We start from the raw sequence: 57,671 nt of genomic DNA on the forward strand, positions 1-57,671 counted from the left end.
GAATAAAGAATCGATAGGATATGTAAAAGAAGGTGACCTCGAGGAAGCCGAAAGAGCATATAAAGAAGCACAGGAGATTTTATCCCGCTATAAAGGGACGGAGAAATATGAAGAGTTCCAGTCCGCATATAACACATATATGCAGGGTGAAACTTCAAATAACTGATAATAAAAAAGAAACTAACGTAAGGTCGCAGACCTGTTTATTAAAGAAACAAGAACAAATTATAATTCGATAGCATATCATTAGATTCTATCCATTACTTATTTTAACCGTATGTCTGAGAATATATTAAATGCAGAAGAGCCGAAAAAGAGCCTCAACTTTATAGAGGCAGCAGTGGTAAACGACCTGGCAACAGGTAAAAACGATGGCCGTGTCCAGACCCGTTTCCCGCCCGAACCGAACGGTTATCTGCATATTGGTCATGCAAAAGCTATCTGTATAGATTTCGGCATTGCAAAAGAATACGGGGGTATTTGCAACCTCCGTTTCGACGATACCAATCCGGTGAAGGAAGACGTGGAGTATGTGGATTCCATTATGGAAGATATTAAATGGCTGGGTTACGACTGGCCGAATGTTTATTATGCATCCGACTATTTTGGTAAATTATGGGATTTTGCCGTTCAGCTGATAAAAGAAGGCAAAGCTTACATTGACGAGCAGCCGGCGGAAGAAATTGCCAGGCAGAAAGGTACTCCGACACAACCGGGGGTAAACAGCCCCTATCGCGGCCGTCCTATCGAAGAAAGCCTCGACCTTTTTCATAAAATGAATGAAGGAGTGTTCGAAGAAGGTAGCATGGTGCTTCGCGCGAAAATAGATATGGCATCGCCGAACATGCACTTCCGCGACCCTATCATATACCGTATCATCAAACATCCGCACCACCGTACGGGAACTACCTGGCAGGCCTATCCGATGTACGATTTCGCTCATGGACAGTGTGACTACTTCGAAGGGGTGACTCACTCTATCTGTACGCTTGAGTTTGAAGTACACCGCCCGCTATACGATTGGTTTATCGATCAGCTTGCTACGGATAATTACCGCCCGCATCAATACGAGTTCAACAAGCTGCAGTTTACCTATACTATCCTGAGCAAGCGTAATCTGAGGCGTATGGTAGAAGAAAAAATACTTTCGGGCTGGGATGACCCGCGTATGCCCACTCTTGTCGGATTTCGCCGCAGGGGATATACGCCCGAGTCTATTCACAATCTGATAGACCGTATAGGCTATACCAAATACGATGGGGTAAATGATATAAGCCTGCTGGAATATGCTGTACGTGAAGACCTGAATAAAAAATCGACCCGCGTATCGGCTGTGCTCGACCCTGTGAAACTGGTTATAACTAACTATCCTGAAGGACAGACCGAGGTAATGGAAGCTCAAAACAATCCGGAAGATGAAACCGCAGGAAGCCATAATATACTCTTCTCCCGTGAATTATTTATCGAAAGGGACGATTTTATGGAAGATGCTCCTAAGAAATATTTCCGCCTGACTCCGGGTAATGAGGTCCGCCTGAAAAATGCATATATAATAAAATGCACAGGCTGTAAAAAGGATGAGGATGGAAATGTAACGGAGGTATATGCCGAATACGATCCCCAGACCAGGAGCGGTATGCCTGAAAGCGGCCGCAAGGTGAAAGGTACTATCCACTGGGTCTCTACGGAAGATTGTTTCGATGCTGAAGTCCGCCTTTACGACCGTTTGTTCATAGTAGAGAATCCGGCCGACGACGGAAGGGATCTGACAGAACTGCTGAACCCCGATTCGCTTCGTGTTCTTACAGGCTGTAAAATGGAATCGTATCTGAAAGACGCCAAGGCAGGAGACAAATTCCAGTTCCAGCGTACAGGTTATTTCTGCGTAGATAAGGATACTACCGATAATAATATGGTGTTTAACCGTACGGTATCGCTTAAGGATTCGTGGGCAAAAACAAAAGATAAATAACAATCTTTATCTGTATTATTAGCCGATGGCCTTTAGCCTACAGTTCTTTGACAGATTTGAAGGGACTTAAAAATTTAATGTTTAAGAATATAAAGATTGGGAAAAAGTAATGAAAAATATAACCTTTGTTACCTTTTTTAAGAGTTACAAGTTTGCCTCGCCTTCGCTTCGGCGAATGTTATTTCTGCGCCCTGCGGGCAGTTACGAGTTACAAGTAAACATGATACGAGTAAACAAGATACGAGATACAAGATACAAGTTGTTAACTGATGACTGCTGACTGTTAACTGTAAAGTCGCTTTGCGTCATTGGCATATTTGCACATTGAATTCTGTTACTTTTGTAACCTTTTTAAGATTAAAACAACACCGAATGCCGGACAAAGATATATCATCACTTGTAAAACGATATCAACAGGCCCACGAATCGGGAAAGAATCCCTATTTTGACGCAGACGAATTCAGCGATCTGGCCGAATACTTCGATTCGATAGACGAACTGGACACAGCCCGCGAAATAATAGATGCCGGGCTGGCTATTCATCCGGGCAATACACCTTTACTTATAAAAAAGGCGAAACTGGCTGTTTATGACAGTGAATATGAGCTGGCGCTGGAGCTTCTGGATTCTTCATCGGAATATGACTTCGACCTTTATCTGTTAAAGATTGAATGCTATCTGCAACTTGAACAGTATCAGGATGCCTTTAAGCTGTCGGAGGAGCTGCTCGAAAAAGAAGAAGACGAACCCTTGGATAATGTGCTTGCCGAACTCGGGTTTCTCCATGTGGAAGCCGATTGCTTCAAAGAAGCGGTATTGTATCTTCAGGAAAGTCTGAAGTACAACCCCGAAAATATAGAAGTATTGTCGGATCTGGCTTATGCCCATGAGATGCTGGGAGACTTCGACGCTGCCATAGATACTACAAACAAGATACTCGATATAGAACCATATACTTATGAAGCATGGGTAAATCTGGGTAAACTGTATTCATTGAAGGAGCAGTTCGAAAAGGCTATCGATGCTTTCGATTTTGCCCTTACAATCAATGATGCGGACAGTAATGTGCTGAAACTGAAAGCCCATTGTTTATCATTGGCAGATAGGACAGGGGAGGCGATCGAAATATTCAACGACCTGTTGCTGGCCGATCCGGAGGATACTTCCATCCATTTCCTGCTTGCAGAATGTTATGAGTCTCTTGAAATGTATGATGAAGCGTTGTCCTGCTTGCAGAAATATGAAGATATAGAGGGTGAGACCTCCGAACTGTTGTCCAAACAGGCCTATCTTTATCTGGGAAAAGGAGACTATAAGAAAGCTTTAGCTATAGTTGAAAAGGGATTGCTGGATAATCCTTATTCGCTCGACCTGAATATGATTGCCGGAGAGATTGAGTTTCAGCGTGAGGAGTATAAGGAAGCCGAACTTTATTATCTGAGCATTTATTCCCAGAATAAGGAAAATTTCCAGTTACTGGACAGGCTGGCGATGGTGTACATAAAGGAAGAAGATTATCAGCAGGCGGCTTTCTATACAGAAAAACTACTCGAACTCGATCCTAACAATCTGGCGGTGAAGCAACGCTTGGCCTTACTCTACTTCGAACTGGGGGATGAAGTGGAATTCAATGTGTTATTAGACCAGTTTACGGACAAGGAATTACTATCGTTATTCGAACTTATATATACCCCTCAGTCGTCGGCTTATTTCGACCGTGATATGTTGCTCGCTTATCTGAATAAGGCGAGGGAAGCCCGCACTTTGTTTAAGAACCTCAGGTATTAGAAGCTGTTTCCGTTTTCTTTGTATTTGGTAAAAAGGCAGCTACCAATCCTATCAGCGGCAGGTATGCGCAAATATCGTACACATGCTGTATGCTCGTTTCGTCAGCTACTTTACCCAGTATGGCAGATGCTACACCCGCGATGCCGAATGCCAGGCCGAAGAACAGTCCGCCTATCAGGCCTACTTTGCCCGGAACCAGTTCCTGGGCATATACCAAAATGGCAGAGAAAGCCGAGGATAATATCAATCCGATGAAGATACTCAATATACATGTCCACATAAGCCCTGCATGCGGCATAATAAGGGCGAACGGCGCAGTGCCCAGGATCGATGCCCATATTACATATTTCCGTCCGATGCGGTCGCCTACAGGTCCTCCTATGATTGTGCCCAACGCCACGGCAAACAGGAATGCAAACAGGTATAGCTGTGCATCGTGTACCGAGACACTGAATTTGTCTATCAGGTAGAACATATAATAGCTGCTGAGGCTTGCCATATATACATATTTGGAAAAGATAAGTATAAGCAGTATAGAGATGGCAAAGGCTACCTTCCGGGCCGAATAGCCGGAAGTTTTTTCTGGTATGCTTCCATCCGCTTTTGGTGCGGATTTCAGCCTGTACAGGTTGGCTTTGTACCATTTGCTGATAACAAGCATTATCCAGATAGAAACAAGCGCAATGATTGATAACCAGCCAATATTCCGTTGTCCGTATGGGGTTATTATCCATAGTGCCAGTAAAGGACCTACCGAAGATCCGAAATTTCCTCCTACCTGAAACAGCGATTGTGCCAGCCCGTGCTTTCCTCCCGAAGCCATATAGGCAAGCCGTGAAGCCTCCGGATGGAATATGGAAGAACCCAGCCCTGTAAGGAATACGGCTATAAGTACATGTATAAAATCGTTGGCAAGCGACAAGGACAATATTCCTATCATAGTAAATGTCATACCGATGGGCAGGGAATAGGGCTGTGGCTTCTTATCTGTAATGAGGCCAACAACAGGCTGAAACAAAGATGATGATAACTGAAATACTAATGTTATCAGTCCTATCTGCGTGAAGTTGAGCAGCAGCGAATCTTTCAGCAATGGATAAACTGCTGAAATGATGGACTGGAGCATATCATTGAGCATATGGCATACCGCCAAAAGCGAAAGGATGGTAAAAGCCGTTCCGGTCTGGGTAGTTGTTTTCATTGCAAGCCGAATTGAAGAGCATAAATTAAGCCGCCAAAGGTAAGATTAATATTTAGAGCCTGTTTAAATTTTCCATGAATATTTTTCTATGAGTATCTTTTCAGTTTTTCTTCGTTTGTTTTTAGCCTCTTTTTGTCTGATTTATCCTTTTGAGAAATAGTATAGATACTTGCTAAGATTTAAACATTGATAATATACTGAAAATTTTATCTATATAGTCAGAGCCGAAAGTATTTGGCTTATAGTTCTTTGACAGATTTGGAAGGATTTAAAAATTTAATGTTTAAGAATTTAAAGATTGATTAGAAAAAGTAATGAAAAGTGTAACCTTTGTTACCTTTTAACGAGTAGTAAGTATTGAGTAGTAAGCATAAAGGAGTTCTAATTGTTCACTGATGACTCTTTACTGTTAACTGATATATCTGTTACCTTTGTTACTTTTTAACATTATACAGATAATCAACGAAAGAATATGAGAAGCAGAAATAAAGAAATGATGACACTGAAGCTCGCTGGAAAGACACGCAGATACACCGGGAGAAATTAGGTTTACAAGAAAGGATTGTTAACTGCTAACTGTTTACTTATTTTCTGTTACCTTTGTTACTTTTTATATATTTACCTTTGTATCTTATTCAAAATCTGAAGGAATGAAACGGACAGAAATAGCAAGTCTGGGTGAATTCGGCCTTATCGATCACCTGACAAAAAATATAACACTTAGGAATACCAGCTCTGAGAAAGGGGTAGGGGATGACGCCGCGGTTTTATCTTATGGTAATAAAAAAACATTGGTAACTACTGATCTCTTACTCGAAGGTATCCATTTCGACCTGATGTATGTGCCGTTAAAGCATCTGGGATACAAGTCGGCCGTTGTCAATTTTTCTGATATTTATGCTATGAATGGCCAGCCTAAACAGATTACGGTTTCGTTGGGACTATCGAAACGTTTTTCGGTAGAAGATCTGGAAATATTCTACGAAGGGCTTAGTTTAGCATGTGAAGAATATGGCGTAGACTTGGTAGGGGGTGATACGTCAGCCTCACTTACAGGTCTGGCTATCAGTATTACCTGTATCGGTGAGGGAGAAGAAGGTAAAATCTCTTATCGGAATGGAGCGAAGGAGACGGATTTGGTTTGTGTTTCGGGTGACCTGGGAGCGGCTTTCATGGGGCTTCAGTTACTGGAGCGTGAAAAAGCTGTATATGGAGGAGAGAAAGATTTCCAACCCGATTTTACAGGTAAAGAATACTTGCTGGAGCGCCAGTTGAAACCGGAAGCGCGGAAAGATATTGTAAAATTTCTGGCAGAAGAAGGCATTGTACCCACATCGATGATTGATATATCGGATGGCTTGTCTTCCGAGTTGAGGCATATATGCAAGCAAAGTAAGGTTGGATGCCATATTTATGAAGAACGTGTTCCGATAGATTATCAGACGGCCATGATGGCAGAGCAATTTAATATGAATGTGACAACGGTTGCCCTGAATGGAGGGGAGGATTACGAACTGTTGTTTACTGTGCCTCTTTATCTGCACGATAAGGTCTCGAAAATAAAAGGGATTCATATCATCGGGCATATAACTAAAGAAGGTCTAGGCCTTGTAATGGAAACCCGTGATGGAACTGAGATAGAGCTTAAAGCTCAGGGCTGGGACTCGATAGGGGAAGAAGAGAAGTAATACTTCCGTAAAATATGGTAGGAACTGTTACTTTTCATACGCTAGGCTCCTGTGATGTAAAGTCTTCATAATAAATATACTAAATTAATATTGTCTTTGCTTTGATTCTTAATATTAAAATATTTTATACGATATTTTTGGTAAATGTAAAATATATTCTATCTTTGCACACGCAAACGCAAAGCTACAAAGATTGGTGCCATAGCTCAGTTGGTAGAGCAAAGGACTGAAAATCCTTGTGTCCCCGGTTCGATTCCTGGTGGCACCACTTTTAAAAGACTTAAAATTTGGTAAATCCCTGAAATTTAGACGTTTCAGGGATTTTTATTTTATACCAATCCCCACTTTTCGGCAATATTAGGCAATTCCGCAGGGCTAAATCGTGGTCATTTTTTGATTACGAAAAATTGACCACGAATGGTATTGTAAGTCACTGATTGTCTTATCGTTTAATGCTCTCTGTTTTGCATGGTTCAAGTATCTTTAAACCATTAATTTTCAGAGTATGAAACAGACATTTAATGTGCTTTTCTTTGTGAGAAGAACAAAGTTGAAAAAATCTGGTGATACGCCAATCATGCTGCGCATCACTATTGAAGGGCAATTAGTTGAATTACAACTCAAACGGGATGTAAAACCAAATCTTTGGAATCAGAACAAAGAACGATGCATAGGCAAAGATGCCATATCGTTAGAAATTAATCGTTATCTGCAATCGGTAAAACTCCGCTTGTTTGAAATCCATCGGAAGATGGAGGAAGACGACAAACTAATCAACCCAATGGAGATAAGGCGGAAGTTTCTCGGACTGGATGAAGAACACAAAATGTTCTTTCAGGTATTTCAAGAACATAATGACAAATGCAGAGAGTTGATCGGCAAAGATTATGCAAAAGTGACGGTTTCCCGCTTCGATACTTGCTTGAAGTATTTTCGGGAAATGAGCCAAGCTCAATATCAGCGGAAAGATATTCCATTAAAGGAAGTCTCCAACGGCATGATTCATGATTACATTCATTTCCTGAAAGCCGAAAAGGGATTACAAGAGAATACGGTCATCCGTTACATGAAGGTAGTAAAGAAAGTACTAAACATTGCGGTAAACTATGACTGGATACAAAAGAATCCGTTCGGCAATATCCGTTTCCACGAAAAAGAGGTAAACAAAGAATTTCTAACTAAAGAAGAACTGGAAACACTTCGTACGAAAGAATTTGAAATACCACGATTAGAACTGGTACGGGATGTGTTTTTAGTACAGTGTTGGACTGGACTTGCCTTCATAGATGTGTCCCAACTAAAAGAAGAACATATCATTGCCGATAATGAAGGAAACTTATGGATACGAAAGGAAAGGCATAAAACCGGAATTATGTGCAACGTGCCATTGCTCGATGTACCATTAGAAATTATTGAAAAGTACAAAGGCCACCCACTTAGCCAGAAGAGAGGTATTTTACTACCCGTATTAAGCAATCAAAAATGTAACGCTTACTTGAAGGAAATTGCTGATTGCTGTGGAATTAAAAAGAATCTCTCGACTCACACCGGCCGACATACGTTCTGTTCCGTGGTTACGCTGGCTAATAATGTTTCGTTGGAAAACATAGCGAAAATGGTCGGGCACACGAATACCCGAATGACGCAACGTTATGCGAAAGTATTAGACCAGAGTATTTGGCGGGATATGGAGAAAGTTAGAAGCAGCTTTGCTATTGAGGAATAAAAAGGAAAAACGGCTGAATTATTCATTTTGAATGTTCAGCCGTTTTAGACAACCAATAAGCAATATTTACAAAGAACTGTTATAAGCCGGACGAAGGCGTTCTTCTAAGACGTTCTTAATGTCGGACTCACGAAACAGAACCTTTCCCGGTAACTGAATAAATGGCAAAATTCCGTTACTTCGGTAATCCTGTAGCGTGCGCCGACTAATTTTGAGGATAGAACAAAGTTCTTCACTTGTCAGGTAACGCTCTCCGTCGAATAGAGGCTTATGTGTTTTCAAAACATGCTCAATGTAAGGTAAAGCATCGCTTAGTGCCTGCAATAGTTCTTGGCTATCTTGATTGGTATATAGTTGCATAGAAATATTATTTAGAATTGATGTTACTTTGTTCCAGCAGAAGTTTTACTTCGGATATTCGATAATAGATTTTCTTCCCAATGTTAGAGAATGGAAAATCCAGTGAGCGTTGCCCCCTCGTGCCAAATCTAAATTGACCCCTGAAAAAACTTTATGATTACCCCTAAATTATCCTGGTCGACGGGGTCATTTTTATTTTAGATTTACTTGTTTTTGTCTACCTTCATTTTTCTCACACTCTCACCGGTAAGTTCTATCTGATGCGCCGAGTGGACGATGCGGTCAAGAATGGCATCAGCGACTGTTGGTTCTCCTATTGCATCATACCAGTTGGCAACCGGTAATTGTGAGGTCACAATGATAGATTTGCGCTCATGACGATCTTCGATGATGTCAAGCAATATTGAACGTTCTTTAGCGTCAAGAGGAACAAGAAAGAGATCATCAAGTATAAGTAACTGACATCGTTCTATTTTCTTGAGTTCGGCCTCGAAGATCCCCTTTGTCTTTGCAACTTTTAGCGCTCCCATAAGTTTGGATGCATTGGCATAGTTAGTTCGTATTCCGTTCTTACACGCCTGATACCCAATGGCTGTTGCAATATAACTTTTGCCGGTTCCGGATGAACCGGTAATGAACAGATTCTTTCCTTGACGGATAAAGTCAAGCGACGAGAGCCGTTCTATATGGTTGCGGTCGAGACTTCGATTGATGGTATAGTCTATATTCTCAAGATAAGCCTTGTATCGAAAGCCGGCCCCTCGAATCAGGCGTTGTATGGAGGCATCCGAACGATAGTCCCATTCACGAGCCAATAGTAATGAGAGGAAGCCGTCAGCAGTCATAGACTCGGCAACGGTGGACTGCAGGCTTTCCTTAAAGGCGGCAGCCATACCATGCAGCTTCATACGGTTCATCAGATCCAGAGAAATGATATTTTGGTCTTTCTCCTGAGTAACGGGTGCGGTTTTATTATTTGTTTCCATTGTTGTTGTTAGTTTTTGTTGTTGATTTTGAGAAGTATTCACGTCCACGGATGTTCTTGTGGTGCGGAAGTGATAAGTTGGTGTCCGAGTCCTGATCAGCCTGTGGCAGAAAGTCTGCATCATCGCCCCGGTTCAGGATACCGATAACATCTTGATATCCGTAAACGCGCATCAATGAAGCACAGGCGCATGCCGCCACAAGCCTGTCCTGTCCGAAGGTCTTTTCCAAGGCTAGGATACCTCTGCATGAGCGGAAGGCCTGAGGCATATATTTCTTCTGCGATGCTACATCCTTGAGATAAAGCAAGACGATATTATCTATCTGAGTAGCTCGTTCAAAAACCTCGTCCAGATCCTTTTCGTAGCTACCATGCCTACCGGGAAGATTGTGTGCCTCCTTCCGAGTGTAGCCATAGGGAGTGTCATCACGCTGGTGGGTTGTTACCAGCCGCAGGCCATAGAAGATATCGAGAGTATCAGCATCGTAAACAATATCGACACGCTTGCCTACATATTCCTTTGGCACGCTGTAATGATGCTTCTTGAGAGTTACATAGCTATTACGCATCACGGTCACAGATTTGCGTTCCTTCATCTGATACCGCACAGAGGGTAAAGTTCGTAGATAGTCTTTTTCTACCTCTTCAAACAACTGCCTGCGAGACTGATTGCGTCCGGTAAGTTTTCTCTCGTTGAAACGACTTAGAGATTGGATAATGCAGGCATTGAGTGATTCCAAATCATGGAACATCAGACCTTCGAGATCGGTATAAACAGACTTGTACATCAGTTTTACAGCGTTCTCTACAAGGGCTTTGTCTTTTGGGTGCCTGACACGTGCCGGATATACACTACAACCATAATGCTCGGCAAAAGCGGCAAAGTCTTCGTTAATAACCGGCTCATTGCGATTGCTCCGAGTTACCGCCGACTTCAAATTGTCAGGGACGATTGCAAAGGGCACACCCTCATAGAAGTGTAGTGCATTCTCACATGCTTTTATAAGGTCTTCTTTCTTCTGCGACCAGACTGCCTCACAGTAGGTATAGTGGCTACAAGGAAGGATGGCTACAAAAACTTCAACGGATCTGACTTCGCCTGTTTGCTCATCAACAACCTCTAGACGGTCGCCCGCAAAATCAATATACAGCTGGTCTGCGGCGTAATGCTCAACGTGACCCACCGGACGTGATACAAGCCGATAACGTTGTATGTACGCGCCGAAACTTGCATGACGGAATCCACCCGGATGCTCTCGCCGGTACTCTTCATACAAAGATTTTACTGTCACTCCTTTGCGTGTAAGTCTTGCGGCATACTCAGGTAAGAGCGCCTCCAGTTCCAACTGACGCACTGAAGGGGTACGTTCCCTCTCACCGCTGCTTCCAAACATCTCCTCAAGGCGCTTCGCCGGCATGGACTGAAGCTGCTCCATTGGCATACCACTCTCTTGAAACAAACGCACATACTTGCGCACTGTGTTACGGGATAGCTCAAAGGTCGCGCTGATACCTTTTATACCCATCCCCATTGCATAGCAATGAAGAATGTTTGCTAATTTTGTTGTCATAGTAATTTTAGTTTTAACCCATCGACCAGGAGGGTAAATCTAAATTACATAAAAATCCCCTGTTGGTTTATATTCCGACAGGGGACATTTTTATTTTGGCGAAAAGGGTCAAACATATTTTGGTACATGGGGTCAATTTAGACTGGCACGAGGGGGCAACGCTCACTGGATTTTCCAGAGAATGACAGTACACCTCTTTCACGAAGATGTTGTAGTCGGCGAGGTGGCAGATTCAGAGAAGTAGCCAATTCTTTGGCCTCTATCCATTCTTGTTCTATAAACAGAGTGTTGTTAGATGGCTGTTTTGGAACTAACGAAGCTATCCGTTCCAGTCTCTTTTTGAAGGAATCAAAAGATTCTTTTTCTATACCTACTATATCCATAATTGTTTAGCTTTATCCGTTTTGCCAACAAATATAGGGTAAGAAACAAAGCGCTTGGGGAAAAAGGTATCAGAGGTATTGCTTGACGGAGAGTGGCTTAATGAAGGTGAAAACTGCTTGAATCTGGAAATCTTTATCAAGAATATGAAGCTTTAAAATATTCGATTGTTTGAGAATGCTAAGAATTACATAACTTTGTACTCATGATAAAAGAGTACTCTATCACAGAAGTTTTACCTGATTCACCTGTATCAAAATCCTTTTATATAAGGCATTTTGAATCGATGGAAGATGTGGAAATAGACTGGCCTCATAGTCATTCTTTTTTTTCTTTTGTTTGGTTTACTCATGGTAACGGATTTTATGTGATTGATTCGGAAGAATACGAAATAAAGCCACAAAGAGTATTTTATGTAGCCCCGAAACAAGTTCATAACTGGAGTTTATACGATGGAACACAAGGCTATATTATTTTTATTGACCAATCGGTGGGATTAGATATGAATCTGACTTATGGATTCCCTTATATTGATATTGACAATACAGACATATTGTTCCATACGTCTATTCTGGAGAATATCAGGAAGGAACTGTCGAATGAAAATGAAGCAGTAGATGATGAAAATATAAAAGCAGGACTTAAGTATTATTCTCACTTGTTATATCAAATTGCGAAAGAGAAACAGGTAAAAACCTCCCAGAGCAATATACTGGTAGAACAATTTAAGCGGTTAGTTTTATCCGATTATTCAAAATTACGCACAATTCCTTATTATGCCGACAAACTGAATATTGGAGAAGAAAAACTTAATGAGACATGTAAAAGGAACCTTGGTTTATCGGCAAAGCAATACCTTCTTAATCTTAAAATAACAGAAGCAAAACGCTTATTAATATACTCTGAACATAATATCTCCGAAATTACTTTTCAGATAGGATTTGAAGATTCCTCATACTTTGCCCGGATCTTTAAGAAAAGAACAGGCTTTTCTCCAAGCCATTTCCTGAAAAAGTACCGAAAACAGTTCTAAAAGTCCTGATATATATTCTATTGACACCTCTATCTTTGTATTAGTTTATAACGCTAATAAAATTATATAGGTATGACAGATTTTATATTAATATTCAGATTGAATAAAAAAGCGGACTTAAAACCATCCCCTGAACAAATTAAAGAAAGAATGGATTGGTTTGGCAATTTGATGAAGAAGGATAAAGTAGCGGATAAAGGAAACACATTATCTCCTACAAGAGCAAAAACTATCCACTCCGACAAAAGTGTAACAGATATCCCTCACTCGGAAGGCGAAGAAATTGTAACAGGATATATAGTTGTGCAAACAGAAACAATTGATGAAGCTGTAGAAATAGCAAAAGCAAATCCAATTTTTAAGATTGGAGGCAGTGTTGAAGTAAGAGAAATTGTTAAATTTATAAAAGGAAACAACTAATATCAGCACACAGAAACACAAGGGGCATCATTGTGATGCTCCTTAACTTTTTCTATTCGTTCATGATACTTATCCGTTTATTGCTTGTAGCAGTTTCTTTTCCCCATTGTGAAATGGCTTCCAGTAAAGGGATAAGTGTTTCTCCAAATTCAGTCAGTTCATAATCTACTTTTAACGGAGGCTTGCTTGTGTAAACGGTACGTTTAATTAAACCGTCTGCTTCCAATTCTTTCAACTGTAGGCTCAATGTCCGCTCTGTTATCACAGAACATTCCTTTCTTAATTCACTATATCGCTTTTTTTCGATTAAATGAATAAGAATAACCGCTTTCCATTTTCCTCCTATATACTTCATCGTCAGGCTTGTGCTGCAAGGGTATTGCTTGTCGTCTATACAATACATCTGTTACTATCGTTTTTATCCGTTATTGCAAAGGTAATAAGCTATACTTATTTTTGCAACTATAAAATATATAGTTTAATTTAAATCCTATTGAAATGAGTTTTTTAGACATTGCAAAAAGCAGGTACACGACAAAAGAGTACAACTCGGACAAACAAATTCCGGACGGGAAAATCCGAGAACTGAAAGAAATTCTAAGATTGAGTCCATCATCAATAAACAGTCAGCCATGGAGATTTATTTTTGTTTCTGATGAAAAAGTAAAAGAAAAATTAGCTGATGCTTCATATTGGAATAATCAAAGAATTAACGAAGCGAGTCATTTAATTGTGTTTACAGCAATTGATGACATTAAATATTTTGAAGAACAGATAAAAGAAAATCTACCGGAGGGTTATGTTTATTATTATAATCAATTTTTAAAACCTAAGGGAGAAACGGAAGTCAAATCTTGGTTGCAACATCAGGTTTATCTATCTCTTGGCTTTTTTCTTTCAGCTTGTGCAAGTATGGATATTGACAGCACACCGATGGAAGGATTTAATAACGAAGAATATGATAAAATACTGCAACTTAATCGCTACAAAACGCTATTTGCCGTAGCTATCGGTTATCGAAATCCTGATGATAACAATCAACCCTCCATCACACTAAAATCACGTTTGCCGTTAGAGCAAATCATTCAATCCATTTAAAAATATGAAAAAGTACATTTTAGCTTTTAGTTTGATGATAGGTGTTAATACTTACTCACAAACAGTCGATTACGAAATTTTTGCAACAGTTGAACAATCCGTTGGGAATATTGCTTTTACACATCAAGGCGATTTGGTGTACAGTCATCATCCGTTTTTTAATCCAACTTATAGAGTAGTTAGATATGATGCTGAAACCAAAACAACTACACCTTTCCCGAATCAAGGATGGAATACGCCACGGGAAACTGATGACCTTTATTTGAGTAATGTACTGGGAATTAGAAATGATGAAAACGGAATAGTTTGGATGCTTGATATGGGGCAACGAAATCCTGTTACGCCCAAAATTGTCGGGTGGAACACGGTTATGGATAAGTTGGAACGGATTTATTATCTACCCGAATCAGCTGTTGTTTCGACCTCTCAACCTAATGATATGGTGGTAGATACCAAAAACGGTTTTTTCATCATTGCTGATGAAGGTATTGGTAATGGTGGAGATGGAAGTACTGCAAGTTTAATTATTGTTGATATGAAAACAGGTAAAACACGAAGATTATTAGAAGGTTCTCGAACAACTGTACCCGAAAATTCACCCACAGTTATCAAAGGTGAACCATTAACGATAAATGGTAAAAATCTATTGGTGGGTTGCGATGGTATTACAGCAGATAAAAACTTTGAATGGCTATATTATGCGCCATTGAACGGTAGTAAAATGTATCGTGTAAAGATGAATGATTTGCTAAATGAAAATTTGAGCGAAATAGAGTTGGACAAAAGGATACAAAGCTATTCTGATAAACCGAACAATGGAGGATTAAGCATTGATATAGACGGAAATTTATATTTGACCGCTATGGAAAGCAATAGTGTAGCTGTTATTCTTGCAAAAGACAAAAGTATCCACAATGTTGTTACCGATGAGAAATTGCTTTGGGCAGACGGCGTTAGTTACAATGTCTCTGACGGATGTATGTATGTTTCAGCCGCTCAGGTTCATTTGGGAGCAGCATTTAATAATGGTAAAAGCATAGCGAAAGCACCTTTTTATATTTTTAGATTTAAACCTCTCTCAGAAGGAGTTCCATTTAGATAATTCTAATCCATTGCTGAGAAAGTAAGATTTAATAAAGAAGGAATAATTCATTTGCATACAATCTCCTCATTATATGATGTCTAATTTAGTAAACAGATTGCTTATGAATGAATTTTTAAACACGAGATTTTTCAGTTTCTTAGCTGAATACTCACAAGTTACAAACGAAGAAATGGAAAATGCCTATGGGTGCTTTATGGAACAAGTAAAAACAATCAGTGAATCCGGAAATAATTTTTCTGAAATCTTTCGGGTGCTGAATCTTTCTCGTATTGAATTGGTATTTATAGAATCGAATCAGTACGGGCAGGGGGAAAAACGCCCTGAAATTTGCCTACCTTAGAAAGGCTATCCTATTTCTTGAAGCTGAAATTGATTTGCTGAAATTCACATTCCCACAAGCAAATTACTTCTACAATAATATCCAATCAGATATTCCCAAAGTTTATTTTAGCCCCAAGTCAGATGGCTTGGGGATTGACAGTATGGGAGAATTCGCTACCACATTCGAACTATCTAATCAGTTTTTAGATGAAAACGGTAAACCTGTCCCTTTCAAATATATTGCCGAGTCATTAGAATACGCTTTCAACTTTACTTTCGGGAATGCTTATAAATCCAAATCAAGAGTATTCAGCCGTAAGCCTTACAACTTGACAAAAGCACTTGATTACCTAAAGAAATTACTCATTCGTGAAAGTAGAAGCAAGAAGATTGTGAAAAAATAATTTTATAATTTATTGATTTGTATCTGATTACAAAACTATTTTAGGGGAGTCCATAGGGATTCCCCTATTTATTTTGCTTCGTTCTTCCGTCCTTTGCGTTATCAATGCATTGAAAATAAATAGTATTAATTTGAAAAAATGAAGCAAAATGTATATCAATAACGACGATTTTGAAAAATGGATGGATAAGCTATCCAAGAAGTTGAACGATATAGGGACAGGCCTAAAATCGCTCATAAACACGAAAGAGGTATTTTCAGAGGACGAGAAACTATTGGATAACCAAGACTTAGCCTTTCTCCTGAAAGTATCATACCGCACGCTCCAACGATACCGCACCAGTGGCAAACTTCCTTATTTTATGATAGCCCACAAGACCTATTATCGGACTGTCGATGTTCGGAACTTTGTCCGTGACCATATGGATTTTCAAACCTATCAGGACTTTGAAAAGAAGCACCCGAAGAAAGGCGGAGATAATAAAACGAGTGATGATGAATGATTCCACTTTTATTAGGTTTTAAGCAGAATGAAGAAATCCAATGAAGGCTTTATTTAGTCAACCGCCTTGTATTAACGCTCCGCATTTCTCAAAAACAACCTCGCTTTGTGGCTCTGTTTGTTTTGCGAAATTAAGCAAGAGGGAACTGGACTTCGTCCTGTTCTACCTCTTGCCCTGCGGGGCAAAGCCTTAGGCTTTAATGGTTTAGCATAAACCGTTGTAATTAGTCTGATAATTAGCGATAGATATGAGAGGTTAATTATCAGACTTTTAACAAACCGATTTTCCATTAAATAGTAATTACTATGCAAAATCAGAGTAGAAATATAGTTTTTACAACCATTTCCATAGATACGGAAACGGCAAAGTTAGTAGAGAAAATATGTAAACGCTATTCGCTAAAAAAGAGTGAAGTCGTGAAATTAACTTTTCGGTATATTGACAAGGCTTCTATCAACCCTGCCGATGCTCCCGAATCGGTAAAATCGGAATTGTCCAAAATCAACAAACGGCAGGATGATATTATTCGTTTCATTCGGAGCTATGAAGAAGATAAGCTAAATCCGATGGTACGCACAAACCACTCCATTGCCAGCCGATTCGAGAAAGTAGTAAAAGAACTTTGCGAATTGGTCAATTCGCAAATAGGTAACTCACAGGAATTACAGAACAACGCCCTGAAAAGAATAAGTGAAGCATTCAGCCAACATGCAGGAGTGATTAATAACCAATCCAAACAAATCAACTCCCTTTCCCAAATACAACAGAGAGATAATAAGAAAATAATGCAATTGATTTCCCTTTATTCGGAACTGGCAACGTGCGGAGTAATGGACGGCAAACGGAAAGAAAACTTGAAAGCAGAAATCAACAACCTGATAGACGAACCATGAATATAGATTTTCCGCCATCGTCAAAAGGTACATACAACAATGCAAGTAGTAGCCGAAGACTATGTAACTACTTGGAAAAGGAAGATATGAAACGTATGGAGCAGGGAGTATATACCGAAGGCTTTTTCAATTTGGCAGAAGATAATATCTATAAATCCCAAATGGTTAAAGATATAGACAGTAATATTGGACAGCTAATGAAAACAGATGCGAAGTTTTACGCTATCCATGTAAGTCCATCAGAACAGGAACTCAAAGCAATAGGTAATACCGAACAAGAGCAAGCCGAAGCAATGAAACGCTATATCCGTGAAGTGGTTATTCCAGAATACGCTAAGAATTTCAACAAAGAACTATCGGCAGAGGATATAAAATTCTATGGAAAGATACATTTCAGTCGGGACAGGTCGAGCAACGAACTAAATATGCACTGCCATTTGATTGTAAGCCGTAAAGACCAATCCAATAAAATCAAAATAAGTCCGCTTACCAACCACAAGAATACCAAGAAAGGAACAGTCAAAGGCGGTTTTGATAGAAAGAACTTGTTTCAACAGGCAGAGCAAGGATTCGATAAGTTATTCAACTACGACAGGCAACTAACCGAAACCTTTGAATACTGTAATACGATGAAGAACGGCAGTATCTCCGACCAACTAAATATGCAAGAAAGGCAAATTACTGATGAAAGAAAAAATACAGATGTGCAGATAAGCAACGATGCCGACAAGATTGAAAACAAGTTTGCAAATTATCAAGATACTAAATCTGAAAATATTTTTTCAAATTTGAATGAAGCCAAGCAGGAAAATAAACAATCTTTCAATCTTCCCGATTTGGGGTTGTCTTCTGCATTAGAATTGCTTACACCTAATATAAACAATAGTGAAAACGAACAACAAGCTCCGATGAAAAGAAAAAAGAAGAAGCCAAAACGAGGATTCAGACAATCATAAACCATAAATATATGAACGAATACGAAGTTATACGCCAAGAAATTGACAACTACCTGATGGAACGGTTCAAATATCGTCTTTCCCTTGTATATCTCACTCCTGATAACATCGTAGTTTGTCGAAGAATCAGCCGAGTAGATTTGTATTTGCGCATCCGAAAGGTCGGAAGTACATTTCCACCTGATTGTTTGATTATCGCCCGAATCAGCTTCCGAAGAGGGCGTATAGGCAATGGAAGACATTTCGTCCGTTTCCTATCTGAAGTAGCTATAAAATACGGTTTTAAGCATATTGGTATTGAATCCGTAAACGAGAAAAGTAGGACATTTGCCGAAAAGTTAGGTTTTCAGTCGATAGACGGTTCTAACTATGTAGCATTAGTAAAGAGTTTAATATCTTATTTTCAAAATATGTATTAGGGGGTAGTGCAATTGTACCCGAAGTTATTTCCCGTGCCTATGTTGGTTATTTCCCGCTCATGGCTTCCCTGCCGTGTGGAGGGGCGGAAGCCCGCGAGAATAACCAACGGCACGAGAATAACTTCTACCGTTGTGGGGCTGGTAAACGATATTGCATATCAATACCCCGTTTATGTTTTATTTGTTTGGTAAATACCTATATGTTTTGCATTAATCATCAATAGCTTAGGAGAAAGATATTTAAAAATTGTAACTTTGCGACAAGAGTAAAATCGTTTATGCCGTCAATCTTCGATCATATAGCAATAGAAAATACCTACGAGTTGTTCTTCCCCAAAAAAGAACAAGGGTTGGCTATTATATGGTTGTATGAGAGAGTGAAAAACGGATATTTTGACAAAGGAGTATTTAAAGAAAAAGATATTCGGAAAGCATTTGACGAAGCAAGTACTGTAAACAAGGAAAAAAGAGAACGGCAACAGTGGGAGTATTACAATTCTCAAATCATGGCTTTACAGGAATTTTTCCTGTTGTATGATGAAGAAAACCAGACTTACACATTTAAAGAATATGCCTCTTACCTATGCGACAAAGTATTTAAGATGCTTTCAGATAGGTTTAATCCTACTGTAATTGAAATTACTTGTACAGACCTGTATGAAAACCTAAAAGATATCACTGAAGAAAAAGACTTGATTATTTGGCTGGAAGCACATTTTGACAAAGCCAGGTCGCATCTCAAAGAGCAGATTGATTATCTAAATCAACAAATTGACAAATCGGTTGCAGAACTAAGCGAAAAAGCCAAACTGAACAATAATGATTCTTTGGTTGTCGCTCTACGAGATATTGAGAATAAACTGGATGAAATACGTAAGCAAAATGGGGAGTTACGTGGTGCATTTCGTGAAATAGACCGTATAAAATCAATCTTAATGGCACATCCGGCAAGAGAAAATGCCGAAATTGATGACAAAGTATCCGATGTAATCAATTACTTTGAGAGCGTCAGGACTTTGCTTAACATGGTTGATTCCCGCATTGATAAAATACAACCTAAAATACAACAGTTCTTTGGTTCGTTGAACCGCCATTTATTTGACACAAAAGTTGAAAAATTTCTAACCTATTTACTGGATAAAAGCCAGGTTGCTCTTGGAGAATTAATACTTCCTGTTGCGAACGAAAGTTTTGTTACCCGTTTTTTACCTTTGAATTTTACAATAGTTGAAAAACGAGATGAACTCTTTGCCGGAAAGCGGAACCAATCACCTTCATATATCAATGACCCGATAAAGGAAGCTGCTGCACATCAACAAAGCAACATGATTCTGATTAGGCAAAGTCATATTAACCAATGGCTGGAAAGGATAAAGCGAGAATCCCGGCATACCAAAGAATACCATCTGTCTGATGTTTTTTTCAAAATACTGGAATTTTATAATGAAGATTTGCAACTGGCTGTCAGTATTATATATCAGGCAATCGACTATTATGATAAACACGACAGATGGACGGTAGAGATTAATCCGGAAAAAATGATTCATGAAGAAAAATATAGATATGCGATATGGGATATTTGGATGAAACAGAAATAAAAAATCCATACGATTTTTTGAATTGCAAACAAGGAAAGGAACTTTTTGCTTCGCTTGATTTTGCATTAAAAGACGGAGTGCACATTCAGGAGTATGGGAAACAAAAAGAACTGTGCTCATACTTACGACGGTTTTATCTGACATTGGCGCAATATTACCGTGAATTTTGGGGACTTGAACTTGAACAAGGAGGCAATGATTCCGAAACATATTTTTACCTCAAATTTTGCCCTGATTTGAAGAATGGGATTCCGACAAGCCACAAGCATCTCATGTCAAAAGAAAATATCATTGTCGGCTTACTTCTATACAAGGTTTACTATAATGATTGCAATATTGAGCTTAACTCGTTGGGTAAGTTTCAACGGATAATAAAACTCGATTACCCCGATTTGAAGCCTGGCATAATAAAAACTTTGGCCAAAGCAAAGAAGGAAAAGGCAACACAATTTAATGACGAGAAAATTGATGCTTGTATCAAAAATGCCTTTGATGAATTTAGCAAAATAAAATGGATTGAAATGGATGGTGATAGTTTTGAAATATTGCCCTCATTTCACAGGCTAACACGCGAGTTTGCCCCATATATCAACAATATCGACGAAATATTAAAAGAAAGTCAGGATGAAAAATTACCCGCGAATTCATAGCTTATCCACTATAGGACTGATTCATCATCAGGAGAACGATTATGAATTTCATCCGACACGAACTGATTTCATGGGAGATAGTGCTTCGGGCAAAAGCATTATTGCCGATTTACTCCAATTAATATTTGTTGGCTCGACAGTTTTCAAATCGGCAACAGCCACGTTGAAAGAAAGACGCGACCCTGATGGATTGGTTTTAACTACCCCGGGAAAAGGAACAAATATAGCCTATGCATTCCTAAACATTGAAACAGCCAGTGAACAATTTGTTGTTATTGGAGTCTATTTTGAAAGTACCAGTAAACATACAAAGCCATTTATTATACAATCGAGTACGGAAATTGAAAACGAAAAATTGTTTCCGATGTACATTCCTCTGAAAGCATCTGACTTCAAAAATGGAAATACGATTTTTGATTTAGATGAATTAACGGAGGCAATGGAAGAAAAACAACTGGTATTCAAAAAATGGGAACGAATAAGTGCATATCATCGTATTTTATACAATAACAATATCCTTCCTTTGGATTTGTCCGCTAATGATAAGTCGTTGAGTGATTACGCAAAAATTATTCAGTCCTTTTCTCGCGGGAAAACCTTAAACACAAAAGAAAGCAACAGCCTTCTGGATTTTTTATTCGGACAGGAAAAAAGAAAAGAATTGCACAATAAATATGTTCAGATAGTCAAAGACCTTGAAAGTACTATCCTTTCTTATGGGCAAAATTTGGATGCCATTAACCTATTGACAAAAAAATATCAGCGGATATGTTCTTTAAAATCAATATTAGAAACCAAAAATAACAAAGAACAAGAATATCTTACATCAGAATTGTTATTCTATCGTGAAGAGTATAAACGTTTATCAGATAAAATATCAACAAATTCAGAAAAGACACTGATAGCCTCTTACTGCTTACAACAGTTGATAAATGCTGCAACGAAGGATATTATTCAAGTTCAAAAAACAAAGAAGAGTATTGATGAAGATGTACAAAGAACGTTAGATGTTCATTTTTCTGCTAAGCAGAGATATACGACATTGAATGATGCTCGAAAGTTGATTGATAATTTAAAAATTGATGAGAAAACGCTTGAAACAGCTTATCAGAACTATCAAAGATTGAAAGAGCGAAATTCCATTCTTCAAGAATTCATATCAAAACTATCAGATAAAAATGTGCAATCATTTTTTGAACAATCTGAATGGATAAAGGGATTGAAGACTGGTAATGAGTATTTTGTAAAGCGAATCAATGAGATAAAGTCAAGTTTGGAAAATCTTGAACTTTTGTCGGAATACGCCGACATCAATAACCCTGATTCATTGGTACGATGGGCTATTTCACTCAATCGCCCATTGACGAAAATAGAGGAAAGTTTGATGCTACACTTTCAAACATTGAAACGTAATCAGCCGGAAAATCCGATTAAACGAGAGCGCTACTTACCTTTACCTCCCGCATTATTTGACAAACCTAAAGTTGAAGAAAAAAAGGACGGATTCTGGATTGACTTGAATGGAATTTGGGAATATGTTGAATATGTTTTCGAACAGCGATTTAACACGATTGACCAAGATATAATAAATAAGTACTTCGAATCACAATCGCAAAATATTGAACAACAGAAGAAGCAACTACAAGATGAACTGAAGCATCTTAATTGCCTAAACGACATTTTTTTAGAACTAACCAATGCTGCCAATGCTATTGAGGTATATCAGAAGAAAGAAGAATTGGCAAATTACAAAGAAGTGAAGTTGCTGGATATAAGCGTGGAAAATTTTCAATCTTACTTGGATTGTTTGAAACGGAAAGAGGCCATTGAAAGGGAATACAAACAAGCCCAGCAAAAATATAAAGAGGCTGTTGATGCACAAAATGAAAGTAAGTCGATTCTCGAAAAGTTACCTGCAAAAATTAAGAAAGCCGAAGAATTATTAAGCAGCATCGAAAACGATGCTACGTTACTGTCAAATATTGCTCAACAGTTTGCAATCAATCAGTCGTATAGTTACGATTTGAATTTTTATTATGACAGTGATGATAAAGTCGATTCTTTCGCAACGGAATTTGACATTCAGAAAGAAAGTATTGATTTAATAGAATCTCTTAGGAATGATAAGTCAACGTTTGATACACTTACGTTTGAGTTGCGGAATAAAGAGGAAACTTACAAATCTCTTTATCGAAAATTGCCAGCCAATGAAGAAAATATGAACTCAATAACTCTGACACAAGTTCAGCGGGAAAAGGAAACATATATTAGAGCTAAGAGTAATTATGATGCTCAATTTGAGGGGATAGTTAATGATTTTATTGCAAGTGAATCGCATCGGTTCGAAGGTGAAAGCAAAGATTTTGCAGACTTGGTTGCCCATTTGCTCCCTAATATTTTTGGACACGAAAAGGTAATCGAAGAAGAAGTTATTAGTAAAATAGAAATGCACCTGAAACAAATTAACGATAAAAATAGAGATTTAAATTCTAAAAAAATACGGAAAATAGAAGACTTGCTGGATGATGTACACTCGGCTGTCAGCACACAAGAGGATATTGTACGTAGAATAAATCGTTTCTTTAGTGGAGGAGAAAAGCGAATCAGCGGAAATTACAAACTAAACTTGGTCAAGAGTTCAGTCAAAGAATTCCCTATTGATTGGTTATCTGCCTTTAAAAGAAAAGCAGGAGAACAACTTAATTTATTTGAAATCTCAATTGCCGATAAATTATCCTCAGTTGTATCAATTGACGAAAAAATTCTGGAAGCATTCAAAGAATTGGCTGACAATCGAAATAATGATATAACCATTGACGACTTGTTAGACCCCAATTCTTACATGGAACTGAGCCTTGAAATGCAAGATTCAAGCGGAAAATCAAATAAAGGAAGTACTGGACAAACTTATGCTGCTATTGCATCGTTGTGTATTGCACGATTATCCATCGTCGGCAGTAAAGATTATAACAAGGATACTGGTATCCGTTTTATGCCCATTGATGAAGCCGAAGGATTGGGAAGTAACTTTGACTTGTTATACGAAATTGCTCAAGAATACGATTATCAAATTGTAACATTTGCAATTAATCCACTGGGACGCTACGATGAGCAGTTTATCTATATTCTTCACAGGAATCCAGATGTTGATGTAAACATTAACTATACGCCAATGGCTATTCGTAGCAGAACAGACATTAAAGACAACCTAAAGGAAGTAATTGAGGTATGAAAAGCGATTTGACATGGCGGGTTTTGAAAGCCATGAATACATTATATATACAAAAGAAAATTCCTGCCGGAAATAAATCCGACAGTCAAATTAAGCATCTTCTTAGCCGGAAACTTATTGGATACCAACATGGCAACAGCAACTACTTTGTGGCTCTTGACGGGTATAAGGATTATTATGAGAAGAACCTTCTACAAGATTTCCAGCAATACGAAGACTTCCTTCTTTCGATTGACCCGGAGGCAGACGGACGAAAAACATGTACGGTAAGAGATATCCAAACCTTAATGCTTATTGCAGACCAGCGAGAAGAGGCGAGAAAATCATTAACTACTCGCCGTACGTTTTCCGGTGAAGTATTCAAATATGGAGGGTCTAAGTATTTAGAAAATCGTCCGGGATTGGACAAGATGGTTCTCAAAATACTGAATATTGAAAACTTTCCATCGGAAGACCCTAAAGTCCTTCAATGGAGATTTGTAGTTGATTGCCTATATCCCGAATTGGTTGTGCTTTGTGAGAATCTTGATTTTCTAAAAACTCCAAATGTTGCTCGTCAACACAACATAGAACTCTGGTATGTAGGAGGAAATAACACCTCGAATATTCATCATATCAGCCCTGAGAAACTCAACAAACCATTATATTATTCTTGCGATTGGGACTATGATGGTCTGAAGATTTATTGTCGGATAAAAGACATTCTAAAATCGAAAGGAAAAGATATAATTTTACTTTATCCTTCCAATTTTCAAAACAGATTACCAGTTGACTCCCCACATCATAACAGTAAATGGAGTCATTCAATTGCGTTTTCAGGGTTAGACCCAAGTTATTTCATGGCAAAGGAAATAGACTTGATTAACCAACTGATAAAAAAGAATCAGTGGATTGAAGAGGAGTCAAACAATTTGTTGGAGATGCTTTTTCTCAAATAGCTTTTAACAAGAAAGCAGGTTAACTCTCTTTTTATCTGTCTTTTTAAGAGGGTATTGCCTGAATACTTACAAATACATTACTTTGAAAATATTAAAAATATAGCATTATGACAGAAATCGATTGGGATGCAGAGAATATTCTGAAAATAAATAACGACATGGATTCGTTTAGCTCTAGTGTTATTGATGAATCTAAAATGGATTTTCTTCGAAACAAAATAGAGCCTTGGCTAACGGCTATTTTCCAAAGTGAACATTTCTCCTTGTTAACTGGTACTGGACTAACAGCTGCATTAGCATTCTTAGCCGAAGTACCATCTCAAGGCATGGGGCGAATTGATTTTGACTGTAATAAGGATAACATTAAAGAGTGGTCTGAGAAAAGCGCGGTCGAATTAGGACGAGGGAATGCTAATATAGAAGATGATTTCAGGTGTGCATTAGAATTATTGCATGGATTGAAAATCCTAAAACATGTCGATGCAGCTATTCTTGAAAAAGAGATTAATACGAAATTGAGCCTATTCATACGAAATGTGATAAAAACAGAGAGTGAATTTTTGAATAGTACTAAGTTTAATGAAGTATTAGGAATATTGAAATCATTCTTGATTAGTTTTTCGAGCAGAACTGCAACCAGAGAAAGAACGAATATTTTTACCACTAATTATGACCGTTTTATTGAGATTGGCCTTGATTCTGCCGGAATATTAACTATAGATAGATTCATTGGAAAAATAAAACCTATATTCCGGACAACAAAGTTAGAACTTGATTACCATTATAATCCACCCGGAATTAGAGGAGAGCCCAGATATGTGGAAGGAGTTATCAAGTTCACTAAATTACATGGCTCTATAGATTGGAAGTTTGAATCAAATACAATTTCCAAAATTCCTCTTGAATTTGGAGTAAAAGAGGACACTCCCTTAATACCAGAAAATCCCAAAGATTTTTCCGTAATTTATCCGAATTCATCGAAAGGTATAGATACTGCATATTTCCCCTATTCTGAATTGTTTAGAGATTTTTCTTCTGCCGTATGCAGGCCAAATTCGGTCATCGTTACATACGGATATGGATTTGGGGATTCGCATATAAACAGGGTTATAGGAGATATGTTAACCTTACCATCAACTCATTTAGTAATCATCTCATACGATACTGCTTCAGGGCGAATTAAAAAGTTTTATGACTCGGTAAATCCAGCACAAGTTACCTTAATTATTGGTAATCATATTGGAAGTATAGAACCTTTAGTGAAGAACTATTTACCCAAAGCTGCAATTGATAGAATACAAGAAAGATTTGTGAGGAATTTGGAGAAGAGAGGCATTACTAACCAAAAGAATCCGGCAGATTCTGGAGATTCCCAAGATAAATAATACCAATAGTTATGAGTACATTTTTTGACTTTGATGAAATACGAAATTTAACGATTGGCACTATAGAATCTGTATCTCCGTCTGAGATCAAGGTTTTACTTGAAACAAATGCACCCCAGAATGTTGCTATTAACACTGGAGTGCCTACTCATTTCCCAAAGATTAATGGGTATGTATTAATTCCAAATGAAACAGGGGCTATTGTTGCCGTAATTAATTGGATTGGCATTCAATATTCGAATTATCCAATTAGAAAGGGCTTTCGAGACTTTGAATTAATAGACCTTCCTTTTCCTCTACGGAAAATGACAGTAACGCCTTTGGGAATTCTAAAGAAAACTAAAGAAAATAATTTCGAGATAGAAAGAGGAGTATATAGTTTTCCTTCTGTTGGAGATAATGTTATTCTGCCAACAGATAGGCAATTAAACGCAATTGTCGAAAATCCAGATGGAAAAATAGAGATTGGTGTTTCTCCACTGGCCAGTAATGCTTCTATAAAAGTAAATCCAGACAAATTATTTGGACGCCATTTGGCAATACTCGGTAATACTGGGAGTGGAAAGTCATGTTCTGTTGCAGGTTTGATTAGATGGTCATTGATTGAGGCTGAAAAGAATAAAGTAGATAAGGATAAACCCTTAAATTCAAGATTTATAATATTAGACCCTAATGGGGAATACTTTAATGCCTTTGATGATTTAGGAGAAAAAAAAGTCAAACGCTTTGCTATTAAATTAGATGATTCTGAAGATGGATTTGACCAACTAAAATTACCCGCATGGATGTGGAATTCGCATGAATGGATTAGTTTCTCACAAGCTGCTCCAGGAGCTCAAAGGCCATTGCTATTACAAACATTGCTTGATTTGAAAAAAGGAAAGCAATTACAGAATTCAAATTTAGTAAAGGTACATTCTTTTCTAACAACAACAAGAAATAACTTAAATTCTTATCTTGGTAATATCCCTTTAAAAGGTTCAGAGTATGGTAGATTTATGGAGTTTTCCTCTGTATTAACCAACATTCGTACAGATATTGATTATGTAAAAAATGAGTATATTCCATCAGAGCCCAATGGCCTTATGCAAGCATATACTACATTTGGGACTGATTATAACAATTTATTAAACTCCCGTACGTGGAATTCAAATGGAAAATCCGGCTTTAATAATTTTTCATTTGAGGATGTTAGCAGTATAATAAATAAATTAGATAATGTCATATCATTAATTAGTTCAGAAGCAACGGATATATGTAAAATTAATCCAGATACTCCCATCTTTTTTGAGTTAAATGATTTGATACCCTATTTGGAACAATTGGCCGAAAATCAAGGGGGAAATATATTACAATTTGTCCAGATGCTTTCTTTAAGAATGAGATTTTTGTTTGCTGATGAAAGGCTTAATGGAGTTGTTCAGCCTACAGATGATATATCTCTTATGGAATGGTTAAATTTATATATCGGAGCTAATGATGCAGAAAATGGACAAATAACATTGATAGACTTATCCCTTATCCCTTCTGACATAATCCATATTGTAGTAGCAGTGTTATCTCGTCTAACTTTTGAGGCCGTACAACGTTACCGAAAAATTAATAAACAAGAACTTCCTACGACTATAGTTCTTGAAGAAGCTCATACTTTCTTACGAGATTTTGGCATAAATGGAAATATTTGTTTAGAGACATTTGAGAGAATCGCAAGAGAAGGTCGAAAATTTGGACTAAGTATGGTGCTGTCTTCTCAAAGGCCTTCTGAACTATCACAGACCGTCCTTTCCCAGTGTAATACATTTCTGCTCCATCGGATTGTAAATGACAGAGACCAAGAGTTAGTTAAGAAACTTGTTCCTGACAGTTTAAGTGGACTATTAAAAGAACTGCCAATATTGCCTTCCAGAAAAGCAATTCTTGTGGGATGGGCATTTCCTATTCCGGTATTGGTCGAAATGAATCATTTACCTAAAGAACACAGACCAAAATCAAATGACCCCGAATTCTGGGATATTTGGACTGGGAAAAAAGACAGAGTTATCGATTGGAATAAAATAGTAAACGACTGGCAAGGGAGTCAAAGTGCAGAGACGGAGGAGGAGGATTTACTGTAGTTTCACTACTGAGTTATTGGCATATCTTACTCTGTAACCGCTGTAATAGTTACGGCGGTTACAGAGTAAAAAGCGGCCTGTTTTCGTCTTGCCGACAGGACAAAAATCTCCCTAATCTATCCTGTATCTTGTTTTGTTTCCAAAATGCACTATATTTGCAGTATAATAGAAACAAAATAAAGAAATGACATTTCTGGAATTTAAGGAACAGCTATTCGATTTGGCATGCTTCAATATCTATCAGATATATACATGGCAACCCGATTTTGACAGGAATAACCTTACCCGTTGGGTAAAGAAGGGGTATCTTGTCCGATTACGACAAGGGTATTTTGCTTTTTCGGAGTATAAGAGCAAGCCCGATTATTTTCTTTATTTTGCCAATCGGATTTACCGCCCGTCCTATATCAGTTTGCACACGGCATTGTCGTTCTACGGGATGATACCAGAAGCGGTTGTACAGATTACCAGTGTGACAACCTTGAAAACAGCATCATTCGCCAATGACTTCGGCGAATACTCTTATAAGAATGTCAAGAAAAATCTACTATTCGGGTACGAATTGAAGCCAATGGCAGGCAATCGCACCATACAGTTTGCCACACCCGAAAAGGCATTACTTGATTTGCTGTATCTTTATCCGTTTTATAATAGCGAGCAGGAATTGGAAGAGTTGCGCTTGGACGAAGATTACCTGCACGATGATTTAAACAAGGATTTACTGATGGACTACTGCGGCAAATTTCAAAGCAAGGCGCTTGACCATCGGCTAAAGTTACTCTTAAAGACTTACGATTTATGATACAGATTGAACAGATAAGAAATTATTTTCCGGCTCAAATTCGTGGAAATTCGGGTTTCGATAAGTACATACTGAAAGAGTATTTGCAGTTAATGATTCTGGATTACCTTTCTTCTACTCCGAGCATCCAAAAGATGGCTTTTATCGGTGGAACAAACCTGCGTTTGGTTAAAGGAATAGATCGGTTCTCCGAAGACTTGGATTTCGATTGCAAAGACCTGTCGAAAGACGAGTTTATTGAAATGACAAACGGCATAATTCAGTTTTTGGAGCGTTCAGGGTTGCGGGTAGAAGCAAAGGATAAAGAAAATCCGAAGCTAACAGCATTTAGGCGGAATATACATTTCCCTGAACTGTTATTTGATTTGGGATTGAGCGGACATAAGGAAGAGCGTTTCTTGATAAAGATCGAAAGCCAAGACCAAGGAATCGTTTATCCTCCGATTATTACAAATATCAAGGGTTGCGGATTCTTTTTCCCCTTCCCCGTTCCTTCCGATGGCGTATTGTGCAGCATGAAAATTGCCGCTATGTTAGCTCGTGCCAAAGGACGTGACTTTTACGACCTGATGTTTTTATTAGCACAGTCCAAACCTGATTATGATTTCCTTTCAAAGCGTTGTGGAGTACATAACTTACAAGAGTTCAAACAAGCAACAGCAGAACTACTGAAAACGGTCGATTTGAAGAAGAAGCAAAAGGATTTTGAACACTTGCTTTTCAATAAAGCGAATAGTGAAAAGATTTTGAGGTTTGGAGAATTCGTAGATTCACTAACGGAGTAATATATAAACTTCAATATGAATGACTGATTTTTTGTTTCCAAAATGCACTGTTTTTACCGCACAATAGAAATAAAACGTATTGTTTGGTTTAAATTTTCGGATGAGCAATAGACCGTTTTAATATAATTTCGTACTTTTACAAAAGTAATCATACAAATAGTGAGCAGAACGATGAAAAATAATCGTGTGCTAAATCGTGTGGGATTCCAAATTTAGAAAATCATAAAATATTGGTTGTCAATGTAGTTAGAGTATTAGTTCTCTTCCTGGTGGCACCACAAATAACTAAAGAAAGCCTCTGTAAGACAAGAACTTACGGAGGCTTTTTCTTTTTAGTGACCGCGTTGGTGCCCACTCGGATATCTTCGATAATATCTCATATTATGTGCTGTAATATAGCTATTTACAATATTGAATATTCCAATCTTCTTTCTTTTCGAATAAGTTTAGCGGTTCGACTTTTGCTCGAAGTGCCCACAATTTTATCAGTTAGCCTGTGGGCTCTCTCGGAGCCCATGGTGCCCAACAGATGAAGAGCTAATGCTCTTTGGGTATTACTTCTTTTCCCCCTCCCTTACTCTCTTTTTTACAAATATCTATATGTCTTGGTATGTAATTTATTAATTTTGCAATTATTCTATAAACCAATGATAATGCAATTTGGAGATGCTTTTTATGATTTTTGCGAATTAATGAATATAGGTAAAGCTGTTTATAACCAAGATTCTGATAGGTTTGATTTCTTAGTTTCAGAAAAAGAATTTAAGTCATTATTGGAGCTTGGTAATATTTATGATGGGCGGAAAGGAGGGCTAGTATTAGGAAAACTCCATAAAGAAGGAGGCGTTCATTTTATACAATATTACGGAAATGGTATGTTTAAATATACAGCAGAAATGGAAGGATGGGAATACTTGACGGGACCAATTTTGAATACAGGGATAGGTGAAAAATTTGAAGGAATTAATTCTGATTGTTTACCTATTCTATGTAGAGAAGAAGATACTAGTTTCAAGATTCCCCAAAAGAGTAAAATAATTGATACATCAAATAGCAGGATTGGCATTTTATTACTTTCAGAGCATAAGCAGTTTATTGTTAACAGATTTTCGACAAGAAAACATATCAATAGAATAATAGAAATTGATGAGGAAAATGATTTGTATAATCTGTACAATAATGTATACTAGCTGTTTTTATTGTCTCTCTGTGAGTTTCGTATTATCTTTTCGTATGTAGTCCATCTTCTGGCAATACTTAACAATATATGTTATTATAATAATCTGGTTATCTATCTAACATGTACCCTTAATCGGTTTTTATCATTAGTTTTGCATATCATTAATTTTAAAAACATATATTATGGCTGTTTACGGAATAGGTGCAACATTTAAAAGGAAAGATTATTCTAAAGATTTTATGGAAAATGGTATCGCTTTTATAAGTTGGTCTGATTCGGTTGCATCAGAATTACACAAATTCTTTCAAAACATAAAAATCGGAGACATATTTTACATTAAATCATATAACCCCTCCAAGGGGTTAACCGTTAAAGCCGCTGGAATTGTTTCTGACAATGATGTTGTTAAGGTTTTCGATGCAGAATCCAGAAAAATTATCACAGATGCCACAGATATAGATAAGGTAAAAGAAGAAAATAAAAGAATGTGTTTATCTGTTAAATGGATATGGCAGGGAGATAATAAAACATTTATTCATTATGATCCCAATATGGACAAATATAATGTTCGTAATGTTGCTATATATGAAGAGTTCAACGAAGAAGTGTTAGAGGACGTTATAGATAAAATTGCAATGAATATTTACAAAGACCCTAAAAAGAAGTAATATATTTCTTTCTTCTTTTCATATTTGTTTAGCTTATTTTAAACAACATCAGTAGTATTAATGTATTTTTATGGATGAAAAATTAGCGAAAATAATAGACGCCAATATAGATAATATCCCTGATTGGATAGAAACTATAAATACTTACAATTCTAGGTTTGAAAAAGAGGAACTTTCTGAGGATAATAGAGTTGACTTAACATATAAAATTGCAGATGTTTTATCGGAAATATCCGACTTGCATTTTAAATATGGCAATTTTAAAGACAAATTTGACAAAACAAAAATGCATTTAAATGTTTATGGGCTTAATTTGATCATAAAATCAGAAAAATTAGATTGTACCTTTTATTGGGGAATAGACAGTTATGAAGGTTTATATATAGATACTTATATGAAAGAAGCAAATAATCTTCGATATATGACTGATGACTTTTATAAAGACCTCATGTCTTTATCTGATTTGGGAGATTTTACTATTGGAGAAAATTTGGGTTCTTCTAAAGAGATGGAAAAGAAATACAATGGACTCTTCAATAATCAGAAAAGTAAAATTTTTAATTTACTTCGAGAGTATATTATAGGAATTGTTGAGAACGAGAAATATATAGACTTAGGGAGCTTTCGAATTAAGTGGAATTACGAGACAGATTTTAACGAATTAGTACAGAATAGTTGTTTGGCATTTAAGATTTTATATAAAATGAATTATTCATTATGGAAAATATCAGATTTGCATAGAAAAAAGAAATAGTAGTAGTTGATTTGAAATTAAAACACTTAGACACTTAAAGGTTATTTTTCACATACAAATCGGGCACCCTTTTGGGCTCCCGATTTTCTTGTTTTTATAAGGTTTATTTTCGACATAAAATTTCGATAGCCAGTTAAGGGTCATATCGGAATATAACCACTCATTGAACTCTCTCCGAAACAATCCGCCATCATACCAATAATCTACTTACTATCCATAGAGACAAATTTAAGTAAAACTCCATTTTACTCTAAAAAACTATACTTGCAGTCCCTCTTTTGCAGCAAAATACAGTTAAAGTAAGTTAAAGATTTCATAGTTAAATACTGTTAAATTCTCTAGATGCCGAAAATCGGGAGCTGGAAAATGAAACCTTTTCTGAAAAGTCAATACCTCAATTTTCGCTAATTATTTTCTTTATAGATTCGCAAACGAATTCAAAATTCTAGCTGCAGCAGAAAGGGATGGAAAATCCAGTGAGCGTTGCCCCCTCGTGCCAGTCTAAATTGACCCCATGTACCAAAATATGTTTGACCCTTTTCGCCAAAATAAAAATGTCCCCTGTCGGAATATAAACCAACAGGGGATTTTTATGTAATTTAGATTTACCCTCCTGGTCGATGGGTTAAAACTAAAATTACTATGACAACAAAATTAGCAAACATTCTTCATTGCTATGCAATGGGGATGGGTATAAAAGGTATCAGCGCGACCTTTGAGCTATCCCGTAACACAGTGCGCAAGTATGTGCGTTTGTTTCAAGAGAGTGGTATGCCAATGGAGCAGCTTCAGTCCATGCCGGCGAAGCGCCTTGAGGAGATGTTTGGAAGCAGCGGTGAGAGGGAACGTACCCCTTCAGTGCGTCAGTTGGAACTGGAGGCGCTCTTACCTGAGTATGCCGCAAGACTTACACGCAAAGGAGTGACAGTAAAATCTTTGTATGAAGAGTACCGGCGAGAGCATCCGGGTGGATTCCGTCATGCAAGTTTCGGCGCGTACATACAACGTTATCGGCTTGTATCACGTCCGGTGGGTCACGTTGAGCATTACGCCGCAGACCAGCTGTATATTGATTTTGCGGGCGACCGTCTAGAGGTTGTTGATGAGCAAACAGGCGAAGTCAGATCCGTTGAAGTTTTTGTAGCCATCCTTCCTTGTAGCCACTATACCTACTGTGAGGCAGTCTGGTCGCAGAAGAAAGAAGACCTTATAAAAGCATGTGAGAATGCACTACACTTCTATGAGGGTGTGCCCTTTGCAATCGTCCCTGACAATTTGAAGTCGGCGGTAACTCGGAGCAATCGCAATGAGCCGGTTATTAACGAAGACTTTGCCGCTTTTGCCGAGCATTATGGTTGTAGTGTATATCCGGCACGTGTCAGGCACCCAAAAGACAAAGCCCTTGTAGAGAACGCTGTAAAACTGATGTACAAGTCTGTTTATACCGATCTCGAAGGTCTGATGTTCCATGATTTGGAATCACTCAATGCCTGCATTATCCAATCTCTAAGTCGTTTCAACGAGAGAAAACTTACCGGACGCAATCAGTCTCGCAGGCAGTTGTTTGAAGAGGTAGAAAAAGACTATCTACGAACTTTACCCTCTGTGCGGTATCAGATGAAGGAACGCAAATCTGTGACCGTGATGCGTAATAGCTATGTAACTCTCAAGAAGCATCATTACAGCGTGCCAAAGGAATATGTAGGCAAGCGTGTCGATATTGTTTACGATGCTGATACTCTCGATATCTTCTATGGCCTGCGGCTGGTAACAACCCACCAGCGTGATGACACTCCCTATGGCTACACTCGGAAGGAGGCACACAATCTTCCCGGTAGGCATGGTAGCTACGAAAAGGATCTGGACGAGGTTTTTGAACGAGCTACTCAGATAGATAATATCGTCTTGCTTTATCTCAAGGATGTAGCATCGCAGAAGAAATATATGCCTCAGGCCTTCCGCTCATGCAGAGGTATCCTAGCCTTGGAAAAGACCTTCGGACAGGACAGGCTTGTGGCGGCATGCGCCTGTGCTTCATTGATGCGCGTTTACGGATATCAAGATGTTATCGGTATCCTGAACCGGGGCGATGATGCAGACTTTCTGCCACAGGCTGATCAGGACTCGGACACCAACTTATCACTTCCGCACCACAAGAACATCCGTGGACGTGAATACTTCTCAAAATCAACAACAAAAACTAACAACAACAATGGAAACAAATAATAAAACCGCACCCGTTACTCAGGAGAAAGACCAAAATATCATTTCTCTGGATCTGATGAACCGTATGAAGCTGCATGGTATGGCTGCCGCCTTTAAGGAAAGCCTGCAGTCCACCGTTGCCGAGTCTATGACTGCTGACGGCTTCCTCTCATTACTATTGGCTCGTGAATGGGACTATCGTTCGGATGCCTCCATACAACGCCTGATTCGAGGGGCCGGCTTTCGATACAAGGCTTATCTTGAGAATATAGACTATACCATCAATCGAAGTCTCGACCGCAACCATATAGAACGGCTCTCGTCGCTTGACTTTATCCGTCAAGGAAAGAATCTGTTCATTACCGGTTCATCCGGAACCGGCAAAAGTTATATTGCAACAGCCATTGGGTATCAGGCGTGTAAGAACGGAATACGAACTAACTATGCCAATGCATCCAAACTTATGGGAGCGCTAAAAGTTGCAAAGACAAAGGGGATCTTCGAGGCCGAACTCAAGAAAATAGAACGATGTCAGTTACTTATACTTGATGATCTCTTTCTTGTTCCTCTTGACGCTAAAGAACGTTCAATATTGCTTGACATCATCGAAGATCGTCATGAGCGCAAATCTATCATTGTGACCTCACAATTACCGGTTGCCAACTGGTATGATGCAATAGGAGAACCAACAGTCGCTGATGCCATTCTTGACCGCATCGTCCACTCGGCGCATCAGATAGAACTTACCGGTGAGAGTGTGAGAAAAATGAAGGTAGACAAAAACAAGTAAATCTAAAATAAAAATGACCCCGTCGACCAGGATAATTTAGGGGTAATCATAAAGTTTTTTCAGGGGTCAATTTAGATTTGGCACGAGGGGGCAACGCTCACTGGATTTTCCACTTCTCTTGTGCGTAGCCTTGGGGCAATATTAGAAAAGCTTACCCGATACGACATAGAGAACGAGCAACCAATTTTAGCCTCTATCGTTGTTCTTAAAGAAACAGGCTTACCCAGCGAGGGCTTCTTCGAGTTATGCGATACGCTGGATATTGATGCTTATTTGAGTGATTTGCAGAAGGAGTGTTTTGAGTCGTGGAATGAACATTTAAGCTCATAAAAAGGTTTAAATCATGTACTAATATTAAATTAAAAGAGTATTTTTATCAAGAATAAATTCATTTATCTATAATATAAAGTTAAAGCAAATATAAAACTTTTATAATTATATAAGAGTATGTTATATTTTATTAGATAGCTTCTTTATAAAACAAAAAGATTAACTTTGTAGTAGAAATGGCACAGTTTGATTACATAAAAGATATAGCAAAATATGGTCTTGAAAATGATCAGGAACGCTTGTTGTCTGTTTTAAACGAATTAATAGAGCATTCGAAGAAAACTAAAAAGCTGAATTTTGCCATTCAACTTCAATCAATATTAAAAGATGCTTTACGAACTCAAAAAACGAATGGATTAAGTAGAGTTGGTTCTGAATCGTATCTGAATAGAATCGAAGATAAAGAAATTTCTGAACTTATTTTAGAAAAAATCACATCCGATTACACTTTAGATAATATTATTGCTAATGAAAAAATACATAATGAACTAAAGTTTTTTATTGAAGAGCATCAAAAGATTGAAGTCTTGCAACAGTTTGGGTTACCTGTTTCTAATAAATTACTGCTATATGGTCCTTCTGGTTGCGGTAAGACTTTAGCTTCTTATGTTATTGCTGGAGAATTAAGCAAGATGATGGTTGTTATTAATTTGGGTGCAATTGTTTCTTCTAAATTGGGCGAAACCAGCAAAAATTTGTCTAAAATATTCAAGAAAGCCGCCATTGAAGATTGTATTATTTTCTTGGATGAATTTGACAGTTTAGGCAAAATCCGAGACTACAGCCAAGACCATGGGGAAATGAAACGGGTAGTTAATACAATTTTACAATTATTTGATTATCTTCCTCAAAGCAGCATTGTTATTGCAGCAACTAATCAAAAAGATATGTTAGATGATGCTTTATTAAGGAGATTTGATAATATTATAGCTTTTCAATTGCCAAATGAAACTGAAATAAAGAAACTAATTAGCTTAGTTTTGCAAAATGGTAATTTTAAGTTTGATAATAAAGCTGCTGCAAATAGAATTATTAAACAAAGTATGGGTTTATCGTATTATAGTATTCAAAAAACACTGATAACAGCAATTAAGCGTACTTTGTTTGCCATTAAAGAACCACAGAAAATGCTATCTACAAAAATAGATACGTCAATTTGGAAAGAACTTGTAGAAACAGAAAAGCAATCATTAAACATTTAACGCATCTGCTTCTAATCCTGCATCTAAATCTATACCTTGGATAGCTTCGAGATTATTCACAAGTTGAATTTCATCATACAATTTTCCAGTGTTACTTTTTACTGTTTCTTCAATAGTTAATACAATTGAAAAAGGAAATTCTGTCGGATAGTTTTCTGGTAATCCTCCAACAATTTGTTCAGATAATTTAGTATGAATAGCTAATTTGAAAGAGTTTTTCTCATTAATCAAATCACTAACATTAACGTTGAAAGAGATTTTTTGAGTGTTAGAATATGGTAAGGGCTTTGAAACGTATCTACCATTTTCTGACCAAGATAAAGTTGATTTTAACTTTGATTTTAATTCTTCATCAGGTTTCATTATATCCTCTGCGGATTGATTTTTAAAAATGCAAAAGGCTATATGAATTGGATTGTATGATAATTGATTATTTTTAATTGGTTTAAACTTAAAACATAAAGTTGCTGAAATCTTTAAGATTCCATTTTTCTTTCCGAGGTCATCTTGAACTAAGTAATTTGGGAAATTGATAGGATAAATTCTAATTTTCCCATCCTGAATAGTATCCTCTAATATAAGTGTAGCGGAGTTATCAGTCGAATATAGGCTTTTAAAATCATTAACGAGCCCATTTCCTGCTACTCGGTTTTTCAATTTGGCAAGGGTTGTCGGAAATGGTATTAGTTCTAATGAAGCCCCGTTAATAATCAGAGCTTTTATACTCTCATTAGATAAAGTAGGATAATTTTTTATGATTTTTGCGGCAAGATTTGCCACTAATGGAGTTGAAAAACTTGTGCCAACTTCTTCCATAATACCTATTTCTGGGCGAGCTGAGAGCAGTGTTAATGCAGGTTCATCCATCCAGTCTAATGTATTGGCATTATAAAATCCCATGTCTCCGCCACTATTAATTACATCAGGCTTAAAATAATTTTTATTTGTTTTTTTTGCATTATAAATTGTAGACAAATCAACATGCCCCTTTCTTGTATATAGTGTTGGAAATTCACGCCCATTAGCAATTCCCCTAAAAGCACCATTTTTCAAATTGTCAGCAGCAGCCCCAATAATAATATTATTTTGGCTATCTGCTGGTGTAGAGAGATTAGTATGTTCATGGTTGAAATAAGATAGGTCATAATTAGTATTTTCATTAATACAATTATCATTATTTCCTGTGCAAATAAAGATTAAACTATCTGTTTCATAGGCAAAAGAATCCAAAGAGAAAGTATAATCAGAAAAGGATTCATTTGTGTTCATATGATTGCCATAGCATGTAGTTAGCGTAAATAATCTTATATGAGGATATTTAGCTTTAACATCATATAACATTTTCAACAAATTTATTTCGGAAATATAGCCGCACCCATTATCACTAATTTTTATTGAGAGTAATTTTGCATCTGCCACAACTTCACCCTCAAAATTATTTCTATGATTATCTTTTCCTAAAGCGACTAATCCTGCAACAGCAGTTCCGTGTCCTAATCTATTTCTTCCTGCTTGATCAATTAAAGGATTCCCTGCTAATGTAAATGTTGTATCATTGATGATTAGAGGAGCCAAAGCTGTTTGTTGGCTAATTCCGGTATCAATAATTCCAACAATGGGTAATTCTTCTTCTGCATTTTCAATAACAAAGCCAAACTCACGCTGAACTGTATTAAATTGAGTTGGTCTTATCGTTGTAAATGCTGAACAAGTTACACTTTCAATTATATCAAAATTCTGAATGATTTTCTGAATTTGCTCTACAGAGGGATTATGTAATTCAATTCGATCACTTTCAGTATCATATTTATATTCAATGTTATTAGTTTCTACATATGTAATTAAAGATTGGACTATTTGTTGTTTTACCTCTTCATCTAATGGTAAATTTATTAGAGATAGATATATAATGCTTCCAATATTCTCTATTTGAAACTTTAAAATGTCGTTGGTTCTTAGTAATTTAAAGCTCCTAATATATATAACATAATTAGAATATGTTGATTCTTGATTCTCTTTTAATCCAAATTCAATAAAGTTATTGACATTAGTTAAAAAAACTTCAAATTTATCCCGATCAGCTACAGCAAAAAGCCCTTTTTGAGCAAAATCATAGAAAGCAACCGCCTCTAATCCAAAATCACTATAATAATCTTGAAAATATTTGCTTATCACAAATTGGTCTTGAAAAGTAATTTGTATATAGTCTATATCATATGGGATTTCTATTGTACGATCCTTTATTCTATATTTTTCCTCTAAATCTGTATTCAAATTAGCTAAATCTGCTTTAAAAGAATTCGCTAATCTATAATAATTCTTTGGAGTATTATCTTCTTCATTAGGTCCGAAGCCATAATTGTACTTGAAATCTTTTATTTCTGATAACTGCTTTTCGCTCAAAAATTTCAAATGAGATTTATTTGCCATAATCTTTTCATTATATTCTTATTTGTCTGTTGATCAAACAAGAAGCATCTTTGGATATAAATTTTAACAAAAGTACAAAAAGTATTTAAGTTAAAAGCATTATTCTATGATTACTAATAACTTCTGTGTGTAAAACATAGTTTCTAATATTTCTTTTCAAAAAGCTCGGTGCTCAATCCAGTGCCCAATTTTGCAACTCTTGGTGATTGCTTGTGATTCTTATAGCACTTACATAGTGATTTTAGGCTGTTGAAAGTTGAGTCAGTAAGAGTCAATACAAGTCAGTTCGATTCCTGTTTCCTTCTCTGGTGGCACCACGAAGAAAAATTTGTAAAACGTTGTAATTGAATAAATTACGGCGTTTTTTCTTTTTAGTTGGGTAAACATAGGTTAAACATTTAGATTGTTTGTAATTAAATATCTTATTATTAGATGCTTGTGCATTAAAATATAAGATATTTTTAGTAACTTCAAGTAATAATTCAGTAAATAACCACTAAATTAGGACTATGGAGATAGTTAATTACAAAGATGTATCACATTAAAAAAACAGTATTTTTGATTGTATAGATGTTACAGAGAACACACGAAAAGAGTATCTGACCCGAATTAAACACTTCATTCATTTTGCAAAATTACACGGAATTAATTCCAATACTTATTTAGAGTATAAACGCTATTTAAGTTCTATCGACACGCTAAGTGTTTCCACAAAGAATAAGTATTTGATTTCCGCAAAGATTTTTATTGACGGTCTGAATAACTTACAGCAATTCCCATTTCAGATTAATACGAAAGTAAGAGGATTTAAACAAAGTAAGCTGCATAAGAAAGACGGTCTTTGTGATGAGGATATTTCTAAGATTGTAGATTATTGCTCATTATTAGAATCGACAATTCAGAATCTGCGTTTGAAATCCATTTTATCACTGCTTATTTTTCAAGGTTTACGCCAAGTAGAAATAACAAGACTGAATGTTATGGATATTAACCTGAAAGATAAAGTTGCTTATATCATCGGAAAAGGACAGGACGATAAAGAGCTTATACACTTGCACCCATCAACAATTAAAGTATTAAAAGAATATTTACATACGAACAGAATAAGAGAGGGTGCGCTATTCCGAAGCGGAAGCAATTTCTCTTCGGGAAGTAGACTAACAACTAAATCCATACGGGAGATAATAAATAAAGTCTTAAATGAATTAAATATTGACGGAGGCACCCACGGCTTCCGTCATTTTTTTATAACCAAATTAATAAAATCATATAAGGGCGAATTATTGACTGTTTCCAAATATAGTCGTCATAGAAGTATTCAAATGTTAGAAGTTTACAATGACGAGATAATAAGGGAGCAGGATTTACCGCGTTTTTATGACGTATTTAGTGATATTACACTATGAGTGATACAAAGATATACGAAAGGAATATTTAGGGTCTGCTGAAAAACTCAGCAGACCAATTCATATTTAATTCGGTTTGCGTCCGCTATTTCCCGGTTCCGATAACTATTATTGCGTCCATCCGATTTATTAGCGATTATCTCCAACAGCAATGCTGAAAAACTAAACCATAAGTTCTGAATAAGACACGGGAGTGCCATCCCCGCCAATTTGACCAGGTTTAGCACAAGGAAGATGCAGGCAATCCATGATTCGCTTGTTTGTCGGAGTCTGGCTTTGATACGGTTTAAGCCATAACCTGTTTTGGCTTGTCCAAACTTTCCTTCTATTGGATTACGCTCTCCCGGACTTACATGAATTGACATGGGCGAAGGCCTGCCCAGTGGCTTTGCTAAAAGTTTGATGCCTTTTTCCTTGAGCATAACCCGATTGGGACGACTACAGTAAATCTGATCAGCGAGTACTTCGCGGGGGTAGCATCCGAACCGTTCACGATACTTTTCAACATAGTGCTCCATGTGACTTCCCTCGTTAAAAGCATCCCAGGAAAGTTCATCCAGAAACGAGATGCCATCAATAATGGAAACATGTATCTTGGAACCAAACTCTACCTTGGCTTGACTCTTTCCTCTGACTATGGGGCGTACATGAGGTTGATGGATGCTTACTATCCGGTCTTCCACTGTATGCGTCCTGGACTTATACATGTACAACTGTTGATCAAACAAGGTCTGGATAACATACAAATATTTCCGATCCTTCTTCTTTAAGGGAAGGTTAGGATAAGCATCCAGCAACCGATGGATAGAATTTATATTCCGCTTGAGATACCCCAATTGAATGCGAACGGAGTTTCTGATCTCTTTCTTGCTCTTTTTCTTCTTCTGGGCTGTCTTCAGATAGCGTTTGCGAGCAACCTTGCGGTAGCTACGCGGCTTTTTATCATGTAACAGATGGGTATAGAGCTGATCAATCAGGTTTTCCGATATTTCACGAGCTTCGTTGAGCAGATTCAAATCCGTTGGATAAGCAATATCCTGTGGACAAGCAGTAGCATCAAAAATGATCCGGCCTTTGTTCGCTGAGCCACCGGATAAGGAATCCTCATCAGGATCAATGCCGGAATCGTCTTTATCCGATTCTTTTTTCACAAACTCCATCCCTGTCTTCAACTGAACAATCCGCTCGTTGATCGCATTGATCGTATCTAGACCCAAGCGTTTTCGTAAATCCACAAACAGTGAAGCATCAAATGGGGCTTCATGGGTGAAGCTACAGTACCCCAGAAAGTATTGCATATAGATGTTTTCCGAAATCTGACTCACTGTCTCCCGATCATCCAAATTGCAAAGATGCTTGATCATTAGAGAACCCAAAACCACACGAGGACTCAATCCCGGTCGACCCGTTGAACTAACCCCTACATGTTTGAGGTAAAGATTGCAAATCTCATCCCAGGGAATCAAATGGGACAATACAACCCAACGGTTTCCCGGATCGAGTTGCTGATCGAATGGATTTTCAAATCCCGATAAAACCAACTGATTCGGACTCGCATAATTGGGACTAAGTGCACGACTTTTGCGCTGTTTCTTCATATATCCTTGCATTTGGAAAAAACAAATATAAGTATTTTCACTCATCCTTAACGAATTATCAGTTTATCAGCAGACCCTATTTATTGTTTAGAGGGCAATTGGAATAAGAATCCACGAAGCAATCAAAGTGTAAAATCGATGCTTGAATAACTTCGTACTTTTTCGGGGATTAAATATATCTACTATAAATGTAATACCGAAGAAGAATTCTTTTATCGCATACAACAATTTACAAAGGGAACTTATAAAAACTATACTGTACTTTATTTAGCGTTTCACGGTCGTACTAATCGCATTGAAGTAGAACACCGACTAATAACACTAAAGGAAATAGCAACGGCTGTAGGGGGCAAATTAGCCCGTAAAATCGTACTCCACTCTTTGTATTCATTGTATATTTTGCAAATTAATATTTTTAGTTTAGCTAAGAACTTCTATGTTAATTGATTACGCGTTATCTTTTCTCCATTGGGCAGGTGTTGTTCCGTAAAATGCTTTGAAACATCTGCTAAAGTATTTTGTAGAAGAAAAGCCCAGTTCGATTCCTATCTCGGAAATATTTAAATGAAGATAATTTTGGAGTAGGTGGATAGATTCCCGCATTTTTATATTTAGGGCAAATTCATTAGGGGATAAGTTTGTTATTTCTTTCATTTTAGTATATAACTTATTTCGTCCCATTCCTAATTCAGATGCCAGCACATTCATATCAAATCCCGGATTGTCAAAGTTCTTCTTTATTATCTCCGTTACTTTATTAATGAACTTTTCTTCCTGTTCGGATTGTACATCGAATATTATTGCAGATCCCTCGTTTTTTACCATATTCCTGTATAGTAACTGCCTGTTTTTGACAATGCTGTTGCAGCGTGCTTTTAGTATTTCTATGTTAAAGGGCTTTGCTACATAATCATCGGCACCGAACATATAGCCTTCAATCGTCTGATCGGTGGAATCCTGGGACGTAAGCATTACTACCGGAATATGTGACAGGTTTATATTATTTTTAATTCTGTAGCACATTTCTTTACCTGACATTACAGGCATCATTACATCACTGAGTATGATATCCGGAATAATCTCCGTTCCTATTTCCAATCCTATTTTTCCATTCAGGGCTGTGTACACTTTATATTTATCTGAAAAGGCATCCCGGAGCAATTCCAGAAGTTCTTCGTTATCTTCCACAATAAGAATAGAGTATGGAGAATTTTCATTACCACCGGAATTAACGTCAAGATCAGTTTCTACATTTTCTTCCGATACTTTGTTCCTGTTTTCATATTGTTCTGACTTATAAGGGAGTATCATGCTAGAGAGGGAATCTGCCTTTAATTCCGTTTCGTTGAAATGAGAATAGCCTTTTAATAATTTTATTTCAAAAATACTGCCTTCGTTTATAGTACTAACCACACTTATTTCACCACGGTGGCTTTCCACTATCTCTTTTGTCAGGGCAAGGCCGATACCGGTGCCGAGGCTAAATCCGGAAGTTCTGTATTCCACCTGATAGAATCGTTCGAAGATATTTGATAGTACATCGGACGGTATCCCGATTCCATTATCTTCGATCAGGATATGTATGTATTCATCGTCACGGATCCGGATAGTGATGCTCCCTGAGTCAGATGTGTATTTAAAGGCATTTGATAGTAGGTTATAAATGGCCTTTTTGAATTGAGCCCTGTCAATATAAGCAGTAATATTTCTATCCTCTGAAAAATCATAAATATAGGTAATATGATGTTTACCGGCGTATTCGGTAAAAGACTCATAGATGCCTTTAATATATTCGACCAAATCAACTTTTTCAATCTTCAATCTGTAAAATCCTTGTTCCTGTTTTCTGAAATCCAGCAATTCGGATATAAGATCTCGCATATGGGTTGCATTATTAAGCACTTTGGAGATTTTTTGTTTTAATTTGTGTTCCGGGTTTTTAGATAGCATGGATTCAGTCTGTGCTATTATCAGGGTTAATGGAGTTCTGAGTTCATGAGAGATATTAGTGAAAAATTTTAGTTTCATCTGGTTTAATTTCTCATTTTGCTCTTTTTCTTTTCTTTCAATTTTTAAAGCCGAATTTATCTGGGAACGCCACACAAAGAAACGTATGATTCCTGTAATAATTGATATAAGCAAAATCAGATATATTGCATAAGCGAACGTGGTTTTATAAAAAGGGGGACTAATCCTGACAGTAAGCGATTTAGATTTAATTTCCCCTATATCCTTCGAAGGATTGATTTCTCTCAGCAGGAGTTTATATTCACCAGGACTGATATTTGTATATACAATTGTATTGGACGAGGCTTGATTCCAATTTTCGTCAAAATTTTCAAGCTTATATTCATAATTCAATACAGCATCTTGTGAGTAATTTGAAGTTGCAAATTCAATAGATAAATTATTCTGATTGTATCTGAGGTCTATTTCATCGCAGAGGAAGAGGGCTTTATTTAGAATTTTTGAGTCGTCTCCTGGCGATATATGCTTATTATTGATGAATAATTTGTCAAAATACAAAGAATAATTCACAGGCGAAAAATGTATGAGTTGAGATTCTTGTACAGACGCCAAACCGTTAGTCCCTCCAATAAATACTTCTTTATCCCGGGTTATGTATGAACTGCTGCCTTCGAAGAATCCGGTAATGGGAAAATTACGCCGGGAACGATACAGGGTATTGCCGTTTTTGGGGTTGAATATTGTTAAAGCATTGTTGTGCAACAAGAGGAGATAACCTTCGCTTGTCTCGGAAATATGATAACAGAAATTACTGAACTGTTTCTCATTCTCTTGTGTATAATTTTCGAAGTCATCCGTCCGGGGGCAATAACGAAATAATCCGGAACCTATAGTGCCGAAAAATAATTCTCCGCTTTTCGTTTCCAGTATTGAGGTTACTTCGAATTTACCGATAGAACGGGGTTCGTTTTTATTATACGAGTATTGCTTTACTTCCTTTGTATTCAGGTCTATACATTTAAGGTCCGGGGTTGATAACCATAACCTGTCCTTGCTATCTATGAAAAATGTATAAATGAAATTGCTGTTTATCAGATTATTTAGTTCAGTATCATCACTGAACGGTTTTATTTCGTCTTCGCCAATATTTATTCTGAATAAACCTCCTCTTATCTGCACTATAATGGAATTTTTATATCTGCTTATGTCCTTGATGGAATTACCGGATAAGGCATTATTGGTTATGATTGATTGATTCAATAATTTATGGCTTTTCGTTTTGAGATCAAAAACGCATAAGCCGAGGTTATGGATGCCTATGAAAAGTCTATCCCCTGTTTCATCATAATAAATACTTTTAAGATTATATCTTATTGCCGAATCAGGATCATATCCGTCATAGAGGTATCGTGTAAACTTCCGCGTTGCCAGATTAAGGCAGTTAAGGCCGCCGCCTTCGGTACATATCCATAGATTACCGGATCGGTCTTCCGCCATTTTCCCCACAAAGGGGAAACTCAGGTTATTTTTTCCGACCGAACTGGCGTTGTAGAAGTTAAAAAGGTCAAATTTAGGATTGAAATAATTAGCCCCGCCAAAGTAGGTCCCGATCCAGAGAGTTCCCTGCTCATCTTCGTAAATCGAAAATATCGACGAATGGCTCAAACTGTGGGGTTGGGTATCGTCATGGATATAATTTGTCCAGTTCTTACTATTCTTGTTGAAACTGTTTAATCCGAAAAATGTGCCTATCCATACAGTACCCAGATTATCCTCAAAGATGGTCCGTACCTGGTCGTTCGACAGAGAGTTTTTTCCGGCAATATGGAAATAGTGATGTTTTAGATTTCCTTCTCCGTCAAATATATATACGCCTTTGTCTTTAGTCCCGGCCCATACCCAGCCATCTTTGTCTATATATATGGAATTTACATAAATATTTTCTAACAGATTATCCCTTTTTGAATTAGGGCTACCCGCTTTTAATACAGTCAGCCCGCTCCGGCCTCCCACCCAGATATCATTTTCACGGGATACGCATAATGCATATACTCTTCCAATATTCTCTCTCACAGTCGCATATAGTGATATCTTGTCAGTTTCTTCAGAATATGTATATACCTGATCATCGGTAATAAACCATAATTTACCGTTTTTATAGAATATTTCGTTTACATTTTCTTTCAATCGCCGGAACTTTTCTCCAACAATATCGTATTTTATGAGATCATAATTAGCCTTTATGTAAATGGCCCCTTTTTTATTCCCGGTTATTGATAAAATATTATTGTGAGTAAGCTCGGGAAATTCTGCAGAAGACCTGAATATCTGTATTGCATTGCCATTATATCTGCATATACCTTCTACAGTGCCGAACCACATTGCTCCTGTCTCATCCTGATAGATGGACATGACGTTTATTTGTGGCAGTCCTTGAGTACTTCCCAGATGATTGAAGTATATATTATCTGATAATCCTGGTAATGTGATTAAGAATAAGTTTATGTAGATAATTATGGCTTTCATTATTATATATTAAGGTTTATCGAGTTCGGTTTTTATAAAAAATAATAATGCCAATCAGTAGTATTAAAAGGTAACAAAAGTAACACATGTTTCAGTTAACAGTAAACAATCAGTAATAAACAGAAATACAGATTTTTGGCTCTGCCAGTCTTGACTCACCGGCGCTTCATCTATTTTTAATTGACTAACGTCGAATGCTGCCCCGCTTCGCTTAAAAACTACTACTTGTTAAAAAGTAACAAAGGTAACAGAAAATCAGTAAACAGTTATCAGTTAACAATCCTTTCTTGCAAACCGCATTTCTCCCGGTGTATCTGCGTGTCTTTCCTGCGAGCTTCAGAGTCCTCGTTTTTTTATTTCTGCTTCTCATATTCTTTCGTTGATTATCTGTATAATGTTAAAAAGTAACAAAGGTAACAGATATATCAGTTATCAGTTAACAGTAAACAGTTAGCAGTAAACAGTATTTCACGCAGAGACGCTAAGGCGCAAAAGGTAACAAAGGTAACAGTTTTTTAGCCTTTGTGCCCTTTGTGATTCCCATCGTGTACTTAGTGGTTAAAACTCTTTACCACAAGGGACACAAAGGTTTACACAAAGAACACTATATAAAAGGTAACAAAGGTAACACATATATCAGTAAACAGTAAACAGTCAACAGTTATCAATTAACAACTTGTATGTCGTATCTTGTTTACTCGTATCTTGTTTACTTGTAACTCGTAACTGCCCGAAGGGCGAAGTAACTCGTAACTGCTTTAATCAATACGTCAAAGAACTATCATCCAAATGCTTTCGGCTCTGTCTATATAGATAAAGTTATATATATAAGATAACACTTGATTTTTTCCCACGACTCACATTAACTATCCATTAATAATAAATATATGTCAGTCTATCTTAAAATAGCCCAATAGAGGCTGGCAAAGGTGTTTTTACTTTATTGCTTTTATTCCGTTATAACTCAAACAGCTTCTTAAATTAATTACCGTTTACCCCACTTTTTTTGTGCGGTACAAAATTATCCCATAATCGGTACAAAAAGTACCCTTTTTGAAATTCAAGTGCAATATTTTTGTCGGGTTAATCCTAATATCTAAACGATTTGTAATTCACTCTTAATATTAATTTATGATGTTCTGCTCAAAAAAAGTAATACTTTTCCAGTCTGTTTTTCGTCTGAAAATATGGAACTTAACTCCGTTTTGTCAGAGAGGAAAAGAAAGCATACAATATCCATACCCCTCAGGATTTTTTTCCATATTCATAATATAAATCCCAATCTTAAAAATGAGACGATATGTTAATTAAAACTTAAAGCCGGGCCAGTCCAATTTTAATAAAGAAGGTCCTTTGAGATTGAATCTTGAAAACCGATTGTTAACTTAAAATGAATTCTCTGATGAAAATTACTAAAAAATGCAAAAGAAATAGAAAGCTGCTGAAAAGCTTTCTGTTAACGGCTCTTTACCTGTTTCCATTGATAGCAATGGCACAAACTCGTATTGTTGGAGGCGTAGTCACGGATCAGGGCAACGAGCCTCTGATCGGAGTGAGTGTTGTTATAAAAGGTACGACTACAGGAACACTCACAGATACTGATGGAAAATATACTATTAATGTACCGGATAAGGAATCCGTCCTTGTGCTTTCATATATCGGATATGTCATACAGGAACAGAAAGTGGGAGAACGCACTGCAATAGATGTTGTCCTGCAAGAAAACAACAAACTGTTGGATGAAGTCGTCGTTGTCGGTTATGGCGTACAAAAGAAAATAAACCTGACAGGAGCGGTTTCTGCAGTAGATTCAAGGAAGCTGGAAAACCGTGCCACAACCAACCTTTCGAGTTCGCTTTCCGGTCTGGCTTCCGGTGTCACAGTGAAGCAGTCGAGCGGTAAGCCGGGCAGCGACGAGGCGGACATCCGCATCCGTGGTATCGGTACGTTTAACAAAGATTACCTGTCACCGCTTATTATCGTGGATGGCTCGGAGGCAAGCATCAGCTCGGTCAACCCGGATGATGTGGAAAGTATCTCATTCCTCAAAGATGCGGCTTCGGCAAGTATCTACGGCTCGAGAGGCGCCAATGGCGTCGTTCTCATCACCACCAAAAGAGGCAAAAAGGGCGAAGCGCCGCGCATCACTTACTCAGGTATTATCACCCGGGAGAAGATGAGCGGCCAGAAGTTTAATTTTGGTAGTAGTTTTGCCGATTACATGGAGCTCTATAACCTCAAGGAACGCCTTACGATGACCAGTGTGGACAATCTGACGAACGGCACGGGTGTATCCTTCCCGCAAGAGCTGATAAATGAATGGAGGGCTGCCGAAGCCAATCCCAACGGCATCTACACTGATCCGGAGACAGGCAATCAAGCCCCTAACTGGTTGGCATACCCTACTACCAACTGGGTAGACTATCTTTTTCAGTCTGCTACCACACAGAAGCACAACATCTCTGTGGCCGGCGGTGGCGATAAGAGCAATTATCTGCTTTCGTTCAACTATCTCGACAACCCCGGAACACTCGAAAATACAGGACTGAAGCGCTATCAGGGGCGTATTAACCTTGAAACCAGGATTACCGACTTCCTGCGTGTGGGCACACAGACTTACGCTACTTTCCAAAAGCGCGATCCGGGCAACACCAACCTTACTTATCTTTTCCAGACCTATCCGAGCATTATGCCGAAATACAACGGACAGTATGGCGGCAGCGATTATGCTCCGGAAACGAACAACCTCCTGAAGGAAGTGGCCGGAACGGGCGGATACTACGATCAGACGAGGCTCAATACCACCTGGTTTGCCGGCGTTGACTTCGGCAAGGGCCTGACGGGTGAAGTACGCTTCAATTACCAGACCCTGTTTGATGAACAGGCTACCTATGGCAGGCACATCGACCTTATCTCATTCCGTTCGGGTAAGGTGCTGCAGGCAGGCAGTACAGTGGAACAGGCGACTACCACCCGTGCTACCACCCGCTATCAGAACAATACCACTACTGCGACGCTGAACTATATGAAGAGTTTCGGTAGTCACGACATTACCGCGCTACTCGGCTTCGAGCGTTATCAGTGGAATAAGAAAGGCTTCACGGCTACGCGTACAGGACTGCTGGATTTTGACCTGCCCGACTTCAACGCGGCCACTGATAAAATAAAATCCCCGACCGTAGGCAGCTCGGATGACTGGAAGAATCTGGCCGAACAGGACTACGGAGTAGTATCGTATTTCGGGCGTATCAACTATGCCTATAAGAATCGTTATCTGATGGAGGCGAATTTCCGTCGCGATGGCAGTTCACGCTTTGGCCCCGACTACCGTTGGGGAACATTCCCTTCTTTTTCGCTTGGCTGGCGCCCGCTGGAAGAAGATTTCATGGAGTCTGCACGCAACATCTTCAGTAACCTGAAGCTCCGCGGCTCGTGGGGAAGGTTGGGTAATACTACTTCGGGCTACTACGAGTGGCAGGCCACTTACAGTGCGCAGAACTATGCTTTTGGTGACGCAATCTATAAAGGTCTGGCGAAGAGCAAGCTTGCCAATCCCCTGCTGCACTGGGAAGCCGTGACCTCTACAGATATCGGCCTCGACCTTGGCTTCCTGGACAATCGACTGACAGCCGAAGCCGACTACTACGTGCGCAAAACGAAAGGTATCCTTGCCAGTCCCAGCATGTACCTGACAATGGGTACAGTGAGCGCCCCCACTACCAACACATCCGATATGGCGAACAAGGGGTTTGAAATCACCTTGGGCTGGAAAGACAAAATCAAGGACTTCAGCTACGCTGTCAGCGCTAACTTCTCTTATAACCGGAACGAAGTGACCAAGTACAAGGGCGTTTATAAAGAAGGCTGGGAAACGGATGCTAACGGCAACAAAGTATGGGTGACCAATCGCGGGGAAACTGCCAGTATTGACGGCAATAATATCGTGACGGAAGGGCATCCCTACAACGAATACTATATCTACTCCACCCACAAAGGTAACGGAGACTACTTCCTTGCCGATGGAAAACCAGATCCTAACGGTGGTCCCCGTGATGGTATGATACGGACAAAGGCCGACCTGGACTGGGTACGCGCCATGATTGATAATGGCTATAGCTTCAACGGACAGACTGTAGGACAGGGCAAAGGCTTGTGGTACGGCGAACGTATCTATGCCGACCTGAACGGTGACGGCAAGTATGGCACTGCCGACGACCGTTACTTCTCCGGCAAGAACAGTGTGCCTAAGTACAGCTTTGGATTTAACCTATCTGCCGAATGGAAAGGCTTCGACCTGAGTATGACATGGGCAGGTAACGCCGGCTTCAGTTATGTCATCTACAGCCGGGGCTTCAATATAGCAGCCGGACAGAAAGGCGATGTGATGCCAATGGACGCATACACGAACTTCTACCGTTACGACCCTCTGGCTGCTCTGACAGATGCAAATTATGACCCGGCTCAGGACCCCAAAGCCAATGTAAATGCTATCTACCCGCGACTGGGGGCCGTTGCACACCTGAGTAACGAAACCGAGGTGTACAATGCCAGCTACATCAAACTGAAGACCCTCCAGATCGGCTACACTATACCCAAGAAGTGGGCGCAGAAAGTGTACGTCAACAATTTACGCGTTTTCTTCTCCGGTGAGAATCTGTTGACAATTACCGACTTCCCCGGCGTAGACCCCGAATACGGCGGCAGCGGATACCAGACCTATCCCATCCCGCGCATGCTTTCGGCTGGTATAAACATAACATTTTAAACTAAAAGGAAGACTATGAACATGAAAAAAATAACCTATCTGACAGTAGCTGCCACCCTCGCTTTTGCAATAGCAGCCTGCACCGATGTACTCGACACTGTTCCTTCAAACGCCGTGGCGAGCGGAACCATGTGGACTAACGAAGCTCTTACCGACCAGGGAGTGGCGGGTGTGTATGCGCCCATGCGTAACTGGGGATTCTATTCCAACAATGCAGGTGACTACAGCGCATCCGACTGTGTCCCTTTCGAGATACTGGGCGTGTCGGGTGAAATTCGCTTCGAAGTGAAATACCTCACAGGGGTGGCCGACGCCAACTACGGATTGTTCAGCACTATGTGGAAGAAGTTATATGAAGGCGTACACCGTGCTAACGACGCCATTGCCAATCTGCCGACTGCCGGTGGCATCACAGCAGAAAAGCGCGGACGCCTGACAGCCGAAGCCAAGTTCATGCGGGCTTACTATTATATGCGCCTGAATGAGTTGTACGGACGGAACGGTCTGGGCGTGCCCGTCTACACCGAACCTGTGGCTGCCGAAGAATGCAACAGGGGACAGAGTCCCGAAAACGAAGTGTGGGCTCTTGTGGAACAAGACCTCACCGATGCCATCAACGAACCTAACTTTCCCGGCAAGTATCTCGAAAAGGGACGTTCCAGTAAGGGCGCGGCATACGCTTTCCGCGGAAGGGCGCGGCTACTCCAACAGAAGTATGCCGAAGCGGCCGATGACTTCTCGAAGGTAAAAGCATGTGGCTTCGGACTGTTCCAGGGAGGCTATAAGCAGCTCTTTACGCAGGCTAACGAGGGTTGTGAAGAGATGATCTTCTCTCTTACCAATATCGAAGAGAACGGCTTCGGTTCCATTATCCAGAAATACGCCGGCACACGTTCGGCAGGTGGTAAGGCAGGCGGTAACGGCTGGGCCGACTACATGGTGAATCCCGCCGTGGTGGATCTATATGAGAAAACTAACGGTTCACCGTTCGACTGGGATGAAGCCATCCCGGGCTACAGTGCCATGACCCCTTCAGAGCGGGAAGTCTACTTCGTGCGCGACACGAAGAGTGATGACCCTAGCTGGGTGGCGACAAATACCATCTTTAAGAATAACTCTGCCAAGCCAGCCTACCTGCCCGAAGGTAATGAAGCACGCATCAAGTTGGTATATGCCGACCGTGACCCGCGTCTGGGATTCAACGTCATTACGCCTTACAGCGAGTTCTTCGGGCTGGACGCGAACGGAGGCAATGTGGCGGTGAACACCGTCTACCGCTATCCTGTGAAAGGCGGAAACCAGCACCTCAGCCAGACCGGTGTTAATGACCTTTCGCTGAACGATGCGAACGCCACAGGATTCATGTACTACCACCGCAAGTTTATCATTGAGGGGGCCAACCTTGAGAGCCGCGACTATAATCCTATAGACGAACCTATCATGCGCTATGCACAGGTGCTGCTGATGTGGGCTGAGGCTATAGTACAGCAGAATGGGAGTCTCACGGATGCAGCCTCTAAAGTCAATGAAGTGCGTGGCCGTTCGTCGGTGAATATGCCCGGCTATACTTTTACTTCAAAAGAAGACGCCATGGAGAAAATCCGGAACGAGGTACGACGCGAGTTCGTGGGCGAAGGCGTGGACTTTTATGAAGAATTGCGATGGGGTACTCTGAAGAAAGTGAAATACGAAGGTAAGGCTGGCGGCTTCTCTATCTACGATGGAGGTGCGCACAACATTCTCGGCGGACGCTCCAACCGGCCCGCAGCAACCAATCTGTGGAGTACGTACAATGACTACAGCATCTGGCCTGTACCCCGCACCGAAATAGAGAAAAATCCGAATTTAACCCCGACTCCGGGATGGCAATACTAATGTAAATGACAATAAGGGTTGCCTCATCTTTTTGGGGTAACCCTTATTATGATGGAATACAATTATTTCTTTTGTAGCGAAATATGTATAAAATAAATAACCAAGACTGTTGTATTCAGATAATTATTTGTTAACTTGTGTACATCATATAGGATTAGAAATAAACCGTCTTTTAAATAATGAATAAATAATATAAATGTATCATCTATGATTAAGAAAAACTATTTATTTCTGTTATATCTGTCCCTGTTTTTTTCATTAGCCTTACAATCCCAGGAGCACAGCTTTGGAATCAAAGGCGGGGATTTTGTGTACGACGGGAAACCGGTGAGAATTATATCCGGTGAAATGCATTATGCCCGCATTCCTCATCAATATTGGCGTCACCGTATGCAAATGCTGAAAGCAATGGGGCTTAATGCCGTGGCTACATATGTATTCTGGAATGCGCATGAACCGGAACCTGGAAAATGGGATTTCGCCGGGGATAAGGACCTTGCCGGATATATAAAGACAGCCGGCGAAGAAGGCCTGATGGTGATACTTCGCCCCGGACCGTATGTATGTGCCGAGTGGGAATTCGGAGGGTATCCATGGTGGCTCCAGAATGTCGAAGGTCTGGAACTAAGAAGGGATAATGAACAGTTTCTGAAATATACCCGGCTGTATATGGATCGCTTATATAAGGAAGTCGGAAACCTCCAGATCACAAAGGGGGGGCCGATTGTTATGGTTCAGGCCGAAAATGAATTCGGCTCTTATGTATCTCAACGGAAAGATATTCCCTTGGAAGAGCACAGGGCTTACAATGCTAAGATCGTTCAGCAACTGAAAGATGCCGGCTTTGACGTACCTATGTTCACATCCGACGGCAGTTGGCTTTTCGAAGGAGGCGCTACACCCGGAGCTTTACCTACGGCTAATGGCGAGAGCAACATTGAGAATCTGAAAAAGGTGGTGAACGAGTATAATGGGGGGAAAGGCCCCTATATGGTTGCCGAGTTTTATCCGGGATGGCTTGCTCACTGGGTGGAACCGCATCCGCAAGTGAGCGCTGCAAGTATTGCCCGTCAGACGGAAAAATATCTGCAGAATGAGGTATCCATCAATTACTATATGGTGCATGGCGGAACGAACTTCGGATTTACCAGTGGAGCGAACTATGATAAAAAGCATGATATACAGCCGGATCTGACCAGCTATGACTATGATGCTCCTGTCAGCGAAGCCGGATGGGTCACACCTAAATTCGACTCGGTACGCAATGTTATCCGGAAATATGTGACGTATGAACTTCCTCCTGCCCCGGCCGCAATACCATTGATCGAGATACCTTCTATCAAACTGACTAAGGTTGCCGATATGATGGAAGTGATCGGAGCCCGGAAACCCGTACAAAGCGATAAGCCGATGACTTTTGAACAATTGAAGCAGGGATACGGCTATATTCTGTATTCCCGTCATTTCAATCAGCCGATAAGCGGCAAGCTTGAGATAGAAGGCCTTCGCGATTATGCGCTGGTATACGTGAACGGGGAAAAGGTAGGCGAGTTGAACAGGTATTTTAAGAACTATTCGATGGATATTGATATTCCTTTTAATTCCAATCTGGAAATATTTGTAGAGAATATGGGCCGTATCAATTACGGGTCGGAGATCATACACAATACGAAAGGGATTATCAGTCCCGTTATAATCAACGGGAATATTATAGAAGGTGAATGGGAGATGTACCAGGTGCCGATGAATGAAGCTCCGGCTGTGGATAAAATGGATAGATCACATGTATATGAGTTGGGTGCCGCCGGAAAAATAAAGGGCCGGCCGGCTCTTTATACTGGTACCTTCAATCTGGATGAAACGGGCGATACCTTTATCGACATGGAAGACTGGGGCAAAGGCATTATTTTTATCAACGGTATAAATATCGGTCGCTACTGGAAAGTCGGACCTCAGCAAACACTTTACATTCCAGGCGTATGGCTCAGGAAAGGACAGAATGAAATAGCTATCTTCGAGCAGCAGAACGATAAGGTACATTCGGAAGTGAAAACGGTAAAAGTGCCGGTGCTGACAAAACTGAATGTAAATTAGTATAACCGTAAAAATATTCCTACGTGGTATTCCCCTTTGTTGCGCAGACATTTTTCTAAACGGTCAAGTCTTTAAATAGAGTTATTCCGGTATGATGAGTACGGAAAGTTTCTTCAGTGACAGTGAGGATAGGGACGTTATAACCGTAAGTCTTGATTATAACTGAAATATCAGTAATTACGATAAGATTATCAAATAATGAGAACTAATATACAAAGATTCATACTCCTGATCTTATGTTTAAGTTTGGGTGTAAATACATTTCCTCAGAAGAACAATAACAATGAGCAGAAGCAGGTAAGCGACAGGGCTTACTGGGTAGATTTGCTTTATAAGATGTCAGAACCTGTCCTTAGCAATATGAGTAAAGGGGAACTGAAAAAGAACATGATAGTGGAATATAGCCCTAGCTGGGACGGACGGAACAAAAACGTAGCTTACATGGAAGCATTCGGCCGTTTAATTGCCGGTGTTGCCCCCTGGCTTAATCTCCCGGATGATAACACTCCTGAAGGCAGGCAACGAAAACAAATGCGGGAATGGGCCTTGCTGAGTTATGCAAACGCTGTCGATCCGGAAAATCCCGATTACCTGCTATGGAGCGGTTCAAATCAGATACTTGTAGATGCTGCTTACATAGCCAATAGCTTTATCCGTGCTCCAAAGGCTTTATGGAATCCGCTGGATCAGATAACCAAGGACCGGTATATCAAAGAATTTAAGAGCCTTCGTAAAATCAGACCGGCGTACAACAACTGGTTATTATTCAGAGCCATGATAGAAGCTTTTCTGGCATCGGTTGATGAAGAATATGACGGTTATGTACTCGATGTTGCTATTCGCAAAATAAATGAATGGTATCTTGGAGACGGATGGTACGCCGACGGGCCGGAATATTCCCTCGATTATTACAACGGATACGTAATGCATCCTATGTATGTTGAAATCATAGAAGTAATGGAAAGCAAGAAAATATACAGTCCGGTGAAATTCGATCTGGCCCTCAGACGTATGCAACGGTATAACCAGTTAGTAGAACGCCTGATCTCACCGGAAGCATCCTTTCCGGCCGTAGGGCGCTCTATGACATACCGTATGGGTGCTTTTCAGGCATTATCCCTTTCTGCCTGGAAATACGGCCTGCCTGAAACGATGACTAACGGACAGGTAAGGAATGCACTTACATGTGTTATGAAAAGGATGTTTTCCGTAGGAGGCAATTTTAACAAAGAGGGTTATCTGCAACTCGGTTTTGTCGGGCATCAACCTGATCTGGCCGATTATTACACCAATGCAGGCAGCCTGTATATAACATCCCTGGTATTCCTGCCGTTAGGTCTACCTGCCGGCCATGCATTCTGGACTTCACCTGCCGAAGAATGGACCTCACAAAAAGCATGGAGTGGAAAACCGTTTCTAAAAGATTATCATGAATCTATAAAACAATAGGAAGTATGAAAAGAGTATTGACTATTTGTTTACTTCTGATATGTCTATCCGCCAATGCATATAAAGACCGGGATTTGTTGCAGAAAGCAGCCGGTCAGGAAAAA

General features: G+C 38.9%; 44 protein-coding genes and 1 tRNA gene (2 of these 45 running past the window's edge). 36 read left to right on the top strand and 9 right to left on the bottom strand.

Translation table 11 applies throughout. From position 1 onward, the window contains the following. The 3 genes from ACYQ3L_RS03210 to ACYQ3L_RS03220 form a co-directional block, all read left to right on the top strand. On the top strand, positions 1-166 hold the 3' portion of the coding sequence (locus tag ACYQ3L_RS03210) for an outer membrane protein assembly factor BamD (RefSeq protein ID WP_380001782.1). Its footprint begins 95 nt before the window's first position; the window shows 166 of its 261 coding nt (coding positions 96-261); the start codon falls outside the window, past its left edge; its stop codon occupies positions 164-166. A gap of 111 nt (positions 167-277) precedes the next feature. Then, positions 278-1,972: a glutamine--tRNA ligase/YqeY domain fusion protein gene (locus ACYQ3L_RS03215; RefSeq protein ID WP_380001780.1), complete on the top strand. Its 1,695-nt coding sequence runs from the start codon at positions 278-280 to the stop codon at positions 1,970-1,972. A gap of 372 nt (positions 1,973-2,344) precedes the next feature. Beyond that, entirely contained in the window at positions 2,345-3,760 is a 1,416-nt protein-coding gene (locus ACYQ3L_RS03220; RefSeq protein ID WP_380001778.1) for a tetratricopeptide repeat protein, read from the top strand. Here ACYQ3L_RS03220 and ACYQ3L_RS03225 read toward each other — a convergent pair. After that, positions 3,750-4,961: an MFS transporter gene (locus ACYQ3L_RS03225; RefSeq protein WP_380001776.1), complete on the bottom strand. Its 1,212-nt coding sequence runs from the start codon at positions 4,959-4,961 to the stop codon at positions 3,750-3,752. The genes ACYQ3L_RS03220 and ACYQ3L_RS03225 overlap by 11 nt on opposite strands. 650 nt (positions 4,962-5,611) lie before the next feature. Here ACYQ3L_RS03225 and thiL point away from each other — a divergent pair. The 3 genes from thiL to ACYQ3L_RS03240 all read left to right on the top strand — a co-directional run bounded on the left by thiL (position 5,612) and on the right by ACYQ3L_RS03240 (position 8,375). Beyond that, on the top strand, positions 5,612-6,649 hold the full coding sequence (gene thiL / locus ACYQ3L_RS03230) for a thiamine-phosphate kinase (RefSeq protein ID WP_380001774.1): 1,038 nt from the start codon (positions 5,612-5,614) through the stop codon (positions 6,647-6,649). Between the two features lie 195 nt (positions 6,650-6,844). Continuing rightward, positions 6,845-6,917: transfer RNA gene (locus ACYQ3L_RS03235), tRNA-Phe, on the top strand. Between the two features lie 237 nt (positions 6,918-7,154). Then, positions 7,155-8,375, top strand: a complete 1,221-nt coding sequence (locus ACYQ3L_RS03240) for a site-specific integrase (protein ID WP_380001773.1) — start codon at positions 7,155-7,157, stop codon at positions 8,373-8,375. A gap of 66 nt (positions 8,376-8,441) precedes the next feature. Here the strand turns inward: ACYQ3L_RS03240 and ACYQ3L_RS03245 are convergent, their stop codons facing one another. The 4 genes from ACYQ3L_RS03245 to ACYQ3L_RS03260 form a co-directional block, all read right to left on the bottom strand. Further along, positions 8,442-8,735, bottom strand: a complete 294-nt coding sequence (locus ACYQ3L_RS03245) for a helix-turn-helix domain-containing protein (protein WP_459952324.1) — start codon at positions 8,733-8,735, stop codon at positions 8,442-8,444. A 203-nt stretch (positions 8,736-8,938) separates the two neighbouring features. Next, positions 8,939-9,721 (bottom strand): IS21-like element helper ATPase IstB, encoded by a 783-nt coding sequence (gene istB / locus ACYQ3L_RS03250; protein ID WP_459952321.1) that lies wholly within the window; start codon positions 9,719-9,721, stop codon positions 8,939-8,941. Next, complete coding sequence (gene istA / locus ACYQ3L_RS03255) at positions 9,708-11,291, bottom strand: IS21 family transposase (RefSeq protein WP_380002093.1); 1,584 nt, start codon at positions 11,289-11,291, stop codon at positions 9,708-9,710. Before istA (ACYQ3L_RS03255) ends, istB (ACYQ3L_RS03250) begins: the two co-directional genes overlap by 14 nt. Before the next feature lie 137 nt (positions 11,292-11,428). Further along, entirely contained in the window at positions 11,429-11,674 is a 246-nt protein-coding gene (locus ACYQ3L_RS03260) for a DNA-binding protein (protein WP_379999016.1), read from the bottom strand. Between the two features lie 203 nt (positions 11,675-11,877). Between ACYQ3L_RS03260 and ACYQ3L_RS03265 the strand changes: the two genes are divergently transcribed. Both ACYQ3L_RS03265 and ACYQ3L_RS03270 read left to right on the top strand, forming a co-directional pair. Continuing rightward, on the top strand, positions 11,878-12,705 hold the full coding sequence (locus tag ACYQ3L_RS03265) for a helix-turn-helix domain-containing protein (protein WP_379999014.1): 828 nt from the start codon (positions 11,878-11,880) through the stop codon (positions 12,703-12,705). A gap of 72 nt (positions 12,706-12,777) precedes the next feature. Further along, complete coding sequence (locus ACYQ3L_RS03270; protein ID WP_379999012.1) at positions 12,778-13,125, top strand: YciI family protein; 348 nt, start codon at positions 12,778-12,780, stop codon at positions 13,123-13,125. A gap of 52 nt (positions 13,126-13,177) precedes the next feature. Here the strand turns inward: ACYQ3L_RS03270 and ACYQ3L_RS03275 are convergent, their stop codons facing one another. Beyond that, on the bottom strand, positions 13,178-13,528 hold the full coding sequence (locus tag ACYQ3L_RS03275) for a winged helix-turn-helix transcriptional regulator (RefSeq protein WP_379999010.1): 351 nt from the start codon (positions 13,526-13,528) through the stop codon (positions 13,178-13,180). Between the two features lie 95 nt (positions 13,529-13,623). Here ACYQ3L_RS03275 and ACYQ3L_RS03280 point away from each other — a divergent pair, with 95 nt between their 5' ends. The 21 genes from ACYQ3L_RS03280 to ACYQ3L_RS03380 all read left to right on the top strand — a co-directional run bounded on the left by ACYQ3L_RS03280 (position 13,624) and on the right by ACYQ3L_RS03380 (position 37,456). Beyond that, positions 13,624-14,223: a nitroreductase family protein gene (locus tag ACYQ3L_RS03280; protein ID WP_379999008.1), complete on the top strand. Its 600-nt coding sequence runs from the start codon at positions 13,624-13,626 to the stop codon at positions 14,221-14,223. 4 nt (positions 14,224-14,227) lie between these two features. After that, the gene (locus tag ACYQ3L_RS03285) at positions 14,228-15,325 is read left to right on the top strand and encodes an L-dopachrome tautomerase-related protein (RefSeq protein ID WP_379999006.1); all 1,098 of its coding nucleotides are present in this window, start codon (positions 14,228-14,230) and stop codon (positions 15,323-15,325) included. 103 nt (positions 15,326-15,428) lie between these two features. Further along, on the top strand, positions 15,429-15,668 hold the full coding sequence (locus ACYQ3L_RS03290) for a hypothetical protein (protein ID WP_379999005.1): 240 nt from the start codon (positions 15,429-15,431) through the stop codon (positions 15,666-15,668). A 34-nt stretch (positions 15,669-15,702) separates the two neighbouring features. Next, positions 15,703-16,053 carry a hypothetical protein gene (locus ACYQ3L_RS03295; RefSeq protein ID WP_379999003.1) on the top strand — a complete coding sequence of 117 codons (351 nt, stop codon included), beginning with the start codon at positions 15,703-15,705 and terminating at the stop codon, positions 16,051-16,053. 148 nt (positions 16,054-16,201) lie between these two features. Next, positions 16,202-16,555, top strand: a complete 354-nt coding sequence (locus ACYQ3L_RS03300; RefSeq protein WP_379999001.1) for a helix-turn-helix domain-containing protein — start codon at positions 16,202-16,204, stop codon at positions 16,553-16,555. A 305-nt stretch (positions 16,556-16,860) separates the two neighbouring features. Continuing rightward, a complete protein-coding gene (locus tag ACYQ3L_RS03305; RefSeq protein WP_379998999.1) occupies positions 16,861-17,448 on the top strand; it encodes a BfmA/BtgA family mobilization protein in 588 nt (195 codons plus the stop codon). Continuing rightward, complete coding sequence (locus ACYQ3L_RS03310) at positions 17,445-18,404, top strand: DUF5712 family protein (protein WP_379998997.1); 960 nt, start codon at positions 17,445-17,447, stop codon at positions 18,402-18,404. The genes ACYQ3L_RS03305 and ACYQ3L_RS03310 overlap by 4 nt, the downstream gene beginning before the upstream one ends. A gap of 697 nt (positions 18,405-19,101) precedes the next feature. Beyond that, on the top strand, positions 19,102-20,421 hold the full coding sequence (locus ACYQ3L_RS03315; RefSeq protein WP_379998993.1) for a hypothetical protein: 1,320 nt from the start codon (positions 19,102-19,104) through the stop codon (positions 20,419-20,421). Then, on the top strand, positions 20,394-21,071 hold the full coding sequence (locus tag ACYQ3L_RS03320) for a condensin complex protein MksE (RefSeq protein ID WP_379998991.1): 678 nt from the start codon (positions 20,394-20,396) through the stop codon (positions 21,069-21,071). The genes ACYQ3L_RS03315 and ACYQ3L_RS03320 overlap by 28 nt, the downstream gene beginning before the upstream one ends. Beyond that, positions 21,046-24,303 (top strand): hypothetical protein, encoded by a 3,258-nt coding sequence (locus ACYQ3L_RS03325; protein ID WP_379998989.1) that lies wholly within the window; start codon positions 21,046-21,048, stop codon positions 24,301-24,303. The genes ACYQ3L_RS03320 and ACYQ3L_RS03325 overlap by 26 nt, the downstream gene beginning before the upstream one ends. Further along, positions 24,300-25,241, top strand: coding sequence for a hypothetical protein (locus ACYQ3L_RS03330; protein WP_379998987.1), 942 nt, complete (start codon positions 24,300-24,302; stop codon positions 25,239-25,241). Before ACYQ3L_RS03325 ends, ACYQ3L_RS03330 begins: the two co-directional genes overlap by 4 nt. Before the next feature lie 107 nt (positions 25,242-25,348). After that, a complete protein-coding gene (locus ACYQ3L_RS03335) occupies positions 25,349-26,626 on the top strand; it encodes an SIR2 family protein (RefSeq protein ID WP_379998985.1) in 1,278 nt (425 codons plus the stop codon). Between the two features lie 11 nt (positions 26,627-26,637). Continuing rightward, the gene (locus ACYQ3L_RS03340) at positions 26,638-28,740 is read left to right on the top strand and encodes an ATP-binding protein (protein ID WP_379998983.1); all 2,103 of its coding nucleotides are present in this window, start codon (positions 26,638-26,640) and stop codon (positions 28,738-28,740) included. A 184-nt stretch (positions 28,741-28,924) separates the two neighbouring features. Further along, positions 28,925-29,542: a type IV toxin-antitoxin system AbiEi family antitoxin domain-containing protein gene (locus ACYQ3L_RS03345; RefSeq protein WP_379998981.1), complete on the top strand. Its 618-nt coding sequence runs from the start codon at positions 28,925-28,927 to the stop codon at positions 29,540-29,542. Then, on the top strand, positions 29,539-30,327 hold the full coding sequence (locus ACYQ3L_RS03350; protein ID WP_379998979.1) for a nucleotidyl transferase AbiEii/AbiGii toxin family protein: 789 nt from the start codon (positions 29,539-29,541) through the stop codon (positions 30,325-30,327). The genes ACYQ3L_RS03345 and ACYQ3L_RS03350 overlap by 4 nt, the downstream gene beginning before the upstream one ends. Before the next feature lie 653 nt (positions 30,328-30,980). Continuing rightward, positions 30,981-31,517, top strand: coding sequence for a hypothetical protein (locus ACYQ3L_RS03355; RefSeq protein ID WP_379998977.1), 537 nt, complete (start codon positions 30,981-30,983; stop codon positions 31,515-31,517). 172 nt (positions 31,518-31,689) lie between these two features. Next, complete coding sequence (locus tag ACYQ3L_RS03360) at positions 31,690-32,175, top strand: hypothetical protein (RefSeq protein ID WP_379998975.1); 486 nt, start codon at positions 31,690-31,692, stop codon at positions 32,173-32,175. Positions 32,176-32,245: 70 nt separating this feature from the next. Next, a complete protein-coding gene (locus tag ACYQ3L_RS03365; RefSeq protein ID WP_379998973.1) occupies positions 32,246-32,929 on the top strand; it encodes a hypothetical protein in 684 nt (227 codons plus the stop codon). 642 nt (positions 32,930-33,571) lie between these two features. Further along, on the top strand, positions 33,572-35,155 hold the full coding sequence (istA, locus tag ACYQ3L_RS03370; RefSeq protein ID WP_380002093.1) for an IS21 family transposase: 1,584 nt from the start codon (positions 33,572-33,574) through the stop codon (positions 35,153-35,155). Then, positions 35,142-35,924 (top strand): IS21-like element helper ATPase IstB, encoded by a 783-nt coding sequence (gene istB, locus ACYQ3L_RS03375; protein WP_459952321.1) that lies wholly within the window; start codon positions 35,142-35,144, stop codon positions 35,922-35,924. The genes istA (ACYQ3L_RS03370) and istB (ACYQ3L_RS03375) overlap by 14 nt, the downstream gene beginning before the upstream one ends. Before the next feature lie 506 nt (positions 35,925-36,430). Further along, positions 36,431-37,456, top strand: a complete 1,026-nt coding sequence (locus ACYQ3L_RS03380; protein WP_380000266.1) for an AAA family ATPase — start codon at positions 36,431-36,433, stop codon at positions 37,454-37,456. Here ACYQ3L_RS03380 and ACYQ3L_RS03385 read toward each other — a convergent pair. After that, positions 37,445-39,886, bottom strand: a complete 2,442-nt coding sequence (locus tag ACYQ3L_RS03385; RefSeq protein WP_380000264.1) for a S8 family serine peptidase — start codon at positions 39,884-39,886, stop codon at positions 37,445-37,447. The genes ACYQ3L_RS03380 and ACYQ3L_RS03385 overlap by 12 nt on opposite strands. Positions 39,887-40,611: 725 nt before the next feature. Between ACYQ3L_RS03385 and ACYQ3L_RS03390 the strand changes: the two genes are divergently transcribed. After that, positions 40,612-41,292, top strand: coding sequence for a tyrosine-type recombinase/integrase (locus ACYQ3L_RS03390; protein WP_380000262.1), 681 nt, complete (start codon positions 40,612-40,614; stop codon positions 41,290-41,292). Positions 41,293-41,339: 47 nt separating this feature from the next. Here the strand turns inward: ACYQ3L_RS03390 and ACYQ3L_RS03395 are convergent, their stop codons facing one another. Continuing rightward, positions 41,340-42,890 (bottom strand): IS5 family transposase, encoded by a 1,551-nt coding sequence (locus ACYQ3L_RS03395; protein ID WP_459952245.1) that lies wholly within the window; start codon positions 42,888-42,890, stop codon positions 41,340-41,342. 168 nt (positions 42,891-43,058) lie between these two features. Here ACYQ3L_RS03395 and ACYQ3L_RS03400 point away from each other — a divergent pair, with 168 nt between their 5' ends. Next, positions 43,059-43,337 carry a DUF6642 family protein gene (locus ACYQ3L_RS03400; protein ID WP_379993386.1) on the top strand — a complete coding sequence of 93 codons (279 nt, stop codon included), beginning with the start codon at positions 43,059-43,061 and terminating at the stop codon, positions 43,335-43,337. Here ACYQ3L_RS03400 and ACYQ3L_RS03405 read toward each other — a convergent pair whose 3' ends face one another. After that, the gene (locus tag ACYQ3L_RS03405; RefSeq protein WP_379993384.1) at positions 43,338-47,384 is read right to left on the bottom strand and encodes a hybrid sensor histidine kinase/response regulator transcription factor; all 4,047 of its coding nucleotides are present in this window, start codon (positions 47,382-47,384) and stop codon (positions 43,338-43,340) included. A gap of 1,402 nt (positions 47,385-48,786) precedes the next feature. Here ACYQ3L_RS03405 and ACYQ3L_RS03410 point away from each other — a divergent pair. The 5 genes from ACYQ3L_RS03410 to ACYQ3L_RS03430 form a co-directional block, all read left to right on the top strand. Further along, positions 48,787-52,149 (top strand): SusC/RagA family TonB-linked outer membrane protein, encoded by a 3,363-nt coding sequence (locus ACYQ3L_RS03410; protein ID WP_379993383.1) that lies wholly within the window; start codon positions 48,787-48,789, stop codon positions 52,147-52,149. A 15-nt stretch (positions 52,150-52,164) separates the two neighbouring features. Further along, complete coding sequence (locus tag ACYQ3L_RS03415; RefSeq protein ID WP_379993382.1) at positions 52,165-54,024, top strand: RagB/SusD family nutrient uptake outer membrane protein; 1,860 nt, start codon at positions 52,165-52,167, stop codon at positions 54,022-54,024. A 207-nt stretch (positions 54,025-54,231) separates the two neighbouring features. Continuing rightward, positions 54,232-56,118, top strand: a complete 1,887-nt coding sequence (locus ACYQ3L_RS03420) for a glycoside hydrolase family 35 protein (protein WP_379993381.1) — start codon at positions 54,232-54,234, stop codon at positions 56,116-56,118. Positions 56,119-56,316: 198 nt separating this feature from the next. Further along, on the top strand, positions 56,317-57,567 hold the full coding sequence (locus ACYQ3L_RS03425) for a DUF2264 domain-containing protein (protein WP_379993380.1): 1,251 nt from the start codon (positions 56,317-56,319) through the stop codon (positions 57,565-57,567). Between the two features lie 5 nt (positions 57,568-57,572). Continuing rightward, a protein-coding gene (locus ACYQ3L_RS03430) for a heparinase II/III family protein (RefSeq protein ID WP_379993379.1) crosses the window boundary here: on the top strand, positions 57,573-57,671 show its 5' portion. The gene runs 1,812 nt beyond the window's last position; the window shows 99 of its 1,911 coding nt (coding positions 1-99); its start codon is at positions 57,573-57,575; its stop codon lies off the right edge, out of view.

The organism is Dysgonomonas termitidis, assembly GCF_054657735.1.

Excerpts from the sequence above, each read along its gene's own strand:
- ACYQ3L_RS03215 (WP_380001780.1), top strand. The coding sequence starts at position 278 with ATGTCTGAGAATATATTAAATGCAGAAGAGCCGAAAAAGAGCCTCAAC.
- ACYQ3L_RS03220 (WP_380001778.1), top strand. The coding sequence starts at position 2,345 with ATGCCGGACAAAGATATATCATCACTTGTAAAACGATATCAACAGGCC.
- ACYQ3L_RS03225 (WP_380001776.1), bottom strand. The coding sequence starts at position 4,961 with ATGAAAACAACTACCCAGACCGGAACGGCTTTTACCATCCTTTCGCTT.
- thiL (WP_380001774.1), top strand. The coding sequence starts at position 5,612 with ATGAAACGGACAGAAATAGCAAGTCTGGGTGAATTCGGCCTTATCGAT.
- ACYQ3L_RS03240 (WP_380001773.1), top strand. The coding sequence starts at position 7,155 with ATGAAACAGACATTTAATGTGCTTTTCTTTGTGAGAAGAACAAAGTTG.
- ACYQ3L_RS03245 (WP_459952324.1), bottom strand. The coding sequence starts at position 8,735 with ATGCAACTATATACCAATCAAGATAGCCAAGAACTATTGCAGGCACTA.
- istB (WP_459952321.1), bottom strand. The coding sequence starts at position 9,721 with ATGGAAACAAATAATAAAACCGCACCCGTTACTCAGGAGAAAGACCAA.
- istA (WP_380002093.1), bottom strand. The coding sequence starts at position 11,291 with ATGACAACAAAATTAGCAAACATTCTTCATTGCTATGCAATGGGGATG.
- ACYQ3L_RS03260 (WP_379999016.1), bottom strand. The coding sequence starts at position 11,674 with ATGGATATAGTAGGTATAGAAAAAGAATCTTTTGATTCCTTCAAAAAG.
- ACYQ3L_RS03265 (WP_379999014.1), top strand. The coding sequence starts at position 11,878 with ATGATAAAAGAGTACTCTATCACAGAAGTTTTACCTGATTCACCTGTA.
- ACYQ3L_RS03270 (WP_379999012.1), top strand. The coding sequence starts at position 12,778 with ATGACAGATTTTATATTAATATTCAGATTGAATAAAAAAGCGGACTTA.
- ACYQ3L_RS03275 (WP_379999010.1), bottom strand. The coding sequence starts at position 13,528 with ATGTATTGTATAGACGACAAGCAATACCCTTGCAGCACAAGCCTGACG.
- ACYQ3L_RS03280 (WP_379999008.1), top strand. The coding sequence starts at position 13,624 with ATGAGTTTTTTAGACATTGCAAAAAGCAGGTACACGACAAAAGAGTAC.
- ACYQ3L_RS03285 (WP_379999006.1), top strand. The coding sequence starts at position 14,228 with ATGAAAAAGTACATTTTAGCTTTTAGTTTGATGATAGGTGTTAATACT.
- ACYQ3L_RS03290 (WP_379999005.1), top strand. The coding sequence starts at position 15,429 with ATGAATGAATTTTTAAACACGAGATTTTTCAGTTTCTTAGCTGAATAC.
- ACYQ3L_RS03300 (WP_379999001.1), top strand. The coding sequence starts at position 16,202 with ATGTATATCAATAACGACGATTTTGAAAAATGGATGGATAAGCTATCC.
- ACYQ3L_RS03305 (WP_379998999.1), top strand. The coding sequence starts at position 16,861 with ATGCAAAATCAGAGTAGAAATATAGTTTTTACAACCATTTCCATAGAT.
- ACYQ3L_RS03310 (WP_379998997.1), top strand. The coding sequence starts at position 17,445 with ATGAATATAGATTTTCCGCCATCGTCAAAAGGTACATACAACAATGCA.
- ACYQ3L_RS03315 (WP_379998993.1), top strand. The coding sequence starts at position 19,102 with ATGCCGTCAATCTTCGATCATATAGCAATAGAAAATACCTACGAGTTG.
- ACYQ3L_RS03320 (WP_379998991.1), top strand. The coding sequence starts at position 20,394 with ATGGGATATTTGGATGAAACAGAAATAAAAAATCCATACGATTTTTTG.
- ACYQ3L_RS03325 (WP_379998989.1), top strand. The coding sequence starts at position 21,046 with ATGAAAAATTACCCGCGAATTCATAGCTTATCCACTATAGGACTGATT.
- ACYQ3L_RS03330 (WP_379998987.1), top strand. The coding sequence starts at position 24,300 with ATGAAAAGCGATTTGACATGGCGGGTTTTGAAAGCCATGAATACATTA.
- ACYQ3L_RS03335 (WP_379998985.1), top strand. The coding sequence starts at position 25,349 with ATGACAGAAATCGATTGGGATGCAGAGAATATTCTGAAAATAAATAAC.
- ACYQ3L_RS03340 (WP_379998983.1), top strand. The coding sequence starts at position 26,638 with ATGAGTACATTTTTTGACTTTGATGAAATACGAAATTTAACGATTGGC.
- ACYQ3L_RS03345 (WP_379998981.1), top strand. The coding sequence starts at position 28,925 with ATGACATTTCTGGAATTTAAGGAACAGCTATTCGATTTGGCATGCTTC.
- ACYQ3L_RS03350 (WP_379998979.1), top strand. The coding sequence starts at position 29,539 with ATGATACAGATTGAACAGATAAGAAATTATTTTCCGGCTCAAATTCGT.
- ACYQ3L_RS03355 (WP_379998977.1), top strand. The coding sequence starts at position 30,981 with ATGCAATTTGGAGATGCTTTTTATGATTTTTGCGAATTAATGAATATA.
- ACYQ3L_RS03360 (WP_379998975.1), top strand. The coding sequence starts at position 31,690 with ATGGCTGTTTACGGAATAGGTGCAACATTTAAAAGGAAAGATTATTCT.
- ACYQ3L_RS03365 (WP_379998973.1), top strand. The coding sequence starts at position 32,246 with ATGGATGAAAAATTAGCGAAAATAATAGACGCCAATATAGATAATATC.
- istA (WP_380002093.1), top strand. The coding sequence starts at position 33,572 with ATGACAACAAAATTAGCAAACATTCTTCATTGCTATGCAATGGGGATG.
- istB (WP_459952321.1), top strand. The coding sequence starts at position 35,142 with ATGGAAACAAATAATAAAACCGCACCCGTTACTCAGGAGAAAGACCAA.
- ACYQ3L_RS03380 (WP_380000266.1), top strand. The coding sequence starts at position 36,431 with ATGGCACAGTTTGATTACATAAAAGATATAGCAAAATATGGTCTTGAA.
- ACYQ3L_RS03385 (WP_380000264.1), bottom strand. The coding sequence starts at position 39,886 with ATGGCAAATAAATCTCATTTGAAATTTTTGAGCGAAAAGCAGTTATCA.
- ACYQ3L_RS03395 (WP_459952245.1), bottom strand. The coding sequence starts at position 42,890 with ATGAAGAAACAGCGCAAAAGTCGTGCACTTAGTCCCAATTATGCGAGT.
- ACYQ3L_RS03405 (WP_379993384.1), bottom strand. The coding sequence starts at position 47,384 with ATGAAAGCCATAATTATCTACATAAACTTATTCTTAATCACATTACCA.
- ACYQ3L_RS03410 (WP_379993383.1), top strand. The coding sequence starts at position 48,787 with ATGAAAATTACTAAAAAATGCAAAAGAAATAGAAAGCTGCTGAAAAGC.
- ACYQ3L_RS03415 (WP_379993382.1), top strand. The coding sequence starts at position 52,165 with ATGAACATGAAAAAAATAACCTATCTGACAGTAGCTGCCACCCTCGCT.
- ACYQ3L_RS03420 (WP_379993381.1), top strand. The coding sequence starts at position 54,232 with ATGATTAAGAAAAACTATTTATTTCTGTTATATCTGTCCCTGTTTTTT.
- ACYQ3L_RS03425 (WP_379993380.1), top strand. The coding sequence starts at position 56,317 with ATGAGAACTAATATACAAAGATTCATACTCCTGATCTTATGTTTAAGT.